Origin of the sequence: Micromonospora fiedleri (assembly GCF_016774385.1) — a bacterium.
GTDB lineage: Bacteria > Actinomycetota > Actinomycetes > Mycobacteriales > Micromonosporaceae > Micromonospora > Micromonospora gifhornensis.
The window spans coordinates 282757-340427 of sequence record NZ_JAETXL010000006.1; the positions used below are offsets into that span (position 1 = coordinate 282757).

Annotated in this window: 49 protein-coding genes and 3 pseudogenes (2 of these 52 only partly in view); 29 read left to right on the plus strand and 23 right to left on the minus strand. The window is 71.9% G+C overall.

Annotated elements, in window-relative coordinates:
- The 3 genes in view from JMF97_RS18390 to JMF97_RS18400 are tightly spaced (each overlapping or abutting the next) and all read right to left on the minus strand, a layout consistent with a single transcriptional unit that may run on beyond the window.
- On the minus strand, positions 1-79 hold the 5' portion of the coding sequence (locus JMF97_RS18390) for a cupin domain-containing protein (RefSeq protein ID WP_203222668.1). The gene continues 320 nt to the left of window position 1, outside the view; 79 of the gene's 399 nt are visible here — the first part of the coding sequence; its start codon is at positions 77-79; its stop codon lies beyond the left edge, outside the window.
- On the minus strand, positions 72-806 hold the full coding sequence (locus JMF97_RS18395; RefSeq protein ID WP_203222669.1) for an SRPBCC family protein: 735 nt from the start codon (positions 804-806) through the stop codon (positions 72-74). The genes JMF97_RS18390 and JMF97_RS18395 overlap by 8 nt, the downstream gene beginning before the upstream one ends.
- Positions 803-1138 (minus strand): TcmI family type II polyketide cyclase, encoded by a 336-nt coding sequence (locus tag JMF97_RS18400; RefSeq protein ID WP_013734504.1) that lies wholly within the window; start codon positions 1136-1138, stop codon positions 803-805. The genes JMF97_RS18395 and JMF97_RS18400 overlap by 4 nt, the downstream gene beginning before the upstream one ends.
- A gap of 394 nt (positions 1139-1532) precedes the next feature.
- Here JMF97_RS18400 and JMF97_RS18405 point away from each other — a divergent pair, with 394 nt between their 5' ends.
- The 5 genes from JMF97_RS18405 (at position 1533) to JMF97_RS32380 (ending at position 6451) form a co-directional block, all read left to right on the plus strand.
- Positions 1533-2339 (plus strand): AfsR/SARP family transcriptional regulator, encoded by an 807-nt coding sequence (locus JMF97_RS18405; RefSeq protein ID WP_013734505.1) that lies wholly within the window; start codon positions 1533-1535, stop codon positions 2337-2339.
- A gap of 120 nt (positions 2340-2459) precedes the next feature.
- Positions 2460-2810, plus strand: coding sequence for a TcmI family type II polyketide cyclase (locus JMF97_RS18410; RefSeq protein ID WP_043721276.1), 351 nt, complete (start codon positions 2460-2462; stop codon positions 2808-2810).
- A 12-nt stretch (positions 2811-2822) separates the two neighbouring features.
- A complete protein-coding gene (locus JMF97_RS18415; protein ID WP_203222671.1) occupies positions 2823-4172 on the plus strand; it encodes an FAD-dependent oxidoreductase in 1350 nt (449 codons plus the stop codon).
- A gap of 230 nt (positions 4173-4402) precedes the next feature.
- The gene (locus tag JMF97_RS18420) at positions 4403-5290 is read left to right on the plus strand and encodes a helix-hairpin-helix domain-containing protein (RefSeq protein WP_307816972.1); all 888 of its coding nucleotides are present in this window, start codon (positions 4403-4405) and stop codon (positions 5288-5290) included.
- A gap of 579 nt (positions 5291-5869) precedes the next feature.
- On the plus strand, positions 5870-6451 hold the full coding sequence (locus tag JMF97_RS32380; RefSeq protein WP_412101358.1) for a low temperature requirement protein A: 582 nt from the start codon (positions 5870-5872) through the stop codon (positions 6449-6451).
- 98 nt (positions 6452-6549) lie between these two features.
- Here JMF97_RS32380 and JMF97_RS18435 read toward each other — a convergent pair whose 3' ends face one another.
- From JMF97_RS18435 to JMF97_RS18455, 5 genes are all read right to left on the minus strand, one after another.
- Positions 6550-8148 carry a hypothetical protein gene (locus tag JMF97_RS18435; RefSeq protein WP_203222672.1) on the minus strand — a complete coding sequence of 533 codons (1599 nt, stop codon included), beginning with the start codon at positions 8146-8148 and terminating at the stop codon, positions 6550-6552.
- A 182-nt stretch (positions 8149-8330) separates the two neighbouring features.
- Entirely contained in the window at positions 8331-10424 is a 2094-nt protein-coding gene (locus tag JMF97_RS18440; protein ID WP_203222673.1) for an APC family permease, read from the minus strand.
- A gap of 70 nt (positions 10425-10494) precedes the next feature.
- A complete protein-coding gene (locus tag JMF97_RS18445) occupies positions 10495-10905 on the minus strand; it encodes a hypothetical protein (protein WP_203222674.1) in 411 nt (136 codons plus the stop codon).
- A 258-nt stretch (positions 10906-11163) separates the two neighbouring features.
- Entirely contained in the window at positions 11164-11934 is a 771-nt protein-coding gene (locus JMF97_RS18450) for a DUF5995 family protein (protein ID WP_013734513.1), read from the minus strand.
- Positions 11935-12039: 105 nt separating this feature from the next.
- On the minus strand, positions 12040-14910 hold the full coding sequence (locus tag JMF97_RS18455) for a helix-turn-helix transcriptional regulator (RefSeq protein WP_203222675.1): 2871 nt from the start codon (positions 14908-14910) through the stop codon (positions 12040-12042).
- Positions 14911-15107: 197 nt separating this feature from the next.
- On the opposite strand from JMF97_RS18455, the pseudogene JMF97_RS31355 reads away from it, so the two are divergent.
- Positions 15108-16271 (plus strand): annotated as a pseudogene (locus JMF97_RS31355) (adenylate/guanylate cyclase domain-containing protein); the annotation flags it as partial.
- 762 nt (positions 16272-17033) lie between these two features.
- Here the strand turns inward: JMF97_RS31355 and paaI are convergent.
- Positions 17034-17396, minus strand: a pseudogene (paaI, locus tag JMF97_RS31360) (hydroxyphenylacetyl-CoA thioesterase PaaI); the annotation flags it as partial.
- A 214-nt stretch (positions 17397-17610) separates the two neighbouring features.
- Here paaI and JMF97_RS18465 point away from each other — a divergent pair.
- Positions 17611-18369, plus strand: coding sequence for a class I SAM-dependent methyltransferase (locus JMF97_RS18465; protein WP_203222677.1), 759 nt, complete (start codon positions 17611-17613; stop codon positions 18367-18369).
- A 57-nt stretch (positions 18370-18426) separates the two neighbouring features.
- Here JMF97_RS18465 and JMF97_RS18470 read toward each other — a convergent pair whose 3' ends face one another.
- Complete coding sequence (locus tag JMF97_RS18470) at positions 18427-19644, minus strand: MFS transporter (RefSeq protein WP_307816974.1); 1218 nt, start codon at positions 19642-19644, stop codon at positions 18427-18429.
- Between the two features lie 161 nt (positions 19645-19805).
- Between JMF97_RS18470 and JMF97_RS18475 the strand changes: the two genes are divergently transcribed.
- The 19 genes and pseudogenes from JMF97_RS18475 to yidC form a co-directional block, all read left to right on the plus strand.
- Positions 19806-20786 carry a LacI family DNA-binding transcriptional regulator gene (locus JMF97_RS18475; protein ID WP_203222678.1) on the plus strand — a complete coding sequence of 327 codons (981 nt, stop codon included), beginning with the start codon at positions 19806-19808 and terminating at the stop codon, positions 20784-20786.
- Positions 20787-20965: 179 nt separating this feature from the next.
- Positions 20966-21817: an LppM family (lipo)protein gene (locus tag JMF97_RS18480; RefSeq protein ID WP_203222679.1), complete on the plus strand. Its 852-nt coding sequence runs from the start codon at positions 20966-20968 to the stop codon at positions 21815-21817.
- 84 nt (positions 21818-21901) lie between these two features.
- Entirely contained in the window at positions 21902-22237 is a 336-nt protein-coding gene (locus tag JMF97_RS18485; RefSeq protein WP_203222680.1) for a hypothetical protein, read from the plus strand.
- A 13-nt stretch (positions 22238-22250) separates the two neighbouring features.
- Positions 22251-22859, plus strand: a complete 609-nt coding sequence (locus JMF97_RS18490) for a glycine zipper family protein (protein WP_203222681.1) — start codon at positions 22251-22253, stop codon at positions 22857-22859.
- Positions 22856-23545: a carboxypeptidase-like regulatory domain-containing protein gene (locus tag JMF97_RS18495; protein ID WP_203222682.1), complete on the plus strand. Its 690-nt coding sequence runs from the start codon at positions 22856-22858 to the stop codon at positions 23543-23545. The genes JMF97_RS18490 and JMF97_RS18495 overlap by 4 nt, the downstream gene beginning before the upstream one ends.
- Positions 23546-23572: 27 nt before the next feature.
- Complete coding sequence (locus JMF97_RS18500) at positions 23573-24823, plus strand: phage tail sheath subtilisin-like domain-containing protein (RefSeq protein ID WP_203222683.1); 1251 nt, start codon at positions 23573-23575, stop codon at positions 24821-24823.
- Position 24824: 1 nt separating this feature from the next.
- A complete protein-coding gene (locus JMF97_RS18505) occupies positions 24825-25304 on the plus strand; it encodes a phage tail protein (protein ID WP_013734524.1) in 480 nt (159 codons plus the stop codon).
- A gap of 1662 nt (positions 25305-26966) precedes the next feature.
- The gene (locus JMF97_RS18510) at positions 26967-27707 is read left to right on the plus strand and encodes a CIS tube protein (protein ID WP_203222684.1); all 741 of its coding nucleotides are present in this window, start codon (positions 26967-26969) and stop codon (positions 27705-27707) included.
- A complete protein-coding gene (locus tag JMF97_RS18515; RefSeq protein WP_203222685.1) occupies positions 27704-29299 on the plus strand; it encodes a phage baseplate assembly protein V in 1596 nt (531 codons plus the stop codon). The genes JMF97_RS18510 and JMF97_RS18515 overlap by 4 nt, the downstream gene beginning before the upstream one ends.
- Complete coding sequence (locus JMF97_RS18520) at positions 29299-29637, plus strand: hypothetical protein (RefSeq protein ID WP_203222686.1); 339 nt, start codon at positions 29299-29301, stop codon at positions 29635-29637. The genes JMF97_RS18515 and JMF97_RS18520 overlap by 1 nt, the downstream gene beginning before the upstream one ends.
- Positions 29634-30101, plus strand: coding sequence for a GPW/gp25 family protein (locus JMF97_RS18525; protein ID WP_203222687.1), 468 nt, complete (start codon positions 29634-29636; stop codon positions 30099-30101). Before JMF97_RS18520 ends, JMF97_RS18525 begins: the two co-directional genes overlap by 4 nt.
- Positions 30098-32695, plus strand: coding sequence for a putative baseplate assembly protein (locus JMF97_RS18530; RefSeq protein ID WP_203222688.1), 2598 nt, complete (start codon positions 30098-30100; stop codon positions 32693-32695). The genes JMF97_RS18525 and JMF97_RS18530 overlap by 4 nt, the downstream gene beginning before the upstream one ends.
- Positions 32676-33209: a phage tail protein gene (locus tag JMF97_RS18535; protein WP_203222689.1), complete on the plus strand. Its 534-nt coding sequence runs from the start codon at positions 32676-32678 to the stop codon at positions 33207-33209. The genes JMF97_RS18530 and JMF97_RS18535 overlap by 20 nt, the downstream gene beginning before the upstream one ends.
- Positions 33206-34129, plus strand: a complete 924-nt coding sequence (locus tag JMF97_RS18540) for a hypothetical protein (protein WP_203222690.1) — start codon at positions 33206-33208, stop codon at positions 34127-34129. The genes JMF97_RS18535 and JMF97_RS18540 overlap by 4 nt, the downstream gene beginning before the upstream one ends.
- A gap of 280 nt (positions 34130-34409) precedes the next feature.
- Positions 34410-34865: a hypothetical protein gene (locus JMF97_RS18545; RefSeq protein ID WP_203222691.1), complete on the plus strand. Its 456-nt coding sequence runs from the start codon at positions 34410-34412 to the stop codon at positions 34863-34865.
- Between the two features lie 15 nt (positions 34866-34880).
- On the plus strand, positions 34881-35651 hold the full coding sequence (locus tag JMF97_RS18550) for a hypothetical protein (protein WP_203222692.1): 771 nt from the start codon (positions 34881-34883) through the stop codon (positions 35649-35651).
- A gap of 67 nt (positions 35652-35718) precedes the next feature.
- Positions 35719-37107, plus strand: coding sequence for an IS701 family transposase (locus tag JMF97_RS18555; protein WP_203220259.1), 1389 nt, complete (start codon positions 35719-35721; stop codon positions 37105-37107).
- A gap of 211 nt (positions 37108-37318) precedes the next feature.
- Positions 37319-37600 carry a DUF6412 domain-containing protein gene (locus JMF97_RS18560; protein WP_203222693.1) on the plus strand — a complete coding sequence of 94 codons (282 nt, stop codon included), beginning with the start codon at positions 37319-37321 and terminating at the stop codon, positions 37598-37600.
- A gap of 158 nt (positions 37601-37758) precedes the next feature.
- Positions 37759-38634: pseudogene (gene yidC / locus JMF97_RS18565) on the plus strand (membrane protein insertase YidC); the annotation flags it as partial.
- 59 nt (positions 38635-38693) lie between these two features.
- On the opposite strand, the gene JMF97_RS18570 reads toward yidC, so the two are convergent.
- From JMF97_RS18570 to JMF97_RS18585, 4 genes are read right to left on the minus strand one after another with little or no spacing between them, the layout of a single operon-like run.
- Entirely contained in the window at positions 38694-41027 is a 2334-nt protein-coding gene (locus tag JMF97_RS18570) for a beta-xylosidase/alpha-l-arabinosidase (protein ID WP_203222694.1), read from the minus strand.
- Positions 41028-41065: 38 nt separating this feature from the next.
- Complete coding sequence (locus JMF97_RS18575) at positions 41066-41926, minus strand: carbohydrate ABC transporter permease (protein WP_203222695.1); 861 nt, start codon at positions 41924-41926, stop codon at positions 41066-41068.
- A gap of 1 nt (position 41927) precedes the next feature.
- Entirely contained in the window at positions 41928-42926 is a 999-nt protein-coding gene (locus tag JMF97_RS18580; protein ID WP_203222696.1) for a carbohydrate ABC transporter permease, read from the minus strand.
- Positions 42923-44230, minus strand: coding sequence for an ABC transporter substrate-binding protein (locus JMF97_RS18585; protein WP_203222697.1), 1308 nt, complete (start codon positions 44228-44230; stop codon positions 42923-42925). The genes JMF97_RS18580 and JMF97_RS18585 overlap by 4 nt, the downstream gene beginning before the upstream one ends.
- Before the next feature lie 139 nt (positions 44231-44369).
- Here JMF97_RS18585 and JMF97_RS18590 point away from each other — a divergent pair, with 139 nt between their 5' ends.
- Together JMF97_RS18590 and JMF97_RS18595 are read left to right on the plus strand one after the other, a co-directional pair.
- Positions 44370-45377 (plus strand): LacI family DNA-binding transcriptional regulator, encoded by a 1008-nt coding sequence (locus tag JMF97_RS18590; protein WP_203222698.1) that lies wholly within the window; start codon positions 44370-44372, stop codon positions 45375-45377.
- 168 nt (positions 45378-45545) lie between these two features.
- Positions 45546-46574 carry a hypothetical protein gene (locus tag JMF97_RS18595; protein WP_203222699.1) on the plus strand — a complete coding sequence of 343 codons (1029 nt, stop codon included), beginning with the start codon at positions 45546-45548 and terminating at the stop codon, positions 46572-46574.
- A 73-nt stretch (positions 46575-46647) separates the two neighbouring features.
- Here the strand turns inward: JMF97_RS18595 and JMF97_RS18600 are convergent, their stop codons facing one another.
- The 3 genes from JMF97_RS18600 to JMF97_RS18610 are packed head-to-tail and all read right to left on the minus strand — an operon-like array spanning position 46648 to position 49014.
- Positions 46648-47106 (minus strand): hypothetical protein, encoded by a 459-nt coding sequence (locus tag JMF97_RS18600; RefSeq protein WP_013734544.1) that lies wholly within the window; start codon positions 47104-47106, stop codon positions 46648-46650.
- Entirely contained in the window at positions 47081-47704 is a 624-nt protein-coding gene (locus JMF97_RS18605; protein WP_013734545.1) for an RNA polymerase sigma factor, read from the minus strand. Before JMF97_RS18605 ends, JMF97_RS18600 begins: the two co-directional genes overlap by 26 nt.
- Positions 47701-49014, minus strand: coding sequence for a S8/S53 family peptidase (locus JMF97_RS18610; protein WP_203222700.1), 1314 nt, complete (start codon positions 49012-49014; stop codon positions 47701-47703). Before JMF97_RS18610 ends, JMF97_RS18605 begins: the two co-directional genes overlap by 4 nt.
- A 189-nt stretch (positions 49015-49203) precedes the next feature.
- Here JMF97_RS18610 and JMF97_RS18615 point away from each other — a divergent pair, with 189 nt between their 5' ends.
- Positions 49204-51813 (plus strand): CHAT domain-containing protein, encoded by a 2610-nt coding sequence (locus JMF97_RS18615; protein WP_203222701.1) that lies wholly within the window; start codon positions 49204-49206, stop codon positions 51811-51813.
- A 91-nt stretch (positions 51814-51904) separates the two neighbouring features.
- Here JMF97_RS18615 and JMF97_RS18620 read toward each other — a convergent pair whose 3' ends face one another.
- The 6 genes in view from JMF97_RS18620 to JMF97_RS18645 are tightly spaced (at most 31 nt apart) and all read right to left on the minus strand, a layout consistent with a single transcriptional unit that may run on beyond the window.
- The gene (locus JMF97_RS18620; protein WP_203222702.1) at positions 51905-52807 is read right to left on the minus strand and encodes a DUF6807 domain-containing protein; all 903 of its coding nucleotides are present in this window, start codon (positions 52805-52807) and stop codon (positions 51905-51907) included.
- A complete protein-coding gene (locus JMF97_RS18625; protein WP_126710723.1) occupies positions 52804-53421 on the minus strand; it encodes a hypothetical protein in 618 nt (205 codons plus the stop codon). Before JMF97_RS18625 ends, JMF97_RS18620 begins: the two co-directional genes overlap by 4 nt.
- Complete coding sequence (locus tag JMF97_RS18630; protein WP_203222703.1) at positions 53405-54289, minus strand: carbohydrate ABC transporter permease; 885 nt, start codon at positions 54287-54289, stop codon at positions 53405-53407. The genes JMF97_RS18625 and JMF97_RS18630 overlap by 17 nt, the downstream gene beginning before the upstream one ends.
- Positions 54289-55272 (minus strand): carbohydrate ABC transporter permease, encoded by a 984-nt coding sequence (locus JMF97_RS18635; protein ID WP_126710721.1) that lies wholly within the window; start codon positions 55270-55272, stop codon positions 54289-54291. The genes JMF97_RS18630 and JMF97_RS18635 overlap by 1 nt, the downstream gene beginning before the upstream one ends.
- Positions 55273-55303: 31 nt before the next feature.
- A complete protein-coding gene (locus tag JMF97_RS18640; protein ID WP_203222704.1) occupies positions 55304-56641 on the minus strand; it encodes an ABC transporter substrate-binding protein in 1338 nt (445 codons plus the stop codon).
- Between the two features lie 19 nt (positions 56642-56660).
- Positions 56661-57671, minus strand: partial view of a LacI family DNA-binding transcriptional regulator gene (locus tag JMF97_RS18645; RefSeq protein ID WP_203222705.1) — the 3' portion only. The gene runs 120 nt beyond the window's last position; the window shows 1011 of its 1131 coding nt (coding positions 121-1131); the start codon falls outside the window, past its right edge; its stop codon occupies positions 56661-56663.

Below are 57671 nucleotides of genomic sequence, written 5' to 3' on the forward strand. Positions count from 1 at the left end.
CGAGCAGGACCCGCAGTTCGCCACCGCGACGGCGGTCGGCGGGCACGTCCCGCGCGGCGACCAGAGCCAGGTCACGCATCGTCGCCTCCGGTGGCCACGGCGGCGGGCTGGACGCCGGCCAGCCGTTCGATCCGTTCCTTGATGACGGCGAGCTGCACCTGGCTGTTGGTGTTGATCCGCTCGGTCATCCCGGCGTTGTCCACCGGCGCGGTGGGTTTCATCGCGAAGTCCTGCACCCAGGTCATCCGGACCCCGTCCGGTTCCTCGGTGTAGGTCCAGTGGATCCGCATGTACTCGAACGGGCCGGTCTCCACCCGGCGGGCCCGTACCTGCCGGCTGGCCAGGTCGGGGGTGCGTTCGCTGACCCAGCTCCAGGCCACCCCGTTCTCGTCGGGATGCATGGTGAGCCGGAACCGCACGGTGTCGCCGTCGGTGTCGAGGATCTCGGCCCGGGCGTACTCGGTGAACAGGTCGGGCCAGCCGGCCACGTCGTTGGTGACGGACCAGACCAGTTCCAGCGGCGCGGCGATGACGATGCTGTTCTCGGTGTGCCCGGGCGGGTCGGCGCGGCGGGAGATCAGGTCGGCCACGGCGGGGATGCTCAGCCGGGCGGCCTGCTCGGGGATGCGCACCCGCCACCGGTCGGCGACGACGGCCGTCAGTTCGAGCAGCGCGAGGGAGTCCACCCCCAGTTCCTCCAGGGAGGCGGCCGGTTCGCGGGCGGCGGCGTCCGGATCGAGCCCGCAGTTGGTCACCAGGATGTCGGTGATCTCCTCGGTCAGCGAGCGGCCGTCGGTGACGGTCATAGTTCCCTCCTCGGTTCGGCGTCGAAGCGGTAGAAGCAGCGGGCCATCGCGTCCCGAGGCGAGCGCCAGTCAGGCAGGTACGGCGTGATGTACGGACGCAGCCGGGCGCTGATCCGCCGGAACTCCGGGTGGTCGCGCGCCGCCTCGACCGCGCCGTCGCCGGGCGTGTCGGTCTCCAGCAGGTGTACGTACAGGTCGTGCAGCCGGTACAGCGACCGGTGCGCGACGCCGACGAGGTGTGGCAGTTCGGTCGTGTCGGACTCGGCGAAGATCTCGGCGACCGCGTTCTCGGCGGTCGGGACCACCTTCGCCACGATCAGCGTTCGGTCCATGTTGTTTCCTCTCCACGGGCCGTTGCCGACCCCACCCGGTGTCCGGGTCGACTCTCGACACAATCCGCCCCGGGCCGTCACCCGCGCGTCACCGACACCCTCCGCCAACCCCATCCTCGGTGACGCTGCGTTGACGCAAGCTGTGGCCCAGCTGTACGACCCCGAACCTGAGCATCGCTACGATTAGCCAGTTCAGAGGCGTTTTCAAAGATGACGTACGAGTTACGTATCCGACAGGCGTGTTGACCCAGAGTAACTGGGATTGATAACCTTCACGACGGTCCGACCCGGCTTCGCGCGCGGTTGCGCGATGTTCGCAGTCGACAGTGGCGTCGTGGCGGCCACGCCCGGGCCCGGCCATACCCGCAGACAACGCCTTGCGCAGGGGGTGCCCGTGGCCGATTCGCCCACGCCGACCACCGGGAAGCTCCGGGACGCCGAGGTCCGACTTCATCTGCTCGGCGGTTTCCGACTGACCCACGACGACACCCCGGTGGTGGTGCCGCGTGGCCTGCAACGAGTCATCGCGCTGATCGGGCTGCGGCCCGCGACGACCCGCACCCACCTGGCCGGCCTGTTGTGGCCGGAGACCACCGAGGAACGGGCCCTGTCGTCGTTGCGGACCGCGCTGTGGCGGCTGCGTCAGGACCCGTACTGTCCGTTGGCGACAAACGCCGACACGGTCCGCCTCGATCCGGCGGTGCAGGTCGACGTCGACAAGCTGGTCGACACCGCCGGCCGGGTACGCGACGGTCAGACGCCGGCCGACGCCGCGCAGGCCCTCGCCGCCGGGCGACACGACCTGCTGCCCGGCTGGTACGACGAGTGGGTGTTGACCGAGCGGGAACGGTTGCGCCAGCTCAGATTGCACATGCTGGAGCAGGTGGCCGGTCACCACCTGGTCGCCGGACGGCACGGCGAGGCGCTCGACGCCGCGCTGGAGGCGATGGCCGCGGAGCCACTGCGCGAGACGCCGCACCGGCTCGTGGTGCGGATCCACCTCGCCGAGGGCAACGCCTTCGAGGCGGTGCACGCCTTCTACGTCTACCGCGACCTCCTGCTGCGCGAGCTGCGACTGGAGCCCTCCCCCGCGATGAGCGCCCTGCTCGACGACACCCTGGAACCGATCCGCCGCGCCAGCCAGGCGGCCTCGACGTCACGTCGGTACCCGGCGCTGCGGTCGACCCAGCAGGGCGGTTGAGCACGCTGACGACGTCACCGGATCGACGGTCGACGTTGACGGTCAGGTGACAGGTCCGCAGGCAGGGTGACAGGTGCGTCCGGCGAGGCAGCCGGCGCGACCACCGGTGAGAGGGGACCGATGAGCAGCCGTCTCGTTATCGTCAGCAGGATCATCCCGGGCGCGGAGGGTCGGGTGGCGCAGATCTTCGCCGAATCCGACGCGACCGAACTGCCCGGCCTGACCGGGGTACGCCACCGCTCCCTGTACTGCCTGCACGATCTGTGTGTACACCTGATGGAGACCGAGGACGTCGGTGCCGACGCCCTGGCGACGGCCCGCAACCACCCGCTCTACCGCCAGGTCAACGAGCGGCTCTCCGCGCACACCTCGCCCTACCTGCCGACCTGGCGCTCGCCCCGCGACGCCATCGCCAACTGCTTCTACCGCTGGGACGGCGCGGACGTTCCGGCACCGCGTGCGGCCAGCTGACCGGACGGCACAGTGGTCACCCGGACACCGCACGTCCTGATCATCGGCGCCGGCACGGGCGGACTCTGCCTGGCACACGGGCTTCGTCGAGCCGGCATCGGCGTCGAGGTGTACGAGCGCCATCGCACCCGGGCGGACGGGCTCCTCGGCTACCGCGTCGGGATCGGCCCGACCGGCAGTCGCGCCCTGCGCGACTGCCTGCCACCCGAACTGTTCGACATCTACCTGGCTACCTGCGCCCGATCGCCGCGCTACTTCAACGTGCTGGACCAGAAGCTGCGGCCCACGGCGTCGTTCCCGCTGCGTCCGGACACCCATCCGGTCGACACCGAGCGGTCGGTGGCGCGGATGACGCTGCGCCAGGTGCTGCTGACCGGCCTGGAGGACGTGGTGCACTTCGACCGCACCTTCACCCGGTACGAGCAGCACCACGACGGCACCGTCACCGCCCACTTCGCCGACGGCAGCACCGCCACCGGCGACCTGCTGGTAGCGGCGGACGGCACCCAGTCCGCGGTACGCCGCCAGTACCTGCCGCACGCGGTGATCCGGGACGCCGGCACCATCAACATCGCCACCCGGATTCCGCTGACCGACGACACCCGGGCCCTGCTGCCACCGGCGGTGCAGCGGGGCATCTCGCTGATCTTCGGGACCGGCGGGATGATGGGCGTGCTGCACGTGATGGAGTTCAAGTGGGACGCCGACGGTCGACTCAAGCCGGACGTCGACCCCGCCGATGCGGCGCTGCTCGCGGACTGGCCGGGACTGCGGCACGACAGCACCCGCGACAACATCAACCTGGTGGTCTGGAGCACCGCCCGACGCTTTCCCGAGGACGTGATGCGTCGCCGGGGGTCGGAGTTGATCCAGGTGGCGCTGGACCTGACCGCGAACTGGCACCCGCGCCTGCGCGAACTGCTCCGGCAGGCCGACCCGGAGAGCGCGCTGCCGATCCGGGTGTCCACATCGGAGCCGGTGCCGCCCTGGCACAGCAGTACGGTGACCCTGCTCGGCGACGCGATCCACACCATGACACCGGGCCGGGGCGTGGGCGCCAACACCGCGCTGCGGGACGCGAACCTGCTGCGCCGTCAACTGATCCTCGCCGCCGCCGGTGAGAAGTCGCTGGTGCAGGCGGTGGCCGACTACGAGGCGGTGATGGTGCCGTACGGCTTCGCCCGGGTGGCCGACTCGTTGGCGCGCAGCGGCACCAGCGGCGACGACCGGATGTACAAGCCGGTGTTCGGTCGGCTGGCCCTGCTCGGCGCGCGGGGCTACTTCCGGGTCACCAGCCGGGTGCCCCGGCTGCGGCGCAAGTTCGTCGACGACTTCTACACCTATCGCGGCGAGGAGGACTGAGCCGGCAGACGACCTCCACGCGTACCGACGATCCCGGCGCCCGCGACGGCGCCGGGATCGTCGGCGTTGCCGGGCGGGCACCCTCCGTTCCGCCGTGGGCACCGCTGGTAGCCCCGGTCGCAACGACACGGACTGTTACCTGACCTGCCTGTCGCCCACGTCCTTGGTATGCGAAGCTTCGGCGAGTTTTTCTCGCCACGATCCGGACGTGAACTTCAGGGAGGTTTGCCGTGATCGACTCCGTCGGCAATTGGCTGATACTGCTCGTGGTGCTGTTGGTGGGCCTGGCCGGGGGCTGGGTGCTGCTGCGCAACCGCCGTGGCGAACCGCCCGCGTCGACGCACCCCACCACCAGCCCGGCGCCGGTGCCGGCGACCCGCCAGCCCGCCGAGACCGAGCAATCGAGCCCGGGCGGCCAGCCCGCGTCGTCGGAGCCGACACCCAGCGTGTCCGCCGAACCGGTCGCCACGACCGACGCCGCCACCCCTGTCGCCACGATCGATGCGGCCGAGCCGGTCGCCACGACCGACGCCGCCGCCCCCGTCGCCACGATCGATACGGCCGCGCCCGTCGCCACGACGAGCGTCGCGGAGCCCGACGGCGCGACGGAGATCCCCGAGGCCACCACGACTGACGTCTCCGAGCCGGTCACCACGACGGACGCTGCGGTGTCCGCCGGCACGACGGCCGCGCCCGAGTCGGCACCGGCGGTGTCCGTTCCGGACGGTCCGGCGGAGCAGGCGGTCGAGGAGACCGCGTCGGCTCGTCCCGCCGTGGCCACCCCGCCGGTGCGGCGCAAGGCCACCACGCCCCGCCCGCGCACCCGGGCCACCCCGGCGGCCACCACCGACGAGGCCCCGGAGGCCCCGGCCGCCCACGCCCCGGCTCTCGACGGCACCGACGCCGTCGACGACTTCCGGCGGATCCAGGGCGTCGGGCCGAAGATGGCCGCCGCCCTGCACGGCGCGGGCATCCGCACCTACCAACAGCTGGCGGAGCTGGACGAGGCGACGCTGCGGGACACCATCCGGGGTGCCGGGCTGCGGGCCACCGCCAGCCTGGTGACCTGGCCACAACAGGCGAAGATCCTGGCCGGCCAGTCCGACGACACCGCCTGAGTGACACCTGCCGCACCCGGTGCGGCCGACACCGCCTCACGTAGACGCTGCGCCACCGGTGCGGCGGCGCCCCGACCGGAGCGCCGCCGCACCGGCGGTTTCGGCCACGGCACGTCGTTCAGGGCATCGATGGGTGATTGGGGCATGTGGGGATGAAGTGGCGGTTAGGGTCGGAGTGTCGACACCGCAGGCCCGACCAACACAGTCGGTAGTCCAGGATCCCCCCGTGCCGTTGCCGCAGGATCCCGCGCGCTCGTCACGTGTCCTCCGCAGCGCGACAACGCCCGCGCGGGTGACCCTGCTGGAACTCTTCTTCGACCTCGTCTACGTCGTCGCGCTCGCCCTCATCTCGCACGACCTGGCTGAGAATCGTCATTCCGGCGTTGCGCCACCAGCAGCAGCTCCGGCAACGGCCGATCCGCACGACTGTGTGGTTCGCGGTGTCGGCCGTGCCATGGATCGTCGGGGCCACCGTGGACGGCGACGCCCGGTTGGCGCTCTGGTCACTCGCCCTGGTCATCGACTTCCTGGGTCTCTGGCTGGCCTATCCGGTGCCCGGCCTGGGCGTCCGCCAGTCTGGTGATCGCCTTCATCACCACCCTGTTGCTGTGGCAGATCTACGTGTACAAGGCCGGGGAGCTGTTGCCCGGCTCCATCAAGGCCGCACGCTTTCCGGGCCGCTTCCTGAAGTCCGCGCCCTTCACACATCTGCTCATGGTCGCCGGGGTGGTCGTCACCGCCGCCGGATTCAACCTGGTGACGCACACCCTGCCGCCCCGTACCCCGCCGTCCTGGTGCTGGCCGGGGTGGCCCTGGCCGACGTCCGGCGCAGCCGCGGTCGCCCGCCCGAGGTGCCCTCGCCACCGTGGTAGCCCCCGGCCGTCGTTAGTGGGAGAGCGCGACGGGGTACATGGCCGGGACACCCTGCTAGCACCCCCGACCGTGGAGGAAGCCATGCGTGGCACGTCGATATTCGGAGTCCTCGTGGTGATCTGGCTCGTCATCGGCGCGATCGCCGCGGGTCAGCGCGGCTACTACAGCGACGAGGAAGCCAACTGCGCCGAGGTCGGCACGATCCTGGTGACCATCGCCGCCGGTCCGCTCAACTACGTCGGCGCCAACCCGAAGGTCGACTGCGAACTGCCCGAGCCCTCGCAGTGACCCGGTACGACGACGCTGCGTCCAGCCCCTCGCACGGCCCGGTCGTCGAGACCGGGGCGGCCGGAGGCCGAACGCAGCGTCGTCGGGTTGCTCCTCGCTCAGCGGAAGCAGTGCGCGACGGGAACCTTGCTGCCCAGGCAGTTGGTGGGGCTGTTGTCGACGACGATGCTGTCATCGTCGATCTTGATCTGGGCCCGCTCGGCCTGGATGCCGCCGGCCTTGACCGTGGACCGGTTGCCGACGATCAGGCTGCGGTACACCGAACTGGTGCCGGCGGTGACGAAGAGCCCGGCGCCCTGCGACTTCTTGCCGACCGCCTCGTTGCCCTTCACGTCGGTGCCGCGCACGAGCAGGTTGGACTTCGCGGCGTAGACGCCACCGCCGTTGCCGCGCGTGGTGTTGCCACTGATCACGCTGTCGTCGATCGGTAGCAGGCCCTGCACGGTGGAGATGCCGCCACCGGCGACGGTGGCGAGGTTGTCCCGGACGGTCAGCTGACCGAGCACCAGCACCGCGTCGGAGTTGGCCAGGCCACCGCCGGTCTGGGCGCTGTTGCCGGCGACCAGACTGTCGAAGACCTTGGTACGGGCCGAGAAGCTGGCCAGTCCGCCACCCTGCGCGGCGTTGTTGCGGACGAACGTAGAGGAGTACACGTCCCCGGCGGCGCGGAAGTTGGCCAGCCCGCCGCCGTAGCTGACGGCGCTGTTGTGCCGGAACTCGGTGCGGTACATGCTCATGACACCACCGTTGAGCAGGCCCCCGCCCTTGCCCTCGGTGCCGGCGGCCCGGTTGCCGACCAGCGTGCTGTCGCTGATGCGCAGGTTGCCGTCGTTGAAGATGCCGCCACCGCCACCGTCGGCGGACAGCGACGTGCTGTTGGCGACGGTGACCCGTTCGACCACGGCGGTCGCGCCGTGCACGATGTGGATGCCGCCACCCTCGGCCTTCGACCGGCCGTTGAGCAGGGTCACGTCGCGCAGGGTGAGTTCGCCGCCGTCGCGGACGGTGAAGAAGCGGAAGTCCGGCGCGTGCACGCCACGGGAGATGGTCGCGCCGGAGCCCTCGATGGTGATCGCGTGGTAGATCACCGGCAGGCCGGCGGTGTCGTGCGCCGGGTTGCGCGGCGGCGCCTCGGCGTCACCCGGGTTCTCGGCGGCGTCGGCGGCCTCCCGGGCGTCGCGGATCCCACCGTCGTACTCGTCGGCCTGCTGGAAGGCGTGGGTCAGGGTGTACGTGCACTTGTCGGCCAACCGCAGCAGGCCGCCGCCCTCGGCGTTGACCCGGACCAGCGCGGCGATCAGCCGCGTGGAGTCACAGGGCACCTGCACGGCCTTGTGCTGGGGCGCACGCCCGTTGCCCCCGCTACGCCGGCCCTCGGGTTCGTCGGGTCGACCGTTTCCGGGCCCGCCGCGCTGCGCGTCGTCGGGACGCTGCCACTTCTTGTCCCGGTCCTGCTTGTCCCGGTCCTGCTTGTCCCGGTCCGCCGATTCGGCGTCCCAGGGTCCGTTGTCGGCGGCGAGCGCGGCGGGCCGGCCCGGGGCCGGCGCGGGCGTGTCCCGGTCGATGGCCGACGCGGCAGCGCCGCCGAGACCCGCCACCGCGGCCACCAGGCTGCCGGCCGCCAGCCCGCCGGCCAGGTACCAGGGCGTTCGGCGCCCGCGTCGGGCCGGTTGTCGGCCCCCGAGGTACGTGGACATGAGGGTTCCTGCCTCTCGTGTGTGCGAAACAGAGCCGCGCCGAATCGGGCGCGGAGCGGCTGACCTCGCGGTAGCCACCAGAGGCAACGTACGACCAACAAAGGGCCGAAATCCGGCATAAGTGAATAAGTACGCCTTTCGCCTTCATGTTGCTGTCCTGGCCGCGAACCGGACCGGAGGGCTCAACCGCCGACGTGGATACCGGGACGGCGGGAGGGATCGGGCTCGGACTTGCGCAGGATCTCCCGGACCACCGGCGGCGTGTCGCCCCGGCCCAGGATCAGGTACCGCAGCAGATGCGCGATCGGGTTACCCTCCGACCACTCGAAGTGCGCGTGCGGACGTACGCCGGTGGCGTCGCGCAGCGCCAGCAGGACCGCGGCGATGGCGTTGGGCGCGGCCGGGCTGCTGGCCCGCAGCACCCGGTAGCCGCCCACCTCGACCCCACGGACCCGCAGCACGTGCCGGAACCCGGACGGGTCGACCACGTCGATCTCCAGGAACAGCACGTCGGTCGCGCCGGGCACCGGGTTCTGCCCCCGCTGCGCCCGTTCCTTGATGGTGTACTCCTTGACCGCGCCGCTGCGCCGCTTGTGCGCGATCACGTGCAGCCGACCGTCGTGGGCCACCGAGTCGGCGATGAACCGCCGCGCCGCCTCGTCGAACTCCACCCGTTCCGCCCGCAGCTCGGTGGTCCGGCTGACCCGGGACACCAGGGAGACGGCGATGATGCCGAGGATGAACAGGCCCGAGATGGCGATGCCGTCCGGCTTGGTCAGCACGTTCTCGGCCAACGCGTACAGCAGGACCAGGGTGAGCACGGTGAAGCCGGCGGCGGTCGCGCGCTGGCGACGGCCGAGCGCGGCGATCGCCACCGCGACCGCGGCGGAGACCATCATCGCCAGGATCCCGGTGGCGTACGCCCCGGCCTGCGCGTCGACGTCGGCGCGGAAGAGAACGGTCAGGCCGATGCAGATCACCGTGTAGACGATGACCACCGGCCGGATCGCCCGCGCCCAATCCGGCGCCATGCCGTACGACGGCAGGTAGCGCGGCACGATGTTGATCAGACCGGCCATCGCCGAGGCGCCGGCGAACCACAGGATCAGCACGCTGCTGAGGTCATAGACCGTGCCGAACGCCTCGCCGACGTGCTCGTGGGCGAGGTAGGCCAGCGCCCGCCCGTTGGCCGCCCCGCCCGGGGCGAACTCCTCGGGCGGGATGAGCAGCGTGGTGACGAAGGTGGTCGACAGCAGGTACACCGACATGATCAACGCGGCGGCGGTGAGCAGCCGTCGGGTGTTGCGGATCCGGGCGGCCAACCGGGTCTGCGCGTCCGGCCCCTCCCCCGCGACCAGCGGCATCATGCTCACCCCGGTCTCGAAGCCGGAGAGTCCCAGCACCAGCAGCGGGAACGCCAGCGCCGCGGTCAACGCCAACTGCCCCGGTCCGCCGCCGGCGGTCAACGCCGTGGTCCAGTCGGTCAGCACCCGGGGGTCACCGGCGATCTCGACCAGGGAGACCACCACGATCACCGCGTTCAGGGCGAGGAAGACGGCGACCAGGGGTACGGCCACCGCCACCGCCTCCCGGAACCCGAGCAGGAACACCCCGCCCAGGATCAGCAGCAGCACCACGGTCACCACGACCGCGACGGTGGTCCCGCCGAACGCCGCCGGCAGGTACGGGTTCTGCAACATGTGCACGGTGGCGTCGGCCGAGGAGAGGGTGATCGTGATGATCCACGAGGTGGCCACGAAGCCGAGCAGGATCAGCACGAAGATCTTGCCCCGCCAGAACGGCAGCAGCCGTTCCAGCATGGCCACGGAGCCCTGGCCATGCGGGCTGTCCCGGGCCACCCGGCGGTACATCGGCAGCATGCCGAACAGGGTCAGCACCACGATCAGCAGGGTCGCCAGCGGGGAGAGCGCCCCGGCGGCCAGCACCGCGATGCCCGGCAGGTACGACAGGGTGGAGAAGTAGTCGACGCCGGTCAGACACATCACCCGCCACCAGGCATGCGACCGGGAATGCCCCTCGGCGGTCTCCGGACCGACCGGCTGCACCTGGTGCATGAGCAGCCACCGACGCAGCCGGCTCGGCGGCACCGCCGGACCGGGCGGACGCACCGCCACGTGCTCGGGCACGGCGACCCGTCGACCGGCCCGCTCGCCCGGCCGGGTCGGGTCGCGGGCGGCACGCAGCGCGGGCTCGGGTGTGCCGGACAGCTTCCCCCGGCGGCCCCGGCCACGTCGCGCTCTGGTCCCGTCCCCCATGTTTGGCCCGCCCTCCCCCACTCACTGCCCCGACCGTAGGCGGTCGCCGAACACCACCTCGACAAAACGGTCAAAGCCGGCCGACACCGCCGTCGGGTGCCGCCGCGAGGGCGTGGGCCAGGGCGTCCGGATCAGTGACGGTCACCGTCATCGCAGGGTGGCGCAGCCATCGGCCGGGCAGCAGGGCCGGCACCGGTCGCCCGAAACGGATACAGAGTCCCCGCGCGGTGCTGCTGCCGAAGGTGACACCGACGTCGGCGGCCGACAGGTGCGGGCCGATCGCCCGCCACCAGCGGTACGGGCCGCTCTCCTGGACCCCGGTGACGTTGTCCCGGGTGGTCCGCAGCCGCCAGGGCCCGAAGCGCACCGTGACCTCGTCGGCGTCGACGTCGACCCAGGCCGTCGACGGCCGGACACCGAGCAGGGCCAGCACGGGTCGCCACGGTGGATCGAAGCGGAACTCGAAGCGTCGCCGGCTCATCCGCGGGCTCCCCGGCCGGCACGGTCTCCCGGTCGGGCGGGACGTGCCGGGGCGGAGGGGCGAGGTCGGGGCCGTGCTGCGGGACGGCGCCGGGACACAGCGGTCATGGGTGCGGCGTACCCGCAGGAGGCCGGCCGACACCCCCCGGGCCGGCCGACCCCCTGCTCCCCCCTGGTCCGATCCTGGCGATGCCCCCCGGCTGCCGGACCGCCCCCGCGCCCCGCCCACGGGCCGGGCGCGGGGACCCCCCGTCCCCGGCTACTGCAGAAACGCCCCCAGGGGCGAGAGCAGCAACCGACCGAGCGCCGCGGCCGTTTCGTCGAGCCGCTTACGCTCGCGTTCGTGTAGGTGCGGGTCGTGCCGGCACCGCCAGACCCGCTGTGCGTTGCGCCAGGCGACGTCGCGCGTGTATCCGATCAGTTCGCCCTGGTACCAGTCGTCGATCTCCCCGTTGAGCATGTCGATGAGCAGCTGCCACCGCTCCAGGTAGCCCCGGCGCAGACCGGGGATCTTGTCCGCGAAGATCTTGTTGATCTCCAGGTAGTCGCGGTGCTGGTCACTTCCGTCGACCGGCTCGGACTCCAGGTGGGCGAAGGTGGTGACCAGCGCGAACGGCAGGTCGAAGTTGATGTGCGCGTTGACTCCGGCCGCCGCCGAGGGCAGCGGCCGGGCGTCCGGGCCGCGCATCCGCTCGAACAGACAGGACCAGGCCTTGGGCGTGCCCGGGCTGGAGTCGGTCCACAGCCGCAGCGCGTCGAAGTAGCGGGCGGCGAACTCGACATCCAGTCGGGACAGGAAGGCCGGGTCGACGAACCGGTCGGCGTACAGGCCGTCCAGCACGCTTGTGGTGATGGTCAGGTACAGCTTGTTGAAGTCGGCCAGCGGGCAACTCTCCAGCAGCGGAGGCAGCCGGACCAGCATGTCCTGCAGCTTGGTCAGGTGGTCGACCACCGCCGGCACGTCCGTCGGGTGGTCGGCGAGCAGGTCGACGATGTCCCCGTGTATCGGCCCCCAGACCCGCTCGCTCATGTCGTCCTCCACGCTGATCGTCGCCGCCGCCGTGCCCTTGCGGCGCCGGGCTCAGCCTTTCAGGAGGGCCCCCGCACGACATCAGTAGAACTACCTATCCGACACCTACGCCTGACTACGTAGGAAGATGGCACTGGCCTGGACCCGGGTACGTACCTGAAGCTTGTCGAAGATGTGCGACACGTGGACGCCGATGGTCCGTTCGCTGATGTACAACCGCTGGCCGATCTCCCGGTTGGTCAACCCCTCGGCCACCGCGGCCAGGACCTCACGCTCGCGGGCGGTCAGCGCGGCGAGTTCCGCGCCACCGTCACCGTCCGGCTCGCGTGCCCCCAGCGGGCCGGCGTCCTCCAGCGTCACCCGGGCACGACCGGCGAGGGTACGGATCTCCTCGGTCAACGGCACCGCGCCGAGCCCCTGGGTCGTCTGGTACGCCTGCCGCAGCAGCTTGCCCGCCGTGGCGGTACGCCGCCGACGCGCCAGCAACGCCTCCGCCTGACGCAGTCGCGAGTACGCCGCCGGATACGGATGGTTGCGGTGGTCCCACTCCGCGGCGGCCCGCGCCCACAGGTCCGGATCGGTCACGTCGAGCCGGCTCACCTCGGCGGCGCAGAGCGCCAGATAGCCGTCGACCACGTCGCGTACCGGCTGGGCCGCGCGCACACTCTTCTCGGCCACCCGGTCGACGATCTGCCGCAACCGGCGCACCGCGTTGTCGTCGACGGGGGTGCGGCTGGCCTTCGCCTCCGCCTCGGCACGCAGACCGTGCCAGACCAGCACCGCGACGATGACCAGGTCGTCGGAGCGGGTCTCGGTCAACCCCCGCTGCACCGCGTGCCGGGCCACGTCGTGGCGGCCCTGCCACATGGCCAGCCCGGCCCGCAGGGTGAGCAGCGGAATCACGTGCCGGGCACCACCACCGGCCAGCATGGTGGCCACCGCGTCGAGGTCCCGGTCGGCCGCCTCGATGTCGCCGTAGCCCACCGAGAGGCGGCACCGGGCCAGCAGCAGCTCGACCGCGTCGGTGCCGGAGGGGCGATGTCGCAGCGCCGCCGCCACCACCTTCTCCGCCTCGGCCCACTGCCCGACCCGGAACAGACCGTTCGTGGCGATCGCCAGCAACCGGGTCTCGTAGCTGCGACCGAGCCCCAGCTCGGCCACCCGCTCGGCGCCCCGGCGGGCCACCACCACCCCCTCCTCCATGCGGTTCAGCGGCCCGGTGAGCAGCTCGGCCAGGTGCAGATAGGCCAGCGCGACGTCTTCGGGCCGGCCGGCGCGTTCGGCGGTCGCCAGCGCGCGACGCAGCACGGCCAGCCCGGCGTCCGGATCCTGGCGGTACGCCTCGGAGAAGCCCAATGCCATGCTGGCCAGCACCACCTCCGTGGTGGCGTCTTCGGCCTGTTCGGCCAGGCTCAGCGCCTCCTTGGCCCACTGGCCGGCGTCGGCGTACCGGCCCAGCTGCAGCAGCAGCTCGGCCAGGTGCGCGGCGGCTGTGGCCCGCTGTCGGGAGCTGCAGTCCGCCGCGTCGAGGGCGCGTTGGTACTCCGCCTCGGCCAACGCCGAGCGGCCGGCCGCCGCCAGGTAGCGGGCCCGGCGGATGTGCAGCTCACAGGCCGTCTGATCGACGTCGATGGCGGCCAGCTTCTCCAGCAGGGCCAGCGCACGGGCGTACTCGCCGCAGTGGTGGGCGGCCTCGGCCGCATGCCTGAGCAGCGTCGCCCGTTCCGCGTCGGGCAGCCCTTCGGCCAGCTCCACCGCGACCGACCAGTGCCGGTGCGCCTCCGCGTAGCCGTACAGCCGCTCCGCCTCCTGCGCGGCGGCCACCGCCGCCGGCAGCGCCCGCTGCGGTTCGCCGGCCAGCCGCCAGTGGTGGGCCAGCCGGGCCTGGTGCAACTCCCCCGGCGCGGCGGTCAACGCCTCGGCGTAACGGCGGTGCAGCAGAGCCCGCTCGGCGGGCAGCAGCTCGTCCTCCAGCACCTCGGCGACGAGTCGGTGCCGCAGCCGGTAGCCGTCGTGGGAGCTGACCACCAGCCGGTGGGCCACGGTCGCCCGGATCGCGTCCAGCAGGTCCTGTTCGGGTAGTCCGACCACCTGGGCGAGCAGCCAGTGGTCGACCGGTTCCACCCCGGCGGCCACCGCGTGCACGACCCGGTGCGCCGGCTGCGGCAACGCGTCCACCCGGGCCAGGAAGACCTCGCGCAGGGTGTCGGAGAGCCCGTCACGGCCGTCCCGCAGATCCCGGGCGAGCTCCTCGACGACGAACGGGTTGCCGCCGCTGCGCTGACACAACCGCTCGACCGCCTCGGGAGGCAGCGGCCGACCCACCACCGCGGCGGCGAGCTGCTCGGCGGCGGCCCGGTCCAGCGGGGCGAGGTCGAGCACCTGCACCGAGCGCAGTCGACGCAGCTCGGTGAGCACCCGGCGCAGCGGATGCGCCCCCTGCAGGGACTCCGAACGCACCGCCGCGAGCACCGACAGCTGAAGGTCGCCGAGGCCGGCCAGCAGATACAGCAGTAGTTGCCGGGTCGTCCGGTCGACCCATTGCAGGTCGTCGAGGACCAGCACCACGGGCCGGCCGCCGGCGATCACGCTCAACCCCCGGGCGACGCGCTCCAACAGCGCGCCCGCGCCGTCCGGGCTCGCCGCGTCCTCGGCGAACATCGCCAGCAGCGCGCGGACCGAGGCGGCGGCGGCCGGAGGCAGGTCGACGTCGAGACGACGCAACGCCTGCCGCAGCGGATGCAGGGGTGAGGCGTCGCCGATGTCCAGACAGGAGCCGGTGAGCACCAGCGCACCCGCGTCGCCCAGCCGTTGGCCGAGCTCGCGGAGCAGTCGGGTCTTGCCCACCCCGCTCTCACCGGTGAGGAAGACGGCAGCCGTGCTTCCCGGCGCCACATCGTCGAGCAGCGCGGCGCGCGCCGTCGCCACCAGGTCGGCCCGACCGACGAGCGGTGTGCTGTCCACGTCGCTGGCCATGGCTCGCAGCCTAGTCACAGCCGCCCTTCCCGTTCTACCGCCGCCGCACCCCTGTCCCCCACCTCGCGTCGACATTGCGACCAACCGGTTGCGCCCGGCCGACATACGTCGTTCTGCCGATCCGCCGGTCAGACCTGCGGTGACAGTCTCCCCGCAACGTCGACCCACGCGGGGAGAGGCGGGTGCGTCCGATGCCAATGTCCACCATCGTCCGTGCTTACGGACCGACCAGCCGATTGCGCTGGTCGGTGACCGAACAGCGGCGGACCGTCACCGTGCTCTTCGTCGACATCGTCGGGTCGACCCGGCTGGTCGACCGACTCGACCCGGAGGATGTCCGGGCCCTGCAACGTGTCTACTTCGGCACCGTCGCCCGGGTACTGCGCCGCTGGGACGGGGCGGTGGAGAAGTACGTCGGCGACGCCGTGATGGCTCTGTTCGGCGCGCGCACCGGTGACGGGTGGCAGGCGTACCGGGCGGTGCGGGCCGGCCTGGAGATCCAGCGGGCGCTCGACCGTCGTACCCCCACCCTGGCCCCCGGGCTGCGGGTGCGGGTCGGGGTCGCCACCGGCGAGGCGGTGGTGGACCTCGGGATGGGGCACGACGGCGGGCACGGCGTGGCCAGCGGCGCGGTCATCACGCTGGCCGCCCGGTTGCAGGGGTACGCGCCGCACGGCGGGGTGGCGCTCTGCGCGGCCACGCACCGCGCCGTCGCCGGCCTGATCGCCCAGCAGCCGATGCCGGCGGTGACGGTGGCCGGCAAGGACGTGCCGATCGACATCTGGCTGGCCACCGGCACGCTGCGTCCGGAACTGCCCCCGGCCGACAGCCCGCTGCTCGGTCGACGTCGCGAGCTGGCCGTCGCCCGCGAACGCCTGACCGAGGCGGTACGCGGAACCGGTCCACGGCGGCTACTGCTGACCGGGCCGCGCGGGGCGGGCCGCAGCCGGTTGCTCCGCGAACTGATCCGCAGCACTCCCACAGTGAAGGGTGCCGCGGTGCGCTGGTGCGTGACGGCCTGCCCGCCGTACCCGGACGGTCCGCTGACTCCGCTGGTGGACCTGCTGCGCGGGCTTGCCGGGGTCCGCGACACCGACGACGCCGCGACGGTACGCCGCCGCCTGTCCGCCGCCCTGCACGGACAGGTGTCGGCGCAGTGCCTGGCGGCGACGACAGCTGCGGTGACCGGTGCGCCCGGCATCACCGGCGTCCGAGCCGCGGCCTGCTGGCGGGAGGTGCTGCTGAGCCTGGCCCGGCGGCAACCGGTGGTGGTGGCCGTCGACGATCTCGACCGGGCCGCGCCGGCGCTGCGTCACCAACTGAACCTGCTGCTCGACCAGGCCACGGCCGACGGCCTGCCGCTGGCGCTGGTCGCGACCGGGACCGACGAGGTCGCCGGATGGGCCTCGGTGCCGTTGCGTCCACTCGACGCGGTGACCACCGGCCGGTTGCTGCACCGGCTGCTGCGCCGAGCCGGACGGCCGATCTCGCTGGTACGGCACCTGATCCCGCTCGTCGGCGGCAACCCCGGATACGCCAGGGCGTACGTGGACGCGCTCGACGGCGACGCGCCAGCCCCTCCCCCGGTGCCGGAGAGCGTGCGCCGGATCGTCGACGCCCGGCTGGACCGTCTCGACGATCCGCTGCGGGTCGCCCTGATGGCCGCGACCGCCTCGCCCCGCTGCTCGGCGACGCAACTGGCCCGCATGGTGGGCTGGTCGACGGAGCAGGCGGAACGGGCGCTGGCCGACCTGACCGGGGCGGGTCTGCTCGTGGCGCTGCCGACCGGCGGGCACCGGTTCGCCGATCCGGTGCTGGGCCAGGTCGCCGCCGCCCGGCTGACCCGCGCCCTGCAGGCCGCATTCGCCCGCCGGGCCAACCTCGCCACGGTGGCCAACCGGACCGGCATCCCCGCGGAAGCCGGTCGGGCGGGCATCGCCGGGGAAGCCGGTCGGGCCGGTATCGCCACCGGGACCGGCCAGGCGGGCGGTGCGGCGGAAGCCGGCCGGCCGGAGGAAGGGCGTGCGGCGGGGCGGGTTCGGGCCGGTGGGTCAGCCTCGGCGGCCGGCGGCCGCTCCGGCGCTGGACTGCTCCGACGGGTCGGGTCGGGCCGGGCCCGGGCGCAGGGATCGGCTGTGGCCCCGGAACTCGGCCACCACCTGCCCGTCCTCGCGGGTCACCGTGACGTCGTAGATCCCGCTGCGCCCGTACCGGGTGCGTTCGGTGGCGCGGGCGAGCAGCAGGTCACCCTCGTGCGCCGGACGGACGAAGGTGATCTCGCCACCGGCGGCGACGGTCACCGGCCCGTGGCTGTTGCAGGCGAGCGCGAAAGCGGTGTCGGCGAGCAGGAACACGAAACCGCCGTGGGCGATGCGATGTCCGTTGACCATCTCGGCGGTGATCCGCATGCGGGCCACCGCGGCACCGTCCGCAGCCGTGATCAACTCGATGCCGAGCCGGTTCGAGGCCACGTCGGCGTCGAACATCTCGTGCGCGGCGGTGCGCTGCGGTTCCACCTGACTCCTGAGGCCGTGCGGTCGGGCGGGCCCCGCCCTCGGGCGACCATGTTATCGCCGGTGGCAGGGGCCGTCGGCATCCGCCGACGGCCCCAGGATCATCGCCCCGCCATTCTCTCTCTATTGCAAATCCTTGGCAACAACTCTGGACAGAGTCCGTGAGATGTAAGTAGCGTGTCCGGCCATGAGCACTTACATCTCCGATATCGACGCCTGGCAGGAGAGCTGGGACCGACAGCAGGAGGCGTACCTGCCGGATCGGGAGCAGCGCTTCGCCGCCATGCTCGACGCGGTCGACGCCATCCGCGACACCGCGCCGCCCCGGTTGCTCGACCTGGCCGGGGGCACCGGCACCATCTCACTGCGCGCGCTGCGCCGCTTTCCCGACGCCGAACTGACCCTTGTCGATCTCGACCCCGCCCTGCTCGCCCTCGCCACCGCCACGCTCGGTGACCGGGCCCGCATCGTCACCGCCGATCTCGGCCGCCCCGACTGGCACACCGCGCTGCCCCACCGGCACTACGACGCGGTGCTCACCGCCACCGCGCTGCACTGGCTGCCGGCCGAGCGGTTGGCCGATCTCTACGCCGAGGTGCGTGACCTGCTGCGCCCCGGCGGCCTGCTGGTCAACGCCGACCACATGCCCGACGACGGCCTGCCGGAGCTGACCGGGCGGCTGCTGGCCCGGGCGCGACAACGCCGCACGGCCCGGCACGCCGCCGGCGCCGCCCTGTCCTGGTCGCAGTGGTGGCAGCAGGCCGAGCAGGACGAGACGTTGGGCCCGCTCGTACGCCAGCGCCAGGCGATCTACCCGACCGGTCACAGCCCGGAGTGGAATCCGCCCGTCTCCTGGCACCTTGCCGCCCTCTCCGCCACCGGCTTCACCGAGGTCGGCACCCTCTGGCGCGCCGGCCCCGACGCCGCCGTGGTCGCCGTCCGGTGACCGACCGATCCTGGTACGAAAGCGCTTGGAGCGGCGGTTTCGTACCAGGATCTCGACTCAGCGGGCTGGGGGGCGGGCGGCGGGGATGAGGGCGAGGGTGGGAATCAGGAGAATCGGTACGACCAGCAGGGCGTGCAGGGTGCCGATCTGGTCGCCGAGCATGCCGAGCAGGGGTGGCCCGGCCAGGAAGGCGGTGTAGCCGATCACCGCCACGACGCTGACCCGGACGTGGGCGTGTTCCTCCTCGTCGGCGGCGGCGCTCATGCCGACCGGGAAACCCAGCGAGGCCCCCAGGCCCCACAGCAGCACACCGAACACCGCGATCGGGCCGGAGCCGGCCAGCACCGCCGTGGCGGCCCCGACGATGGCGAGCACGATGGTGACGGTCAGCACCGGCGTCCGTCCCCACCGGTCCAGGGCCACCGTGCCGAGGGTGCGACCCACCGTCATGCCGGCGACGAAGAGGCCGAAGACCGCCGCGCCGGCCGCCTCGCTGAAGCCGTACCCGTCGATGAAGGCCACCGCGAGCCAGTCATTGGCGCTGCCCTCGGCGAAGGCCACCGCCAGCACCAGCAGACCGATGAGCAGGGTGCGGGGCTCCCGCCAGGCGGCGAACAGCCGACGGCGACGGTCCGCCGCGGTGGTGGGCTCCGCCTCCGGCTCGACCGCCAGGAAGGCCCGCACGGCGAGCAGGGTACCGACCAGCACCAGCGCGGCCAGCACGGTGAGGTGCAGGGCGATCGACACACCCAGCCGGGCGGCGCCCGCACCGATGCCGGCACCGGCCACCCCGCCGAGACTCCACGCGGCGTGGAAGCGGGGCAGCACCGTACGCCCGAGTCGCCGTTCCACGGCCGCGCCCTCGATGTTCATCGCGACGTCGCAACTGCCGGTGCCGTAACCGATGGCGAACAGGCCCAGTGCCACCCCGGGCAACGATTCGACGACACTGGCCGACACCCCGGCGACGGTCAGCCCGATCGTCAGGATCAGCGTGGACAAGGCCACCGCGCGGGCCGTGCCGAGGCGCTGGGTGACCAGGCCGGCGGTGGGCATCGCCACGATCGAGCCGGCGGACATGGCCAGCAGGAGCAACCCGAGGCGCCCCGGGGTCAGGTCGAGGCCGTCACGGACCGCCGGTACCCGGGCGAACCAGGTGGCCACGGCCAGCCCGTTGAGCGCGAACACCACCGCCACGCCGTTGCGGGCGGCCAACACGGTACGGGACGGGCCGGAGCTGATCGGCGGGGCCGTGGGGATGGCGCTGGGATCCACCTGTTCGCGTTCCTCTCCTGGTGCTGACCTTCGCCACGATCCCACACCTGGGAGCGCTACCAGCACAATCCTCCCCGGTCCTTACCGACAGCCCCTCCCGCGAGGCATGATGCGCTCGGACGCCCGCACGACGGGGCAGGACAGGCAACGGGGAGCACATCATGACGACGGCACGACGGCACGCCACCCTGGAGGATGTCGCCCGGGCGGCCGGGGTGTCCCGGTCGACGGCATCGCGGGTCCTCGCCGAGAGCGGCTTCGCCTCACCGGTCGCCCGGGAGCGGGTACGCGACGCCGCCGACCGGCTCGGCTACGTGCCCAATGCGGCGGCTCGGGCGCTGGTCCGGGGTGCCGGCGTACGTCTGCTGGTGGCGGTGGCGGGCGCCTCGCCGGCGGTCCTCGACGACAGCTACCTCGACCAGGTGGTCAGCACCACCGCGCAGGTCTGCGCCCCGTACGGGCTCGGGGTGACGGTGGCGTGGGTGCCGCTGGATGAACCGGGACAGCTCGCCCGGCTGGCCGACGATCGCGCGGTGGCCGGTCTGGTGCTGGTCAACACCACCGAAGCGCTGCTCGACGTGGTGCCGCGCCGGCTCTACGGGCGGACCGCCTCGATCGGGATCGGTTCGACAGCCGTACCGTCGGTGGACATCGACAACGGCGCCGGCACCAGCGCGATCGTCCGTCACCTGTACGCCGCCGGCCGCCGACGGATCGCGATGGTGACCGGCCCGGCCTGGCTGGCCTGTTCCCGCCGCTCCGTGGAGGCGTACCGGGCGCTGCTGCGTGAGGCCGGCCTGCCGGCCCGGGAGGTGGTCGGGGACTTCAGCGCGGCGCGCGGCCGACAGGCCGCCCGGGAGGTGCTGCACCGCTGGCCGGACACCGACGCGATCGTCGGGATCAGCGACGCGACCGCGCTGGGCGTGATCGACCAGCTGCGCGCCGACGGTGTCCGGGTGCCCGCCGACGTCGCGGTGACCGGGTTCGACGACATCCCGCTGGCCTCGGTGACCGCGCTGACCACGGCGAGCCACCCGGTACGGCGGATCGCCAAGGCGGCCGCGAGCATGGTGCTGGAGCAGCGTGCGGCACCGCCGGTGACCCTGTTCCCGTCGTCGCTGGTGCTACGCGAGACCGCCTGACGCACCCGCAACCCTTCAGAATATCGATTCCCGCGCTTTGCACCCTCGGGTAAATGTGACCGACCACCGGTAAGATCGGCGACTTGCTTATGACTGATCGCTGACTGATGGGTCGGACGGAAAGCGCACACACTGTGCCCATGAGAAGTGGGTCCGGGCGCATCAGGACACTCCACGGTATGGTGTGCCTCGTCCTGCTGGCGGCCCTTTCCGGCTGCATGCAACTCAACATCGGGCTCACCGTGAAGGCCGACGACACGGTCAGCGGGCAGCTCCTGCTGACCGCCGAGCGCAAGGTCCTGACCTTGAACAACAAGACCGTCGAGCAGGGCTTCGCCGACCTTCGGCAGAACATTCCCGCGCTGCCGCCCGGCCCCGAGACCCCGTACGCGACGGACACCCACTTCGGTTTTCAGATCAACTACCAGAATGTGCCTCTCGATCAATTCGACAGCGAAAGTCTGCGCATCGTCCGGGCGAACGACCGCTACGTCTTCACCCTGCCGCTCGATCCGAAGAAGTACGGCGGAAAAGTGGCCGAGCAGGACCCGGAAAATCAAGTCAGATTCATGTTGTTGATGTCCTTCGAGATCGCCGTGACCTTCCCCGGCCGCGTCCTCGACGTCAACGCCGGCGGCCAGGTCAACGACCGGACGGTGACCTGGCGGGTCAACCCCAACGAACCCAAGCCGGCCGAACTACGTGCCGTGGCCGAGGCGCCGCCCCGACCGTCCGCCGCCGCCGCGGGCACCGACGCCGCCGGCGGGCCGCCGTGGCTGCTCATCGCCGCCGGCGCGGTGGTCCTGCTGCTGGTCGCCCTGCTGGTCGTCCTGCTGCTGCGCCGACCCCGCACGGCCGGCGACTCGACCACGGCCACCGAAGCCACCGACGCCAGCGCGGCCGGCGAGGTGACCACGACCACCGACGGCGGTGGGGCCGGTGACGCCACCACGACCGTCGAACCCACTGACGGCACCGCCATTGCGGCCGCGCCGCGCACCACGATTCCCGGTTCGCCGGGTGCCGGCTGACCTGGCCGGCCACGCCCGCCCGGACACGGCGGACGACACTCTCCTCCCCACCCCGCACCATCGCGCATCGAAGGGAGATCGGCCATGAACGATCTCTTCACCTGGGCCGCGCTGGGCAGCCTCACCGGCGCGAGCGCCGCGACCCTGCTCACCACCAACGTCATCGGCGGCCTGATCGGCCCCAGCGCCGACAAGGCGCGCAAGTGGATCGCGCTGGGCATCGCGCTCGCGCTGTCGTACCTCACCGCGGCCTTCGCCACCGACGCAGGCTCGGAGAAGTGGATCATCGCGTTCTTCAACGGTCTGGTCATCTTCTCCGCCGCGCTCGGCATCAACCAGTTGCCGCCCGGCAACCGGCAGGCGACGCCGATCCAACTGGCGCAGGGCAACGAGCCCCGCTTCGTCCGCTCCTGGGCCTGAACGGAGCAGTGTCATGGTCTTCGGCATCATCAGCGCCGCCGTCCACGTCGCCGCCGGCGCGGTGCTCGGTCAACTCGTCGGCGGCCCGGTCGGGCTGCTCGTCGGCGCGGTCCTCGGCCTGCTGGTCGGTGGCGTCTTCGGCTGGGCGATCACCTCGGCCCAGGTCTACGGACCCGACGCGCGAGGGGTGTTCCTGTTCGTGGTCGACCACACCTGGAGCCTGCTGAACACCCTGGTCGGCGCGCTCTACCTCGCCGTACACCTGCTGTTCGGTCATTCCCTGGACCGCGCCACCTCCCAGCACAGCTGCCGGGTCAACGTGCTGGAGGGGGTCTCCCCCCGGTACGCCACCACGCTCGGCACCGTCTGCGCCGGCTCCGGTCCCGGCATCCAACGGCACGAGGACGTGCACGTCTTCCAGGCCCGACTGCTCGGGCCGCTCTACATCCCGCTGGTCGTGGCCAACTACGTGCTGTTCACCATCGCGCCGGTGTGGCTGCTCTACCACGACCACGCGGGCGCGCCGATCAACCGGTTCACCCGGTACTTCGAGATCGGCGTCTACCCGCACGTGTGGAACGAGGCCATCGCGTACCGCATCCAGGGGACACCACCGCGATGAGCGACCCCGGGCCGATCGAGGGCGCCACCGCCGAGCTGGCGGCGTGGCTGGCCGGGGCGGCGGGCGCCGCCGTTCCGGTCGGCCCGCCCGGGCCGGACACCGATCCGGGACGGTTGACCCTCTGGCCGCTGGAACTGCGGCCGGTCCGGCAGACCCGGGGCAGCGGCGGCGCCGAACCCTACCGGTTCACCGTCCGCTACCTGCTCGCCGTGGGCGGACCGGACGCCCTCGCGGCGCTGGACCGGGTGCTCGTGGCGGCCACCACCACGGGTGCCCGCACGCTGACCCTGGAGGCCGGTGACCCGGCACTGTGGACGGCGTTCGGTACGCCGCCCCGACCGGCACTGCTGATCGACGTGCCGGTCCAGATCACCCCCGCGCAGCAGCCGGCCGCGCCGGTCCTGCACCCGCTGCGGCTACGACAACTGGACATGCTGACCTTCGACGGTCGGGTCGTCGGCCCGGCCGAGCAGCCGCTCGCGGCCATGCGGGTCGAGGTCGTCGGTCAGGCGTACGCGACCCGCACCGATCCGGCCGGCCGGTTCCGCATCGTCGGCGTACCCCACGACCCCGAGCAGCCCGGCCCGGTACGACTCCGGCTCACCGGCCGGGGTCAGGTGCTCACCGCCGAGGTCGATCCGACCGAGCCCGACATCGTCATCGTCTGCGCCCCACCGGCCCACTGACCCACCGACCCGATTCCGGGAGGACCGATGCCCACCTACTTCTCACCCGGCATCTACGTCGAGGAGGTGCCCGGTGCCGCCCGACCGATCGGACCGGCCGGTACCAGCACCGCCGCCTTCGTCGGTGTCGCGCCCGACCGCACCGCGCACCTCGGCGAGGCCCTCGCCGTGAACAACTGGACCGACTTCCTGCGCCTGTACGCCGACGGCGACGACTTCGAGAGCACCCCGTTGGCCCGGGCCGTCTTCGGTTTCCTGGACAACGGTGGCACTCGCTGCTGGGTGGTCAACGTCGGGGAGGGCGGCTCGGTCACCGGCACCGGCCGCAAACGCGCCGGCCTCGACCTACTGGAGGCGGTCGACGAGATCTCCATCGTGGCCACGCCCGGCTTCCACGATCCGGTCTCCCACGAGGCGCTGCTGAGCCTGGCCGAACGCACCCGTTCCATGGTCGCCATCTGCGACCCGCCACCGGACATCGACGACATCTCCACCCTGACCCGGGTCGCCACGCCCGGCTCGACCCGCCCGGCCAAGCCCGCCGACACCGCCGACCCGGACACCCCCGGCTCCGGTGGGTCAGGGGGCGGATCGGGTGGTGGCGGCCCGGTGTCGTACCGGCCGCGACAGTCGGACTACGCCGCCCTCTACTACCCCTGGCTGCGGGTCCGCGATCCGCTCTCCGGTGAACTGGTGCTCACCCCGCCGAGCGGGCACGTGGCCGGCATCTGGGCCCGCACCGACGCCCTGCGCGGGGTGCACAAGGCACCGGCGAACGAGCCGGTACGCGGCGCGGTCGACCTGGGCCACCTGGTCACCCGGGCCGAGCACGACGTGCTCAACCCCAAGGGTGTCAACGTCATCCGCTACTTCCCCGGCGAGGGCATCCGGGTCTGGGGCGCGCGGACCCTCGCGGCCGAGGCCAGCGAGTGGCGCTACCTGAACGTACGCCGGCTCTCCATCTCCATCGAACAGGCCATCGCCAACGGCACCCGCTGGATGGTGTTCGAGCCGAACGACTTCAGCCTGTGGCGCTCGATCCGCCGCGACATCGGCGCCTTCCTGACCCGGGTGTGGCGCGACGGAGCACTGCTGGGCCGTACGCCCGAGGAGGCGTTCTTCGTCAAGTGCGACGAGGAGACCAACCCGGCCGACGTCCGCGACGCCGGCATGGTGGTCGCCCACATCGGCATCGCCGTGGTGAAGCCGGCCGAATTCGTGGTGTTCAAGCTGAGCCAGTGGGCCGGCGGCACCGAGACCGAGACGATTGGAGGCTGACATGCCGACCACGGCCACACCACAGCCAGGCGCCCCGGTCGACCCGTACCGTGCGTACAACTTCAAGTTGCTGGTCAACGGCGTCACCAACGGTCACTTCACCGAGGTCAGCGGCCTGGAGGTGAACATCCCGGCGGTGGCGTACCGGGAGCAGGGCAACGACCGGATCCGGATGATCCCCGGCCAGGTCGAGTACGGCCCGGTCACCCTGCACTTCGGCCTCACCTCGTCGCGGGAACTGTGGGACTGGGTGCACGCGGTCGCCCGCGGCACGGTGAACCGCCGCAACGTCTCGGTGGTGCTGCTCGACGCCGCCGGCACCGCGGAGGTGCTGCGCTGGAACCTGATCAACGCATGGCCGACGAACTGGCGCGGCGCACACCTCAACACCCTCAGCCAGGAGATCGCCATCGCGGCGCTGACCCTGCGCTACGAAAGCCTGGAACTGGAGGCCGGCGGTGCCGCGCCGACGACCGCTTAACCGGCTGGCCGACCTGCTCCGGTCCGCGGCCCAGGCCGTGGACCGCGCCGCCGGCCCGCCGGCCCCCTCCCCGCTCACCGGCCCTCACCCCTCCCCTGCCACCGGACCTGTCCCCTCCCTGGTCACCGGATCTGTCCCCGTTCCGGCCAGGCCGGTGCCCGGCCCTCGCGGCATGGCCGGCTCGGCAGCCAACGCCACCGCTCTCCCCCGACGTCCGGGCCAGCCACCGGAGCACTGGCTGCGAGTGGTCGAGGCACACGCCCCCGGCCTGCTGCGCGACCTCCTGCCCGACGGCCCGCCGACGACCACCGCAGCGCATGCCCACGGCAGGCGGGACGACGCGCTCGTCTCACCCCACCCCCCGACCACTCCGGACGATGGCCCGCACGCGGCACCCGGCCATACCCCCACCGACCCCTTTGCTCTGCTTCAACCGACGCAACGGCCACTGTCCGGATACCGGACGCCGGGCGTTGCGTGGAGTGAAGCAGAGCAAAGGGGGGCGGGTGAGGTTGCTCGGGGCGCTGCGTGGCCGCACGAGTTGACGCAGAGTTCCGTGAGACCGGGCGAGTCGCCGCAGGCCGTCGTGGGGCCGGGCGAGTCGGCGCGGGCTGTCGTGGGGCCAGGCGAGTCGCCCCGGGCTGTCGCGGGGCCGGGCGAGTCGGCGCGGGCTGGCGGGAGACCGGGTGGGTCGGCGAGGGTTGTGAGGCCGGGCGGGGCCGGGCAGGTGGTACCGGACGGCATCGATGCGACGGCGCCACGAGACGGTGAGGCGGTTTCGGCGTACGGCGCTGCCAGCAGTGCAGGGGCCGGCGGGCTGTGCCCTGCCGACGAGGACGATGAGGACATGGCCGCTCCTCGGCGGCTCGGCGGGCCGGTTGCCGGCGGGTCGCGCTCGACATCACGGCTGCCCGCCTCGGGTCGACGGGTGAGGGCGGCGGGGCGGCTGTCGTCGAACCGGGCTCGGTTGCGTGACGCCGGGCAGCCGGGCGCTGTTTCGGTGCCGGGGCAAGGTGGATCTGGTGGGTGGGGCGGCGGCGTCGGCCCAGCCCGGGGCGGTCGCTGGCTCCGGGCGGTCGATGCCGGTCACACCGCCGACGACACGCACCCGGCAGCCAGTGCACCCCCGACCGGGTACGAATCCGCCCGGCCCACAGCGGACGACGGGGCCGACCGCACTCCCATGTCCGGACACCCACGGCGACCTACTGACGGGCACGGATACCCGGGATGGCTTACCGACGGTCCCGCGCCAAGCAGCCGAGTCGTCGGCGGGCGTGAGCTGACCAGCCGGACGACCACGGGATACGAGCCCACCGGCAGTCCTTCGGTCCGGTACGGATCAGGCGGTCGAGCCGTGGCCAGGGACGGGTTGTGGCCCGGCGGTGGAATACCGGCCGGTGTCGATCAGACGAGCGACGGCAAGCGGTTCACGGGTGACGAACGGGGCCCGGTTGGCGAGCGGTTGACCGGTGGCGAGGGGACCGGTGGTGGGGGGTGGTGGCCGGACCTCGATCCGTCGGGGCGGTCGGACCGGCGGTGGCGGGTCGGCGGGGCGTGGCCGAGGTTGCCTGACGATGCTCCCTTGTGGTCGGTGCCGGATGCCTTCGGCGACGACGGCGCGCACCGGCGTCGGCTCGACCGGGAACAGGCGGGTGACTGATGGAACGGGTGGCCTTCCTCATCGACGCCACGGGTGAGCGGATCGACTGTCTGCTCAACCCGGAGAGTGTCGAGGTGACCCGGCTCGCCGGGGTGCGTCATCGGGGCAGCGCGGGCACCCAGCTCACCGGGGCCGGGCGGGCCGATGATCCGTTGGTCTTCACCGGTGGTGGGCGTACCGAGCTCGTCCTTGATCTGTTGTTCGACACCGATTTTGCCGAGGGTCAGGTGCGTCCCGCGGACGTCCGGGAACTGACCCGGCCGTTGTGGTTGCTCGCGGAGAACTCGGCGGTGGAGCACGGCTGGGTGCGGCCGCCGCTGGTCCGGCTGGTGTGGGGCAAGACCTGGAACGTGCCGGGGGTGATCGTCGCTGTCGCGGAACGGTTCGACGCGTTCACCGCCACCGGGTCGCCGCGTCGGTCCTGGTTGCGGCTCAAGCTGGTCCGGGTCACCGAGGACGCCGACCGGGCCCGGGAGGGCTTCGCCGAGGAACTCGCCGCCGCGCAGACCCCGGCCGTCGCGCCGGGCACGGCCGTGGTCGCCGCCGGCGACGGCAGCGGTGCCGTCGACTCCTCCGGCGTACGCTTCGACCTGCTCGCCCACGACGCGCTGGGTTCGCCGCTGCGCTGGCGGTTGCTGGCCGAGCACAACCGGATCACCGATCCGCTCGCGGTACCCGCCGGTACCGCCCTGGCGGTGCCACCGCTACCCGAGACCAGCTCGGCCGGAGGCGGGCGGTGAGCGGCGTCGCGCCTCGGGCGCTGATCGTGCTGCTCGACGGCGTCGCGCTGGCCGAGGCGCTGACCGGTCAGCTGCGTACCGTCCGGGTGGCGGCCCGGCTGAACCGTCCCACCCAGTGTGAGGCGGTGCTGGCCGCCGGTCCCGGCACGGCGGCCCTGAGCACCCCGGTGCGGCTCGGCGCGAGGCTGGAGGTGCGGCTCGACGGTCAACCGGAGACGCTGTTCCGGGGTGAGGTCACCGCCGTCGAGGTCGAGTACGCCGCCGACGGCGCGGCCACGCTCCGGGTCCGCGCGTACGACGCGCTGCACCGGCTGCGCAAGCGGCAACGGCTGCGGGTCTTCGAGTCGGTCACCGTCGCCGAACTGGCCGGTGACCTCTGCGCCGACCTGGGGCTGCACGTCGACGCGCAGTGCGACGGGCCACGGTTGGAGCGGCTGGCGCACCACCGTGCCAGCGATCTCGACCTGCTGCTGGCGGTGGCCGGCCGGGCCGGGCTGCACCTGATTGTGCAGGACGACGTGCTGCATCTGGTGACCTTGCAGGGTGACGGTGAGCCGATCCCCCTCGAACTCGGCCAGCAGGTGCACGGTCTGCGGCTGTCCGTCAACGCCGACACCGCCGCGGGTGAGAGCACGGCGTTGGGCTGGCATCCGCAGCGCGCCGAACCGATCGCGCAGAGCGCCGGCACACCCCGCTGCGGACGTCGTACGCCTGTCGAACCGGATCCGGCCGATGTCGGCGCGGACGGTGCCCGCACCGCGCTGGACCAGCCGGGCCGCAGCGACGACGAGATCGCCGCGCTCGCCCAGGCCCGCCTGGACGTCCGGGCCGCCGCCCTGGTCACCGCCGAGGGTACGGCCGAAGGCGATGCGGCGCTGCGGCCCGGCCGCCGGGTACGCCTGACCGGGGTCGCCGAGGCGGTGGCGGGCACCTACGTCCTCACCGAGGTGGTGCACACCCTCGACGCCGACGGGCACCTGACCCGCTTCTCCACCGTTCCACCGCCGGCGCCGCCGGCCGGGCCACCTGCGCCGGCGGTGGTCACCCTGGGCACGGTCACCGACGTGGCGGACCCCGACGGGCTGGGACGGGTCCGGGTGGAGTTGCCCGCCTACGGCGGTGCGGACGCCGGCTGGCTCGGGGTGCTCTGCCCGGGGGCGGGCCGGGGCAAGGGACTGGTGGCGCTGCCCGATCCACAGGACAGCGTGCTGGTGGCGCTGCCCGGTGGTGAACCCGCCTCCGGCATCGTCCTCGGGTCGCTGTTCGGCGCGGTCGAGCCGTACGACGCCGGGATCGACGACGGTCGGGCCCGGCGCTGGTCGCTGCGGACCGCCGGCGGGCAGCAGGTCGTCATCGACGACGTGGCCCGCAGTCTGCGGTTGAGCACCGACGCCGGCAGTTGGCTGGAGTTGACCCCCGACCTGGCCACCCTGCACGCCGCCACCAACCTGGTGCTCTCCGCCCCGGGCCGGGCCATGGTGGTGCGGGCCCGCAGCGTCGACTTCCTGCACGCCGAGACGGTCGAGGACCCGGACACCGCCGCCGAGCGGGCCCGCACGCTCGCCCGCGCCCACCACGAAGGAGGCGGCTGATGCGCTGGATCCACCGCGACTCGGTGGTCAGGTGCGACCACGACGGCCGGGTCCGCAACCAGGCCTCGCAGCAGTGGGTGACGATCGCCGGTGTCCCGACGCTGGTGGCCGACGACCCGAAGGGTCGCGACATCGTCGCCTGCCCCAACTACGGCACCACTGTGAAACCCTGCACGAAGACCGAACCGGTACGGGTCGGCTACAGCAGTTGGGTCCGCGTCGACGGTCGACAGGTTGTGCTGTCGCACCTCAAGGGATTCACCAACGGCAGCCCACCCGGCCAGTTCACCTACCGGGTGCGCGATCCCCGGCAGCGGTTCGTGGCGGCCGACCGATGAGGGCGATCAGGTTCGTCGGTGCCGGCTTCGACCCGGGTCGCAGCGGCGGTCTCGGCCTGACCGCAGCCGGCGGGCTGGCCATGACCGACGGCGACGAGACCGTACGCCAGGCGCTGTTCCTGCTGCTGTCCACCACCCCGGGTGAGCGGCTGATGCGGCCCGGCTACGGATCCCGGCTGCACCGGCTGGTCTTCGCGCCGAACGACGACACCACCGCCGGCCTGGCCATCCACTACGTACGAGCGGCCATCGCCCGCTGGGAGCCGCGCATCGACGTGCTCGACGTCGACGCCGGTCCGGACCCGGACGACGCGTGGCGGCTGGTGATCCGGCTGGACTACCGGATCCGGGCCAGCCTCACGCCGGGCCAGCTGGTCTTCTCCGTCGACCTGCTGCCCGCCGACGACGAACCGGCCGCGGGGCCGCCGGCCGAGCCCGGCACCGACGCTGAGGAGGCGCGATGACCCTACCCGTGCCGCACCTGGACGACCGCAGCTTCCTCGACCTGGTCACCGAGGCCCGCGAGCGGATCCAGCAGTCCTGTCCGGGCTGGACCGACCTGTCCGCGCACGACCCCGGCATCGCCCTGCTGGAGGCGTTCGCACACCTCACCGAGGTGATGATCTACCGGCTGAACCAGTTGCCGGAGAAGGCGTACGTCGCCTTCCTGAACCTGCTCGGGGTGACCCGGCACGCGCCGAGCGCCGCCTGGGCGGACGTGGTGTTCACCCGGACCGGGTCGGACGACGCGCCGCTGCGGATCCCGGCCGGTACCCGGGTGGCCGCCGCCCGGGGCGCGGACCCGAGGCCGGTCGTCTTCGTCACCTGTGAACCGGCGTCGCTGGCCGCCGGGGAGCGCGAGGTGACCGTCCGGATGCACCACTGCGAGCTGGTCGAGGCGGAACTGCTGGGGGTCGGCACCGGCGCGCCGGGGCAGGTGCTGCACGCGGCCCGGGCGCCGTTGGCGCGTACCGCCGAGGTGTTGGATCTGCTGCTCGGGGTCGAGGTGCCGGCGGGGTCGGTGGAGCTGGGTGCGGCGGCCCGGGAACACGAGGGCCGCACCTTCGAGATCTGGCGGCCGATGGACAGCTTCGCCGGCCTCGGGCCGCAGGACAAGGCGTACCTGATCGACCGGTGCTCGGGCAGCGTCACCTTCGCCCCGGCGCTGGACCTGCGGACCACCGAGGCGGGGTCGCTGCGCTTCGGCGACGGCCCGGTCGCGGCGGTGCCACCGGCCGGACGGCAGGTGCGGTTGTGGTATCGCGCCGGTGGCGGGCCGACCGGCAACGTGGCGGCGGGCACGCTGACCAGCCTGCGCGACCCGCTGCCCGGGGTGAAGGTGGTCAACCCGCTGCCGGCGGTCGGTGGCCGGGAGATGGAGACCATGGAGTCGGTGCTGCTGCGCGGCCCGTACGCCTTCTTCGCCCAGCAGCGCGCGGTGACCGCCCGCGATTTCGAGGTGCTGGCCACCGCCGCCAGCGGGGTGGCCCGGGCCCGGGCGTTCACCCGCGCCGCCGTCTACAGCTTCGCCCGCCCGGGTGAGGTGGAGACGGTGCTGGTGCCGTACGTGCCGACGCAGGCGCGGCCGGGTGGCGGGCTGCCGGTGCAGGTGTTGCGCGAGCACGAGGTGGAGGAGACACGCCTGCGGGTCGAGGCGGATCTCGGTCGACGTCGCTCGTTGGGCACCACCTGCCGGGCCAGTTGGGCCCGGTACAAGGCGGTGTCGATCCGGGCCCGGGTGGTGGTCCGTCGGGAGGAGGACGTCGACGCGGTGCGCCGACGCATCCACGACCGGCTGCACCAGACGCTGAGCCCGCTGCCGACCGCGCTCAACCCGACCGGTTGGGCGTTCGGCGAGCCGCTGCGGGCATCGAACGTGTACCGGCTGCTGGAGCATGCCGAGCCGGGGGTGCGCTACGTCGAGTCGGTGCGGTTCGTGGTGGACGAGGCCCCGGACAACCAGGTGCGTACGCTGGCCGCCGACGAGTACCAGCCGAACACCTGGTACGCGGGCAGCGCCGAGGTGCTGTTCCGTTCCACCAACGCCGGTGCGGGCTGGGAACCGGTCGGCCGCTTCGACACCGAGACCGTGCAGCGGGTGGCGCCCGCTCCCGCCCCGGTCCGACCCGGCATCGTGTCCCGCCCCGGCTCGGTCGCGGTGGCCACCGTACGCGCCGGTGGTGGTTCGCGGGTGCACCTGAGCACCGACCTGGGCGAAACCTGGTCGCTGCTGGCCGACCTGGAGGCGCGGATCAGCGACCTGGCCTGGATCGACCGGGACGGCGCGGGTGCGCTGCTGGTCGCCACCGACTCCGGCCTGTACGAGGTGTCCCTGCTGCCCGGCGCGGTGCCGTTGCAGATCCTGGTCGACCCGGCCGACGCCGACCGGGGCTTCTACGCGGTACGCGCATTCGTCTCCGAACGGGGCGCCCAAGGGGTGGCGGTGGCGGCACAGGCCGGTTTCGGGGTGTACCTGTCGACGAACGCCGGACGCCCCGGCAGCTTCACCCACGTGGGTCTGGCCAACGTGGACAACCGGGTGCTCGCCGTGCAGTACGACGGCCCGGCCACCCTGTTGTGGAGCGGCGCCGGCGAGCCGGACCCGAAGAAGTCGGGGCAGGGCTGCTTCCGCGCCCGGCTGTTCGAGTCGGACGTGAAGTGGCAGGCCATGCAGGCGGGCTGGATCGGCGGGACCTGCCGGGACCTGACCTTCAACGCCACCGTCGCGCTGGCGGCCACCCAGAGCGGCGGGGTGCTGCGGCTGGACACCCTGGCCGGGCAACCGCAGTGGGCGTCGGTGTCGGTCAACTGCGGGCTGCCGCTGCGTGACCGTACCCGGTTCATGCCTGTCGACGCGGTCGCCGCGGCCTCCGGTGGACAGCGGCTGGTGCTGGCCGGGGGCGAACGGGGCGTGTTCCGCAGCACCGACGCGGTCGACTGGTCGGCCAGCGCGAACCAGGCCACGGCCGACGTGGTGACCGTTCCGGACACCTGGCTGCTCTGCTCGGGTGAGCACGACATTGAGGTGGTGCGCCACGATGCGGCGAGCGGGCATTGAGCGGCTGCTGCCCGCGGCGTACCAGCGGGCCTGCGTGCCGGGCAGCGTGCTGTGGGCGCTGCTGGAGGTGATGGAAGGGCTGCACGCCCCCGACGAGGCGGTGCTGGCCGAGGTCGACGCCCTGTTCGCGCCGTACCGGGCGCCCGGGGGGATGGTGGCGTACCTGGCCCGGTGGGTGGCGATGGACCATCTGGTCGCCGCGCCCCGGCGGGACGCGCCGCTGCCGCTGCCGTTGAGCCGGCTGCGGGACCTGGTGGCGCACGGCGCCCACCTGGCGGCCTGGCGGGGCACCCCGGACGGGCTGCGTACCGTGCTGGAGTTGGCCACCGGCGTCACCGGTTTCGTCCTCGACGAACCGCCCGACCGGCCGTTTCACCTGGTGGTCCGGGTGCCGGCGGCCGTCGCCGACCAGGTGGCGCTGATCGGCCGCATCGTCGAGGCGGAGAAGCCGGCCGCGGTCACCGCCGAGATCGTTGTCGACCCTGCCGACATCGTTGTGGAGGAACCGTCATGACCACCGAATGGACCGTCGTCGCCGCCGCCGAACAGTTCACCCTGGACGCGCGCAACGCCGGGGAGTTGACCTTCACCGTCTCCAACCCGGGACTGGCACCGGACACGGTGGTGTTCGATGTGGCGCCCGGTGAGGGCTCGCAGCGTGCCTGGTTCACCGTCACCGAACCGCAGCGGGTGGTGCCCCCGCAGGGCTCGGTGTCGTTCCTGGTCCGCCTGGCCGTGCCACCCGGAACCCCGCCCCGACGGTACGACATGACCGGGTTCGCCTACTCGGCGAACACCGCGCCGGAGGAGAGCTCCCGTTCCAGCGGCCGGGTCACCTACGAGGTGCGGGCGGTGGCGCCGCCGAAGCGTACGCCCTGGCCCTGGATCGCCGCTGCGGCGGCGCTGGTGCTTCTCGTCTCGGCCACGGTGGTGTTCCTGGTGACCCGTGGCGAGGATCCACCACCGGCGCCGCCACAGGTGGTGACCATCGAGGCGGAGACCCTGGTGCCCACCGCCCAGGTCGTCTCGCCGTCGAACTCTGCCGCGAGCGTGCTGGCGCAGGGAAACTGCTGCCAGGTGGCCTGGTCGCAGGACGCCCAGTTGTTCTTCCTCGGCCGGGCGATCAACGACCGGGTGACCGTACGCGTGGCACTGCCCGCCGAGGCGACCTGGCAGTTCTCCGCCGTGCTCACCACCGCCCCCGACTACGCCAACACCGTCTTCCTGATCGACGGTCGGCAGGTCGGTGACCCGTTCATCGGCTTCACCCCGAAGGTGCAGATCACCGACTGGCTCGACGTGGCCCGCGTCCACCTGACCGCCGGCCCCCACGACATCACCCTGGTCGCGATCGGCAAGACCCAGAGCACCACCAGCTACTTCGCCGGCATCGACACCCTCCGCTTCACCGAACTCCCCCCACCCAACCTCTAACCCCCACCCCCACCCCCACCCCGCCCCTCCCCGGCCCCGGCCTCGGCCTCGCCCCCCTGGCCTTGGCCCTCTGGCCTTGGTTGATCAAGAGGTTTGCGTCTGGTTTGACGCCGATTTCTGACGCAAACCTCTTGATCAACGAGGGCAAGGGTGGCCGGTGGTCGGGTGGGAGGGCAAGCCGGGCCGGGGTGGGGGTGGCAGGGGTGGGCGGGGGTCGGGGGCGGGTTGGGTTGAGGGCTGGCCGGGGTGGGTGAGTGCGTGAGTGAGAGGAGGGGTGGGGATGGGTGGGAGGCAGAAGGTGCTGGTGGTGGGGCTGGGGGTGCTGCTTGTGGTGTTGTTCGTGGTGGCGGTGGGTGGGGGTCGGGGTGAGCGGGGGGATCCGGCGGGGCGGAATTCGCTGGTGGAGTGGCTCGGGCGGGGCGGTGGTGGGCAGGGCGCGGTCGATCCGGCGACGGTCGAGGCGGAATGCGTCGAAGCGCCGGGGCGGCTGGCGGTGGTCGGTGACTGCGAGCTGCGGGTCGCCGACCCGGGCCGACTGCGGACGCTGATCCTGCGCAGTCCGGGAGGGTTCACCGTCGAGGCGCCAGCACCCGGTGACGCCGACTTCACCGTGACCGACACGGTCACCCCGGAGCAGGACGGTACGGAGGCGGTGGCCCGGATCGCCGTGGATCGTCCGGCCACGGTCACGTTGCGCTGCCCCACCGGCTGCCTGGTCACGATCAGCGCGCAGTGAGAGCGAGGGGACCCGATGGGCGCGTTACGCAGGCCGTTCCTGCTGCTGGCCATGCTGGCCCTGGTGCTGGCGGTCGGCGTCGAGGTCGGTGCCGGGCTGCTGCTGGGCGGCTCGGACGCCGGGCCGGCGCTGGCCGGTAGCGCCGCCGACCTGGGTGTCGAGGTGTCCGACGTGAGCGGGGTCAGCGAGCCGTCCGGGCGGGGCACCGGGTACCTGGCGCTCGTCGACGCGGCGGCGCTGTGGACCACCGGGCTGTTCTGCCTGGGACTGGTACTCCCCGAACGGATCCACGGGCGGGTTCAGGGGGTCGCCACCCTGATCTTCTCGATCGTCCTGATCATCGTGGCGATGCTGGCCCTGGTGATCGCCTTCGTCGAACTGTCGATCATGGTTTCGCTCTTCCTGGCGCCGCCGTTCGGCACGCTGGCCTATCTGGCGCTGTGGGGCTTCTTCCCGGTCGGGGACTCGGCCGTCCTGCTCGGCCTGGTGCTGCTGCTCAAGCTGGCCTGGGCCGGCCTGCTGCTGCTCGCCCAGCCGAAGTTCCTCCAGAACAAGGGCCTGGTGCTGCTGATCGGGACCAGCCTGCTCTGCACGGTGGTGCTGGAGTTCCTGCACCGCCTGGTACCGGTGATCCTGGTGAGCATCCTCGACGATCTCGGTGCGATCGTCTTCGCCGTGATCGCGATCATCTGGGCCCTGGTGCTGCTGATCGGCGCGATCCCGGCGATCGTCAAGGCGATCCGCGCCACCGCCGCTCTGCGCGCCGAACCCGATCCGCACCGCTAGTAGTGCTTTGTTAGGTCGTTGTGGCGTGTCGCTTGTATGAGCGTCGTGCTGGTGTTTGGGTGCGTGCGTGGATGAGCGGGAAATCGCTCGGGTGCGGGCGCAGTTGGAGGACTTCGCGGCAGGGGTGTTCGCGGGGTTGCGGCGGTCGGACCAGCGAGCAACCGGTCTGCGGTATCTGCGTGGGCTGATGCTGGACGGCCGGCGTAAGTCGATGCAGCCGATGGCCGGACGACTCGGGGTCGATCACCAGCAGTTGCAGCAGTTCCTGACTTCCTCGACCTGGGATGTCGCCGGTGTACGACGGCGGCTGGCGGCGGCCGCGGTCGACCTGGTGGCGCCGCAGGTGTGGGTGGTGGACGACACCGGGTTTCCCAAGGACGGCAAGGCATCGGCGTGTGTGGCCCGGCAGTATTCCGGCACGCTCGGCAAGGTCGCCAACTGCCAGATCGCCGTCAGCGTCCACGCGGCGACCGACGCCGCCTCGGCGGTGCTGAACTGGCGGCTGTTCGTGCCGGAGTCATGGGACGACACCTGCGTCCCCGGCCCGGACGGCAAGCCCGCGAACGCGCACGCCCGCAGGCTGCGCCAGCAGCCGGTCACGCGCGACCAGGCCGGGGCGAAGAAACCACATGTGCGTGTGCAGGTGCCGCCTGCCGAGCAGATCGACCAGATCCGCCGGCGGCGCACGGCATCGAAGGTCCCCGACGCCGAGCGGTACCGGCCGAAGTGGCTGATGGCCCTGGAAATGCTCGACGAGTTGGCCGTATGGGGGCTGCGTCCGCCGCTGTTGACCGCGGACGCCGGCTACGGCCAGGTCGCGGAGTTCCGTCAGGGCCTGACCGAACGCGGCATCAGCTACATCGTGGCGACCACGTCGAGCACCACGGCTCAACCCGGTGACGCCCAGCCCGTCGAGGTCCCTTACGCCGGAGTCGGCCCCCATCCCACACCGAAGTACCCCCACCCTGCTCGCAGCCTGAAGGACCTGGCCCTCGCCCACGGCGCCGACGCGGCGCGTCTGGTGCGCTGGCGTGCCCGGCTACCCGCACCCGACCGCGACCCCGACCGGCCCGTCGGTGACCTGTCCGGACACTTCTTCGCCCTGCGGGTGCGCCCCGCCGGCCGGGCCGTCCGACGCGGACCGCACCGCGGTGACGACGGTGTCCTGCCCGAATGCTGGCTGCTCGTGCAGTGGCCTCCCGGCCAGGACGAACCCAGCGACTACTGGCTGTCCGACCTGCCCGCCGACACACCACTTGCCGAACTGGTCCGCCTGGCCAAGAGCCGCTGGCGCGTCGAGCACGACTACCGCGAACTCAAGACCGCCCTCGGCCTCGACCACTTCGAAGGACGCTCCTGGATCGGCTGGCACCGCCACGTCACCCTCGCCGCGGCCGCCCAACTGTTCCTCACCCAACTGCGGCTGGCGCGCCCAAAAGCAGTGGGGCAGACCTGAGCCTGTACGCCGTCCTGCGGCAACTGCAGTACCTACTCGCGACCTGGCTCGGGTTCTGCCCCCTCTGCCGCCAACTCGTCCCAACCTAACAAAGCACTACTAGCGCGTGTCCCGACAATCTCGCCCTCGGGGACACCCGGCCGGCACTCGGGAACACCCGGCCGGGACTCGGGGACACATGCTGGTCGCGCCTGGCGGCTATGGTTGTCCTGTGATCGGGCTCGGCATGCTCTGGTACCTCGTCGGCATTCTCGCCGACGTAGGTGCCACCGGCCTGGTCACCGGCACCGCCGCGGCAACCGGCGTACTGCTGACGGTGGTGCTCTCCGCGGCGAACCTGCTCCGCCGGGTAGTCACCCCGGCCGAACTGCGGGTCACCCGCCGGTTGATGCGCGAACGCTCCGGCCGCACCGGCGTACCCCGGCACCGTGATCCGGACGCGGCGGGCCGCGCCCGTCCCAGGGCTCCGACGGCGACCCTCGCGGTCGCCTGAGTCTTCTCTTTCCGCCGCTCGACGGCGACCGCACCTGACTGGTTCCTGCCCGTTGTCAGTCATCGGTCGTTCTTCGAGAGGTGCACCATGTCCAATTCGCCCACCCGCCACGCACAGCACACCGGGGGCCGCCGGTGAGTACGGTGTTCAGCCCGCTGATGGCGGTGATCTACGCGGGCATCTCCGCGATCCTGCTGTTCTGGCACGGCGCCTGGCAGTTGGTCTTCGACGACGCGCCGCTGCTCGGCACCAACTGGTCGTGGGTGCTCGGCATCGTCTTCCTGGTGCTCACCGTCCGGGCCGTGCTCTTTCCGGTCTACGTCAAGCAGATCAAGGCGCAGCGGGCGATGCAGGCGTTGCAGCCGCAGATCAAGGCGCTGCAGGAGAAGCACAAGGACGACCGGGAAACGCTCCAGAAGGAGCTTGTCGAGCTGTACCGGGCGGGGCAGGCCAATCCGCTGATGGGCTGCCTGCCCATGCTGGTGCAGATTCCCGTCTTCCTCGGTCTGTTCCACGTGCTGCGGCATCTCAAGCCGTCCATGCCGGAGCACATGAAGACGCTGTACGGCTGGACGGTCACCCAGTTCGACAGCGCGTCGACGGCGACCCTGTTCGGCGCTCCCGTCGCCGCCAGCTTCCGCTCCGGCACGCAGGAGTTGGCGCTGCTCGGCGCGGACGGAGTCACGGTCCGGGTGGTCGCCGCCGTCCTGATCGTGATCATGATCGCGACCACCTACCTGAGCAGCCGGCAGATGATCCTGCGGACCGGTTGGGCCGAGGATCCGCAGCAGAAGATGATGCAGCGGTTGATGCTCTACGGCATTCCGCTGTCGCTGCTGGTCTCCGGTCTGATCTTCCCGATCGGCGTGATCATCTACTGGGTCACCACGAACCTGTTCTCCCTCGGGCAGCAGACCTGGGTGCTCCGCAAGTACCCGCCGCCGCCCGTCAACGGTGTCGCCGCCCCGACGGCAGCCACCGACGCCGTCGCGTCACCACCACCGAAGGTGGGGGCCAAGCCGAAGAAGCGGCGCTGACCAGCCGGACCCTGGTGCGTGGCCTGGGAGGGAACGCACCAGGGTCCGGGCGGTGGTCAACGCAGGTGCGAGGTGGTCCAGCGGGGCGAGGAGGTGGTCACCGGGGCCAGGTCACCGACCAGGACGGTACGGGCCTGGACGGCGCGGTGGGCGCTGGTGCCGACCCAGATGTCGACGTCGCCGGGCTCCACCACCCGGGTGAGCGTGCGGTCGGAGAAGGCCAGTCGGGTGGTGGGCACGGACAGCTCGACCGTGACCGACTCCCCCGGCTCCAGGTGGATGCGGCGGTACCCGAGCAGCTGCGCCACCGGCCGGGTCACCGAGGCCACCAGGTCGTGGCCGTAGAGCTGGACCACGTCCTCACCGGCGACCGCGCCGGTGTTGGTGACCCGGACGCTGGCGTGCAGCGTGCCGGTGGTGGGCACGGTGTCGGACACGGTCAGGTCGGCGTACGCGAACGTGGTGTACGACAGGCCGTGGCCGAACGGCGCCACGGGTGCCGCCGACAGGCTCGTCACCTCGTTGCCCTCCCCCAGCGTGGGGTGCAGGTACGAGTACGGCTGCGCCCCCGCCGAGCTGGGCAGGGTGATCGGCAGCCGGCCCGACGGGTTGACCCGCCCGGAGAGCACGCCCGCGATCGCCCCGGCACCCTCCTCGCCCGGGAAGAACGCCTGCACCACTGCCGCGCAGCGGTCCAGCGCCCAACCCACCCCGTACGGTCGCCCGCTGAGCAGCACCAGGACGACCGGGGTGCCGGTGTCCAGCACGGCCTCGACGAGTTGGCGCTGCACGCCGGGCAACTCCAGGTCGTCACGGTCGCAGCCCTCGCCGACGGTGCCGCGCCCGAACAGGCCGGCGTGGTCACCGACGACCAGCACGGCGACGTCCGCGTCGGACGCCACGGCGACGGCCTCGGCGAAGCCGGACCGGTCCTCGCTGTCCACGGCGCAGCCCGCCGCCGAGGTGATCTGCTCGGCACCGAACTCGACCCGCAGCGCGTCGAGCACGGTGGGCACCTCGATGCCGGTCTCCACACCGGGATGCTGGACGAGCACGTGGTTGAGGAAGGAGTAGCACCCGAACAGCGCCGCCTCGCGGTCGGCGTTCGGGCCGATGACCGCCACCCGACGCCCCGCCGGCAGCGGCAGCACCCCCTGGTTGGCGACCAGGACGATCGACTTCTCGGCCAGCCGACGGGCGATCGCCCGGTGCTCGGGCGAGTCGAGGTCGATCTGTTGCGCCGGCTCGTCGTCGAAGGTGGCGTCGAGCAGACCCAGTTCGAGCTTCTGGCGCAGCACCCGCAGCACCGACCGGTCGATCAGGGCCTCGTCGATGCGGCCGGTACGCACCGACTCGATCAGGGTCAGGTAGGCGTCGCCGGTCGGCAGTTCGACGTCGACACCGGCGGTGAGCGCCTGCACGGCCGCCTCGGCGTGGTCCTCCGCGACGTGGTGCAGCAGGTTCAGGAACGCCACGCCGTAGTAGTCGGCCACCACGGTGCCGTCGAAGCCCCACCGGTCGCGCAGCAACTCGGTCAGCAGGGTCGGATCGGCGGCGACCGGCACGCCGTCGATCTCGGCGTACGAGTGCATGACCGAGCGGACGTTGCCGTCGAGGACCGCCATCTCGAACGGCGGGAGCAGCACGTCGGCGATCTCCCGGGGACCGGCGTGCACCGGGGCGAAGTTGCGCCCGGCCCGCGAGGCGGAGTAGCCGACGAAGTGCTTCAGCGTCGCGTGCACGCCCTCGGACTGCAGGCCGCGCACGTACGACGTGCCGAGGGTGCCGACCAGGTACGGGTCCTCGGCGATGCACTCGTCGACCCGACCCCAGCGCGGGTCCCGAATGACGTCGAGCACCGGGGCGAGCCCCTGGTGGATGCCGAGCGTACGCATCACCGTCCCGATCGCCGCGCCCATCTCGGTGACGAGATCCGGGTCGAACGCGGCGCCCCAGGCCAGCGGAGTGGGGAAGGTGGCCGCCTTCCAGGCCGACAACCCGGTCAGGCACTCCTCGTGCACGATCGCCGGAATGCCGAGCCGGGTGCCGGTGACCAGTTCCGACTGGAACTTCCACAGCCAGGAGACGCGGGCGGCGGCGTCGACCGGACGGGTGCCGTACGCCCGGGTGAGGTGGCCCAGCCCGTGCCGGGAGAAGGTCTCCAGCCGGCCGACGTCGCCGAACTCGCCCTGCAGCGGAGCGACCGCCTCGCCGTCCTCCTTCTCCCAGAACCCGACGAGCTGCGCGACCTTCTCCTCGATCGTCATCCGGCCGAGCAGCTCACGTACGCGCGACTCGCCGTCTGGCCCGTCCCGCCCGTCCGGCCGGTCGTGGCGCGGACCTGGTTGAGCCGGCGCCGACGCGCCCACCACTTGACGGACCTCAGTCATGCTGTGCCTTCCATTTCTGGTGCTCGTGCGGCTGCCGCTCAGCCCTTGACCGCACCTTGCAGGCCTCCGACGATCTGCTTTTCGGCGAAGGTGAAGAAAAGTAGGGCTGGCAGCATCGCCAGCGACGTGAAGGCGAGGATGCCGGCCGTGTCGGAGCTGTACTGACTGGAGAACTGCTGCACGCCCAGCGGCAGGGTGTGCAGGCTGGCGTCACCGAGCACGAGCAACGGCAGGAGGAAGGCGTTCCAGCTGGTGACGAAGGCGAGGATGCCGACGGTGACCAGCGCCGGCCGCGACAGCGGCAGCATGATGCGCCAGAGGAAACCGAGCCGGCCGGTGCCGTCGATCGCCGCCGCGTCCTCCAGCTCACGGGGGATGGCCGTCAGGAACGGCCGCAGGATGACGATCGTCAGCGGCAGCGAGAACGCGACCTGCGGCAGGATCACCGCGTAGTACGAGTTGATCAGGCCGAGGTCGCGCAGCATGAGGTAGAGCGGCAGGATCGCCGCCCCGGCCGGGAACAGCAGTCCGAGGGTGAAGAAGGTGTAGAGCGCCTCACGCCCGCGGAAGGTGTAGCGGGCCAGCACGAACGCGGCGGAGACCCCGAGGGCCACCACCCCGAGCGTGGTGCCCAGGGACACCACGGCGCTGTTGAGCGCCTGCCGCCAGAAGTTGGCCTGGGTCAGCACCCGGATGTAGTTGTCGAAGACCCACGGGTCGGGCATGCCGGCCGGGTTGGCGACGATCTGCGGGGTGGTGCGGAAACCACCGATCACCACGTAGATCACCGGCGTGATCGACACCGCCGCGACCGCGAGCGCCAGGGCGTAGGTCAACGGGTTGCCCCAGGCCACCGGGCGGCGCTTGGCGGGCGACAGTACGGGGTTCGCGGTCGTCACGTCACTTTGCCTTTCTGGTGATGGCGCCCTCGATGTCGCGGCGGAGCAGGAAGCGTTGGAACAACACCGCCGCCACGAACGAGATGACGAACAGGATCACCGCGATCGCGTTGCCGTAGCCCCAGAGCCGGGCGAAGAAGCCGTTGTCCACCATGTAGGTCGCCATGGTGGCGGAGGCGCCGAGCGACCGTACCGCCGGCACCGAGGTCACCCAGATGACGTCGAAGACCTGCAACGAGCCGATCATGGACAGGAACATCCAGATCCGGATGGTCGGGCCCAGCAGCGGCAGGGTGACGTGGCGTTGGATCTGCCACCAGCTCGCCCCGTCGATCTGGGCGGCCTCGCTCAACTCCTGCGGCACGTTGGAGAGCCCGGCCAGCAGCAGGATGATGGCGAACCCGACGTACTTCCAGGTGAGGACGAACAGCAGCGTCCAGATGACGAAGTCGAGGTCGGCGAGCCACGCCTGCACCAGACCACCCAGCCCGATCGAGCGCAGCAACGCGTCGAACGAGCCGTTCTCGGTCAGGATCAGCTTCCACATGATGCCGACGGTGACCTCGGCCAGCACGTACGGCACGAACGCCAGCAGGCGGAACAGCGTACGGCCGCGGAAGTGGCGGTTGAGCAGCAGGGCGACGCCCAGTGCGATGGGGCCCTGGATGAGCAGCGATCCGAACACGATGAACGCGTTGTTGCGCAACGCGTCCAGGAAGATCGGGTCCTGGAAGGCCATGACGTAGTTGTCGAAGCCGATGTACTCGGTGGGCGGTCCGACTCCACGCCAGCGGAACAGGCTGTAGTAGAAGGCGAAGCCGATCGGCACCAGGACGAACATCACGTACACGACGATCGCCGGGGTGGTGAGCCCGATGATCTCGTACCACTTGCGTCGCGTCTCGGCGGCCCGGCCGGATTTCCGATCGGCGGGCCGGAGCCCCGCCGGCGGCGCGGACACGCCGCCGGCGGGGTTCAGGGTCTGGTTCGCGGAGCTCACTTGCGAGCGGCCGACTTCATCGCGTCGACGACCTGCTGCGGCGTCCCGTTGCCCGCGAAGATGGCGACGATTCCGTCGTTCATCGCGTTGCCGACGGTGCTGCCGAAGGCGGTGTCCAGCCAGAGCTGAACGTAGGTCGCGCTCGTGGTGGCCTCCAGGATGGAGCGCAGCGCCGGGTCCTTGACGCCGTCCTCGGCACCCTTGGCGGCGGGCAGGCCCTGGCCGGTCTCGGCGTAGCCCTTCTGCACCTCGGGGCTGACGATGTACTTGAGGAACTCAACGCACTCCGCCGGGGCGTTCTTGGCGCAGGCGAACCCGTCGCCGCCGCCGAGGGCCGCCTTCGGGTCACCGGGCGAGCCGCTGATCGCCGGCACCGGGAACCAGCCGATGAAACTGTTCAGCTTCTCCTGGTCCTCGGCGACGTTGTCCAGGGTGCCCTTGTTCCAGTCGCCCATCAGCTCCATGGCGGCCTTGCCGTTGGCGAGCAGGCCGTTGGCGCTGGTCGGGTCGTTCTGACCCGGGGTGGCGATGAAGTTGTTCTGGAACGGCTTGGTGTCGATGAAGGCCTTCAGGTCCTCGCCGGCCTTGAGGAAGCACGGGTCCTCGAAGTCGAGGTCCTTGGCGGCCTTCTTCAGGGTGTCGACGGAGCAGGCCCGCAGCGCGAAGTTGTACCACCAGTGGGCGGCCGGCCACTTGTCACCGGCGCCGACCGCGATCGGCACGACGTTGATCGCCTTGAGCTTGGTGACGGCATCGTTGAGCTCGTCGAACGTGGTCGGCGGGGCCGTGATGCCAGCCTGCGCGAACATGTCCTTGTTGTACCAGATGCCCTCGATACCCATCCGGAACGGCAGCCCGTACTGCTTGCCGTCGACGGCCCAGATCTCGGCGGCGCCGCCGATGTTGGCGACCTCGTCCTTCACCTGCTCGGTGATGTCCTTGAGGTAGCCGGCCTCGACCTGCTCGCGGATCTCACCGCCACCCCAGGCCTGGAAGATGTCCGGCGGGTCGTTGCTCAGCAGCGCGGCGGGCAGCCGGGTGCGCTGGAGCTGGTTGGTCTCGATTCCCTCGATCTCGATGGTGACCGTGGGGTGGAGCGCGTTGAAGTCCTTGGCAACCTTCTGCCAGTACTCCTTGCCGGGACCGTCCTCACTGGCGTTGTGCCACCAGGTCAGGGTCACCGGGTTCTTGTACAGCTCGCTCTCGGCGGGCTCTTCGGACTCGCCGCCGCTGCATCCGGTGGCAAGTAGTGCGGTGGTGATGGACAGCGCTAGGACGGTTCGTACGCGGCGCTTTATAGCCATCGGTATCTCCTCGACTAGTCAGTCGCGGTGCTCGGCCTGCGGGGGAGTTTTACAGCCGTGTAACCGAGTGTCAATCGGTGTCGATAACGTTTTCGATACGCCGCTCATCGAGCCCCGGACGCCCTCTATCATCGTCGGCGTGGCGTTCCCGCAGCGTGTCAACATGTCGGACGTGGCCCGCGCGGCCGGCGTCTCCGTGGCAACCGTATCCAAGGTGGTTAATGGCAGGTACGGCGTGGCGCAGGCGACCGTGGAGCGGGTTCAGCAGGTCATCCACCAGCTCGGGTACGAGGCCAGCCTGGGCGCGCAGAGCTTACGCAGTCACCGCACCAACGTCCTGGGCATCCTCGTGGCCGAGTTCGAGCCCTTCTCCACCGAGTTGCTCAAGGGCGCCTCGGCGGGGGTCACCGGCACCGGCTACCAGTTGCTCGCCTACTCCAGCGGCGACGTGGCCGGTACGGCCGTCGGCTGGGAACGGCGCTCGCTGGCCCGGCTGTCCGGAACGCTCATCGACGGTGCCGTCATCGTCACGCCGACGGTGGTGGAGACCAAACAGGGCTTCCACGTCGTCGCCGTCGACCCGCACACCGGTCCCTCGGGGCTGCCCACCGTCGACTCCGACAACTTCGCCGGCGCCGTGCTGGCGACCAACTACCTGCTCTCGCTCGGTCACCGCCGGATCGGGCACATCAGCGGACGCGCCGACCTGGAGTCGTCGCGGCTGCGTGAGGCGGGCTTCCGGCAGGCCATGGCCGACGCGGGTGTGACGGTCGACGAGCGGCTGGTACGCGTCGGCGGGTTCCGCATCGAGAGCGCCGCCGGCACGGCCGCGGAACTGCTCGCCCTCCCTGACCGGCCGACCGCGGTCTTCGCCGGTAACGACCTGTCCGCGATCTCCACGATCGACGTCGCCCGGAACATGGGCCTGTCGGTGCCCGACGACCTGTCCGTGATCGGCTTCGACAACGTGCCGGAGTCGGCGCTGGTCAACCCGCCGCTGACCACGATCATGCAACCGATACAACGGATGGGCGCCGAGGCGTTGCGCCTGCTCGTCGACCTGATCGCGGGGGTGGAACGCGACATCCACATCCGGCTTCCCACCGAGCTGGTCGTCCGCGCCTCCTGCCGCGCCGTACCGGACTGACCCCGGTCACCCTCCGAAGGAGTTTGCCGCTCTTCGCGCCATCTGACAGCACGACGACACCACGACGGTATTTTCCGGGTCGCCACCGGCTCCGGAAAGGCGTAACCGCGCCGACACGGTACGGAAACGCCGGGTCGGCCAGTCCCCGTCGATGGGAGAAACGCTGTCATGAGCAGTGCAGGAAGACGTGTCCGCAGAGTGGTCCTGGGCGTCGTCGCGGGTGCCGCGCTGGCCGGTCTGCTGTCGGTCACCGCAGCCGTCGCCGCGCCCCTCGCGGCAGCCGACCGGGCCGCCCCGACCGCCCGCACCGACGTCTACATCAAGGATGTCGACGGCGACGTAGGGCTCCAGCCGCACTTGCTGGGCCCGCTGTGGGCCAGCCCCGACATCAAGGTCTGCCCGACTCCCGTGGAGTGTGCCACCAGCCAGAACCCGATCGTCGGAGTGACCAACTACATCTTCGTCAAGCTGCGCAATCCCGGGCCGTACGGCGCGGGCACCAGCTTCGGAACGCTGCACGTCTACCGGACGACGCCCGGTGGCGGCGCGACCTGGCCGGCCCACTGGACGCACATCGGCGCGGCCACCGTCGCCGCCCCCGCGGGCGTCACGACGGTCACCATCCCGTGGACGGGAGTGCCCGGGCCGGGTCACTTCTGCCTGCTCGCGCGCTGGGTGTCCGACACCGACCCGATGGTCCCCGAGGGCCCGGACATCAGCACCAACACCCGGCAGAACAACAACATCGCGTGGCGCAACGTCGACTCGGTACGGCTCAACGCCGGTCAGACGAATCCGGCCGTCCGGCCCTTCGCCATCGGCAACTCGCTGCGGGTGCCGTCCGCCAACGACCTGGTCTTCGAGGCGACCCAACCGTTGCAGGGCATCGGCGGCCGGGTCGTCGTCGACCTCGGTCCGGACCTGTTCGAGCGCTGGCGGGCCGGCGGCGCGGTCGGCACGGGCGTACGCGCCGTCGGCCGCACCCAGGTGGAGATCGTGGAGCCCACCCGGGCCAGTCTCGGTAACCTGCGGCTCAACCCCGGCGAGCGGGTGGAGTTCTCGCTGCTGTTCACCGCGACGGCCGCGTCGGACCGGGAGATCGCGTTCAACGTGACCCAGTTCGGCCCGGATGCCTCGGGGGCCAAGCGGACCGACCTCGGCGGCGTGCAGTACCTGATCAGCGCGGTGAAGCGGTAGTGCGAGGGGGTTGCGGCCCGGCCGGGCCGCAACCCCCGTCAGCGCGGCCTACCCGGCCGGCGACCCCGCGGTGTCAGCGCAGGCAGACCCAGTCGGTGGCCACGGTGAACCCGCCGGCCTCGGCGAGCAACTGCACCGGACCGGGCGGCGGGACGCCGAGGGAGAACAGGCCCACGGCGTCGACCGAGGTCTCGTCGTAGGTGCCGTCGGCGGTCCGGGCGCTGACCCGACCGCCCTCGGCCGGGCAGAGTTGACCGACGACTCCCGCGGCGCTGACCTCGATCTCCAACACGATCGGGCCGCCCCGGAAGGACAGGGTCCGTACGGATGCACCCGACCGGGTCTGCCCCACCGGCTCGTACGCCGAGTCGAAGGTCAGCTCGGCGAGGGTCAGCTCGGCGTCCACCGTCCGCCAGGCGAATGCCGCCCGCGCCGCGGTCAGATATTCCTCGGGCACTCCCCCGGCGTTCCACAGCGCCGCGCCCAACTCCACAGTCAACCGGTCGTCATCGACCGGCGGCCACGGCTCCATCGCGTTCACCCGCCTTCGACGATGCGGACCGATCAGGAACAAGGTACGGCGCGAGGGCCGGACAGTCGCGCAACCTGCGCAGACAACGGGCCTGGGTCGGCCCGATGCTGCCGACCGGTACGCCCAGCCGGTCGGCGATCTGCCGGTAGCTCAGCGGCGGATCGGCCGTCAGCAACGCGAGCAGTTCCTGACAGCGCGGCGGAAGCTGGGCGAAGCTCTCCCGCAACGCCTGCCGACGCTCCGCGCGCAACAGGTCCTCGTCCGGCGCCGCGACGTTCGCCCAGGTCCCGTGGTGCGCCTCCAGCGCATCGTCGGACGGGTCCACGGGTCGGGTACGCCGACCGAGCCGCGACATCCGGTAACACTCGCGCCGGGTGGTGACGGCCAGCCAGGCGGCCAACGCCTCCGGGTCGCGCAGCCGGCCGAGTTGCTCCACCAGCCGCAGCCAGACGGTCTGGTTGACGTCGGCCGCGTCGGCACCGGTCAGGTCGTGCGAACGGATCACCGAATACACCAGCGGGGTGTACCGGCGTACCAGCTCGACCCAGGCCGACTCGTCCCCGTCCGCGGCGGCGACGACCAGCTCCCTCGTGCTCACGGCACCAGCACTCCGTAGTCGGGGTGCCAGCGGGGTTGCGCGAGCAGCGTCAGCCGGGCCGCGTCGGCGCTCAGCCCGCCGGCGGTCATCAGGGCGGCCAGGCGACCGCTGACGTGTGCGGTGGCGAACGACGTGCCGGCCCAGCTGGCGTAGCGGTGGAACACGCGGGTCGGTCGTCCGGGCAACGGCATGATGCCCGCGACGTAGGTGCTGTCGTGCCGACCGAGGGCGCAGGCGTTGACCCACGGCCCGTACCCGCTGTAGTCGGCCGGTACCAGTCCCGCCGGGCCCAGGCTGAGCGCCGCCACCGCCACCACCCGCTCCAGCGCGGCCGGCCACAGTGGCCGGCGGAGGCCGGCGTTGCCCGCCGCCGCCACCACCGCGGTCGTCGACGGCAGCGCGGCCAGGGCGTTGGCCAGTGGCAGCGAGGGCTGGTCGTCGAGGGTGTAGCCGCCCAGGGACAGGTTGACCACGCTGACCTCGGGCGACAGCCGGCTCAGGGCGGCCACCACCATCGACTCGTCGCCGATGCCGGTCGGGTCCAGGGCCGCTTCGGGATCGACCCGTACACCGGGCGCGGCCTGACGCACCACCCCGGCGACGAAGGTGCCGTGACCGCCCTGCGGGGCGAGCACGTCGGCGTACGTGTAGAGCGGGTCCTCGTCGTCGGGCTCGGGCAGGTAGGCGCCGTCGAGCCAGTGCGGATGCTGCTGGCCGGCGTACCGCCAGATGCCGGTGTCGCAGACCCCGACCGTCACCCCCGCGCCCTCGGCGAGCCGGGTCGGGTCCGGTGGCGGCAGCGCGGCGACCGCCCGGGGCGGCCCGGACGGGTTGCCCATGATGTTGCCCAGGCCGAGCAGCACGTGGTGCGGTTGGACCCGCGGGACCGGTTGGCCGGACCACTGCCGGGGGTCGCGCAGCATCCCCACGATCGCCGGAATGTCGGTCTCCGTGGCGAACAGCAGTAGGGTGACTCCGGCGAATCCATCGCCAATGGTGACCGAATGCCCGCGGCTTCTCAGCCAGGCGGCGACCCGACCGGCATCTGCGGCGGCGGCGAGCAGTTGCCGAGGACGGTAAAGGAATTCGCGTCCGGCGACGATGTGTCGCCGCACATTGCGGTCCGCATCCAGCACCCGGGCGAAGGCGAGTTGGTATGCGGTGTCGTCGGGGTCCTGGTCGGCGCGCGATGCGGCCGCCCTCGACCCGATGCCCAGTGGGATGGCGGCCGCGGCCAGCGCGGAGGCGGTCAGCAGTCGCCGTCGGGACAGCCGATGGGAATTGCCCGTTCGGGGATAGTCAGGAAGCAAGAGTCCTCCCAGATAGCCCAGGAAACGGCAAGTCACTGGTGGCGGGCAAGTCGAATTCCGCAGGCCTCGCCAATTCTTCCAAGCAATCGGCATATGTCAATGGCCTGTCCGGGTGACCGCAATGCGGCCACACCCGTGAGACGATTCCCGGGCATTGACAGTACGCGATAGCTGGTGAAACCTTCTCTCATGCCCGACAGCACCGCTGCCGGTGCCGGCATCGCTGCGCTGGCGCTCGACACCGTCCAGCGCCGCCCACGTGAGGCGATCACGATCGCCCAGCGGGTACTCACCACCAGGCACGTCGACGACGACGCACGCTCCACTGCGGAGCGGGCCATCGGCCTGGCGCTGCGGGAACTCAACGACCTGACCGGCGCGCTGCACCACCTGCGCCGGGCGGTCCGCGCCGCCGAGTCGGCCCGGACCCGCGCGCTGGCCCGGATGAGCCTCGGTTACGTCCTGGCCACCGCCGGCCGCACCTCGGCGGCCCTGCGCGCGGTGACCGCCGCGCTGCCGGAACTCACCGGCGCCGACGCCGGGCGGGCCCGCATGCAGCGCGGGGTGGTGCTGCACTACCGGGGCCGGTACGACGAGGCGGTCCGCGACTACGGGCTGGCCATCGACATCGCCCAGCGTGCAGGCGATCTGCTGCTGGAGGCGCGGGCCCGCAACAACCGGGGGCTGCTCAACGCCCACCGGGGCGGCAACGGCGACGTCGACGACCTCACCCGGGCGGCGAGCATCTTCGGTGAACTCGGGCTGGACCTCGCCGCAGCCGACGCCCGCTGGAACGGCGGCATCGCGGCCGGCCGACGCGGTGACATCGCGGGCGCCCTGCGCCGGTTCGCCGCCGTCGGCGAGGAGTACCACCGCCTCGCCGTACCTCGACCGGCGCTGCTGCTGGACCGCTTCGAGTTGCTGCTGTCGGTGCCCCTGGTCGACGAGGCGACCGAGGTCGCCGCCGCAGCGGTCGACGAACTGCGGCGGCGGGGCATGGCCTCCGACCTCGCCGAGGCGCTGCTGGCCCAGGCACGCGCCGCGCTGCTCGCCGGTGACCTGGACACCGCGACCGAGGCCGCCGCCGCGGCACGAACCCGATTTCGCCGGCAGGGTCGCCGCATCTGGGCTGCCTTCGCCCGACACGTCGAGCTGCGTGCCGAGTTCCGTCGCGGGACCCGCACCGCCGCCCTGTTCGCCGCGATGGTGCGGACGGCCGATCAACTCGACGCGACCGGCTGGCCGGATCCCGCGCAGCTCACCCGGATCGACGCCGGTCTGCTGGCGTCGGCGCTGGGTCGCGTCGACCGCGCCGCACAGTTGTTCGGCACGGTCGCCCGCACGCGGGGTCGGGGGACGGCGCCCCGGCGCGCCCAGGGCTGGTACGCCCAGGCGCTGTGGCATCGGCTGCGCGGCGACGAAGCCGCCGCCGCACGGGCCCTGCGTCGCGGGTTGGCCGTCCTCGACCGGCACCGGACCTCGCTCGGCGCCACCGAACTGCGGGCCAACAGCGGGGCGTACGGGCAGGAGTTGGCGGCCGAGGGACTGGACATCGCCGTCCGGGCCGGCGCACCGGCGCGGGTGCTGGCCTGGGCGGAGCGGTGGCGCGCGACCGCGCTGCGGAACCGGCCGGCGTTGCCGCCCGACGACGCCGAACTCGTCACGGCGCTTGCCGAACTCAGGCTGGTCAGTGGCCTGCTGGAGGACGCGGTGCTGACCGGCCGGCCGGTACGCGTGCTGCGCGGCCGGCAGGCCCGGCTGGAGCATCGGATCCGCGACCTGACCCGGCTGGTGACCGGCGCGACGACCACGCCGGCCCCGCCCCGGGTGGGTGAGCTGGCCGACCGGCTCGGCCCCCGGGTGCTCGTCGAACTGTTCGTGCACGGCGACCGGCTCGGGGCGGTGGTGGTCGCCGACGGACGGGCCAGCCTGCACGATCTCGGTCCGTCGGCCGAGGCGACCCGGCTGGCCCGCTGGCACCGCTTCGGGCTACGTCGGCTGATCGTCACCGGGGACTCGACGGCCGCCCGGACCGGCGCGGCGCACGCCGCGGCGGCGTTGGACCGGCAACTGTTCGACCCGCTGCGGCGGCGGCTGGCCGATCGGCCGCTGGTGATCGTGCCGGTCGGCGCGCTGCACGCGGTCGGCTGGGCGGGGTTGCCCACCTGCGCCGGCCGGGCGGTGACGGTCGCACCGTCGGCGACCGCCTGGCTCGCCGCCGCGCAGCAGCAGACCTGGGCGGGTACGCCGACACTGGCCAGCGGCCCACGACTGCCCGCCGGTGCGGTGGAGGTCAAGCGGCTCGCCGAGGTGCTGCCCACCGCCCGCCTGCTCACCGGGTCGAACGCCACCGCCGAGGCGCTGACCGCCGCCCTGGACGGCGCCCCGATGGTGCACATCGCCGCGCACGGCACGTTCCGCGCCGACAACCCCCAGTTCTCCACCCTGGAGTTGGCCGATGGGCCGCTGTTCGCCTACGAGTGGGAGCGCATCGCCCGACCGCCCGGCTGCGTGGTGCTCTCCGCCTGCGAATCAGGCCTGTCCGGGGTACGCCCCGGCGACGAGATCATGGGTTTCGCGGCGGTCCTGCTGGCGCTGGGCACCCGATGCCTGATCGCCACCGTGCTGCCGGTGCCGGCGGAACCCACCACCGAACTCATGGTGGACCTGCACCTGCGGATGCACGCCGGTGCCGAACCGGCGCAGGCCCTCGCCGCCGCCCAGCGGGCCTTCGTGGCCACCGGCGATCACACCGCCTCGGCCACCGCGGCCGCGTTCGTCTGCCTCGGCGCCGGCTGACCACGATGCGCAGTCGAGCTGGTGGGCACTGTCGGGCTGTGGCAGCGCACAAGCGGGTGGACGGCGTGTCGACCAGCTCGACTGCCACAGCTCACCGCAGGTCGGCGAGGGCGGCGGCGGTGTGGGAGGTGAGGGTGCCGTCGGCCACCACCACCCGGTAGTGGTTGCGGCGGCTGGTGCCGGCCGGGATGGTCGCGGTCCGCGCGAAGGCGAAGGCGACGCACACCCCGGGATACATGGTGGTCCGGACGAACCACCGGTCGCCCGGACCGAGACCGCTGAAGACCAGGGTGTACGCGCCACCCTCCGGTGACCGGCCGGTCATCGCCAGCCACGGATCGGCACATCCGTTGACCGTCTCCTCGCCGGCACGGGTGGCGGTGAACACCTCGGGTGGCTCGCCGGCCACCGCCCGCCAGAAGAACCCGCCGTAGCCGGCCCCACCGGGCCGGCCGTTGGTGGCCGGGCTGCCCAGCACGACGTCCCGGTCGGCGGGGGCGGTGAGCACGCTGTCCACATCGAGTCGCCAGGCCCCGCCTCGCGCGGGTGCCGAACTCGGCGCGCCGTCCCGATCCCGGCCCGCTGCGTCGGCCTGCTCCGGTACCGCTGCCGCGGCCAGGGTGCGTCGCTCGGTGAGCAGGACCGCGCCGGTCGGGTCGCACCAGTGCAGCAGGTGGTCGAGCCGGTCGGTCGAGCGGTGGTTCCATCCGGCGTGGACGATCCGACCGTGGTCGGCACGCCAGGTGTAGCCGAGGTCGCGGACGTAGGTGCGCCCACCCCAGAGGTTGGTGCCGTTGACGTCCTGCACCGCCAGGGAGGCCCCGAGATGCCAGACGTGGTCGGCGGGGAGCGCGTCGGTGACCCGGGTGCCGGCCAGGGTACGCACCGGATGCAGGTAGGGCCGCGGGCCGTGGGTGGCGTCCAGGTCGGGGGCGAGCACGTACCGGGCCACCGGCGTACCGTCGACAAGCAATTCCTGATCGTCGATGGTCATGACAGCTCCGCCCGGGTGAGCGGGCGACGGCGGGCGACCGCGTGCACGGCGGCCAGCGCGTACCCGGCGAGGATCGGCACCGCGACCGGGGTGACCAGCACCCCGAGCAGCACGGCGACGAGGCTGGTGCCGGCCAGCGCGGCGCAGGTCGCCGGGTGGTCGAGGCAGGCGCGGGCGGCCCGGGAGACCGCCGCGGGCCACCCGGTGCCCCCGGTGCGGCCGACCTCGACCACGATCGCGGCGGCGTACCCGAGCAGGGCCGCCGCCACCACGACGGTGACGGCCAACCCCACGCCGCCGCCCGGCACCCGGCCGGTGGCCAGGGCCGTCAGGTTTGTGGCGAGCAGCCCGACGGCGGCCAGCCCGAGCAGGGTGGCCGGCACGCCGGGCAGCAGTCCCCGACCGAACCGGGAGATGATCTGCCGGGCGGTGGGCCAACTGCCGGTGGCCAGCCAGTCGTGCACGGCGGCGCTGGCGGTGCCGATCGCCGCGCCGGCGGTCAGCACCGGCGCCGAGGCGAGCACGGTCAGGATGCCCACCAGCGCCAGATCGGCCCCATCGCGTACGGTGTCCCGCCAGTCGCGGCCCGGCGGCTGCTCAGCCCTTGATTCCACTTGTGTTGATCCCCTCGACGAGCATCCGTTGGAAGGCGACGAAGAACACGAAGACCGGCAGCAGGGAGAGCACCGCCATGGCGAACATCGGGCCGATGGCGCTCTGGCTTGTCGAGTCGATGAACAGGGTCAACGCCACCGGCACGGTGTAGTCGCTCAACTCGGACAGGAAGACCAGTTGCCGGAAGAACTCGTTCCAGGTCCAGATGAACGAGAAGATCGCCGTGGTGACCAGGGCGGGCCGGCTCAACGGCAGGATGACGTGCCGGAAGATGCCGAACGCGCCCGCGCCGTCGATCCGGGCGGCCTCGTCCAGTTCGCGCGGGATGCCCCGCATGAACTGCACCATCAGGAAGACGAAGAACGCCTCGGTGGCGAGGAACTGCGGGATCAGCAGCGGCAGGTACGGCCAGTCGCCGCCGACCAGGCCGAGGGTGCGGAACAGGATGTACTGCGGCACGATCAGCACGTGCGCCGGCAGCAGCAGGGTGCCGATCATGATGGCGAACCACAGCCGGCGCAGCCGGAACTTCAACCGGGCGAAGGCGTACGCGGCCAGCAGGCAGCTCACCGCGTTGCCGAGGACGGTCAGCAGGCTGACCATCGCGCTGTTGCCGAAGAACCGGCCGAAGCTGACGTCGAAGTTGCTCCACCCGTCGGGGTAGTTGCCCGGGGTGAAGTGCTCAGGCAGCAGACCGATGTTGCTGACGATCTCCTGCTGCGACTTGACCGAGGTGCCGATCATCCAGATCAGCGGGTAGAGCACGACCGCCACGATGGCCAGCAGGATGATCAGCCGCAGCCAGGATCGGCTGCGCGAGCGCTCCGGGCGGGCCGCCACGGGCGGGGCCACGGTGTTCGCCACCATCAGCGGTCCTCCCCGTCGGAGTAGTGCACCCAGAACCGGCCGGTGCTGAAGAAGACGGCCGTGATGAGCGCGATGGCGATCAGGAAGACCCAGGCCATCGCCGAGGCGTAGCCCATCTCCAGATCGGTGAACCCGGCGATGTACAGGTTCAGCGTGTACATCAGGGTCGAGTCGATCGGCCCGCCGGTGCCGTTGGAGAGCACGAAGGCGGCGGTGAAGCCCTGGAAGCCGTTGATGGTCTCCAGCACCAGATTGAAGAAGATCACCGGGGAGAGCATCGGCAGGGTGACGCTGACGAACTGCCGGAACTTGCCGGCCCCGTCCACCGCGGCGGCCTCGTACAGCTCGGTCGGCACCTGCTTGAGCCCGGCCAGGAAGATCACCATCGGCGCGCCGAACTGCCAGATGGCCAGCACCATCAGGGTCTCCAGAGCCCAGTCGGGGTCGTTGACCCAGGGCTTGCCCTCGATGCCGAACAGGGCGAGGAACGAGTTGAACGCGCCATCGCGGTTGAACATGTTCACCCAGACGATGGCCAGCGCCACGCTGCCGCCGAGCAGCGACGGCAGGTAGAACAGACCACGGAACAACCCGACCCCACGCCAGGCGCGGTTGAGCAGCAGGGCAACCCCGAGCGCCGCAGCCAGCTTCAGCGGTACGGCGATCAGCGCGAAGCGCAGCGTGACCCGGACCGAGTGCCACCACGATGGGTCGGCGGTGAACATCCGTTCGTAGTTGGCCAGCCCGACCCATTCCACCTCGGACCACGGGGTGAGGATGTCGTAGTTGGTGAAGCTGAGGTACAGCGACAACAGCATGGGTATCGCCGTGATGCCCATCAGGCCGATGAGCCAGGGCGACAGGAAGACGTAGCCGGCCAGACCTTCCCCGTGCCGGATCCGTCCGGTCCCGCGCCGGGTGGCGGGGGGTCGGACGGATCCGGTGCCGCGGCGGGTCGGGTCGGGCGCCGTGGTCAGGGCCACGAACTGCTCCTCTCCGGGTGACGCGGTGCGGTCAGGAGGCGATTGCCGCTTTGCAGGCCGCGATGAACTGGGCGGCGGCCTCGGCGGGGGTGGCCCGGCCGTACTGCGCGTTCTCGGCGGCCTTGGTCAGCTCGGCGCGTACCTTGCTGTGGCCCTTGATCGGCACCTGCGGCGCCTCGCCGAAGGTCTCGGCCAGCTTGGTCTCCACCTCGATGGACTGCTTCATCGCCGGGTCGGTGGTGTCGTCGCTGACCACCCGGCGCAGGTCCAGGTTGGACGGCAGACCCCGGTCGGTGCCGAGCAGCTTGACCGCCTCCTGGTCGTTGACCAGGAAGTTGATCACGTCGACCGCGATGTCGGCGTTCTTGCTGCCCCGGAAGACCGACCAGTACATCGAGGCACGGGCCCACTGGGCGCTCGGGTCACCGGGGTACGCGATGACGCCCAGTTCGTCGGCGGTGTTCTTCTTCAGCTCCGGCATCTGGTTGACCCAGACCCAGGAGGTGGCCGACTTGCCGGTGACCACGAGCTGCTTGGTGATGTCGGTGGCGTTGCCCTCGTGGATGACGTCGGCGGTCGGGGTGGCGCCGGCGTCCCGGGCCCCCTTCCACAGCTCGAACCACTTGGTCACGTCCTCGGCGGTGAAGCCCAGGTCACTGCCGGAGTAGAGGTCCTTGCCCTGCTGGCGCAGCCACACCCAGAACGCCTTGTAGTCGGCGCTCGGGTCCTGGGTGCCGGGCACGCCGGTCTTCTTGCTGACCTGCTCGGCCCAGGCGATGTGCTCCTCCCAGCTCATCCCGGTGGTCGGCTCGGGCAACCCGTTCTTGGTCAGCAGGGTCTTGTTGTAGACCAGGCCCTGGGTGTTCTCCCCGGCGGCCAGGCCGGCGAGCTTGCCGTCGACCACGCCGTACTGGAGCAGGCTGGGCGGGAACTTGGTGGTGTCCAGGTCACCGGAGTCCTGGTACTTCTTCAGGTCCAGGGTGGCGTTTCGGGCCGCGTACTCGGTGAGGTAGTTGTCGTCGATCTGGAAGATGTCCGGCGGGTTGCCGCCGGCGGTGAGGGTGGCCAGCTTGTCGAAGTAGCCCTGGTTTGCCTGCCAGGTGGTCTCGAAGACGACGTCCGGGTTCTTCTTGGTGTAGAGCTCCAGCGCCTGCGCGGTCAGCTGGTTGCGGGCGTCACCGCCCCACCAGAAGATGGAGATCTTGGTCTTGCCGTCGGACGCGTCGTCGCCGCCGCAGGCCGCGGCAGCCCCGACCAGGGGCAGGGCCACGACCGCGGCGAGCAGGCCGCGCAGCAGTCGGCGACGCAGCAGGGGGGTACGGTAAGTGCGCCCGTCGGGCGCGCTGGTGGGGTGCGTTGCGGGGTGCATGTGCGCTCACTCCTTGGCGTTAGGAGGCGACGACGTCACCGGCGGCCACTTTCGGGCCGCCCGGGTCCGCACGGCGATGCGGGCCCGGGCCTGCGGCAGCGGCACCGGGACGCTCCCGGCCGGCATACGGGCCCGGTCCGGTGGAGTCGCGGATGACCAACTCGGTCTGGAGCATTACCTGTGCGGTGGTGCGACGGACGCCGACTGTGGTCCCGGCACCGCCGGCCCGCCCGGTGCGCGGAAGGTCGGTGTCGTGTTGCAGCAACATGTCGACGGCCGTCCGGCCGGCGGCCGCGGTCGGGGTGGCCACCGTCGTCAGTTTGGGGCGGGTGAGGCGGCTCAGTGAGATGTCGTCGACCCCGACGACACTCACCTCCTGCGGCACCGCGACCCCGAGTGCGTCGAGCCCCTCCAGGAGGCCGATCGCCATCAGGTCGTTGTAGGCGAGCACGGCGCTGACCCCGGCCCGGCGGACCTGCTCCGCCTGGGCCAGTCCACCGTGCTCGGTGGGTGGGTTGGGGCCGAGCACGGTCAGCTCCGCGCCGGCCGTCCGGGCCGCCACACCGGCCGCGCGGCGGATCTCCCGGCTGGTCCAGGAACCACGCGGCCCTCCGAGCAGGGCGATCTGCCGGTGGCCGAGGCCGGCCAGGTGTTCGATGGCCGAGCGGGCGCCCTGACCGACGTCCATCAGCACGCACGGCAGACCGGCCAGCTGGCGGTTGACCACCACCAGCGGGACCTCCCGGCTGAGCTGCTCGATCAGGCTGTTGCTCATCCGTGGGCTGCACAGCAGCACCCCGTCGACCTGCTTCGCCAGGGCGTGGACCAGTTCTTCCTCGGCGGCGGCGTCCTCATTGGTGTCGGCCACGAAGACGTGGTAGTCGCGGTGCCGGGCCTGGCTCTCCGCCGCCTTGATCAGGGGCGGGAAGAACGGGTTCGCGATGTCCGCGATGATCAGCCCGATGTTGTGCGTACGGCCGGTGATGAGGGCGCGGGCGGCCCGGTTGGGGCGGTAGCCCAGGTCCTCGGC

What these genes read in the sequence shown, in the direction of transcription:
- JMF97_RS18495 (WP_203222682.1), top strand. Translation starts at nt 22,856, where the DNA reads ATGAGCGACCCCGGGCCGATCGAGGGCGCCACCGCCGAGCTGGCGGCG.
- JMF97_RS18540 (WP_203222690.1), top strand. Translation starts at nt 33,206, where the DNA reads ATGACCACCGAATGGACCGTCGTCGCCGCCGCCGAACAGTTCACCCTG.
- JMF97_RS18535 (WP_203222689.1), top strand. Translation starts at nt 32,676, where the DNA reads ATGCGGCGAGCGGGCATTGAGCGGCTGCTGCCCGCGGCGTACCAGCGG.
- JMF97_RS18490 (WP_203222681.1), top strand. Translation starts at nt 22,251, where the DNA reads ATGGTCTTCGGCATCATCAGCGCCGCCGTCCACGTCGCCGCCGGCGCG.
- JMF97_RS18525 (WP_203222687.1), top strand. Translation starts at nt 29,634, where the DNA reads ATGAGGGCGATCAGGTTCGTCGGTGCCGGCTTCGACCCGGGTCGCAGC.
- JMF97_RS18620 (WP_203222702.1), bottom strand. Translation starts at nt 52,807, where the DNA reads ATGACCATCGACGATCAGGAATTGCTTGTCGACGGTACGCCGGTGGCC.
- JMF97_RS18630 (WP_203222703.1), bottom strand. Translation starts at nt 54,289, where the DNA reads ATGGTGGCGAACACCGTGGCCCCGCCCGTGGCGGCCCGCCCGGAGCGC.
- JMF97_RS18400 (WP_013734504.1), bottom strand. Translation starts at nt 1,138, where the DNA reads ATGGACCGAACGCTGATCGTGGCGAAGGTGGTCCCGACCGCCGAGAAC.
- JMF97_RS18465 (WP_203222677.1), top strand. Translation starts at nt 17,611, where the DNA reads ATGAGCACTTACATCTCCGATATCGACGCCTGGCAGGAGAGCTGGGAC.
- JMF97_RS18550 (WP_203222692.1), top strand. Translation starts at nt 34,881, where the DNA reads ATGGGCGCGTTACGCAGGCCGTTCCTGCTGCTGGCCATGCTGGCCCTG.
- JMF97_RS18435 (WP_203222672.1), bottom strand. Translation starts at nt 8,148, where the DNA reads ATGTCCACGTACCTCGGGGGCCGACAACCGGCCCGACGCGGGCGCCGA.
- JMF97_RS18445 (WP_203222674.1), bottom strand. Translation starts at nt 10,905, where the DNA reads ATGAGCCGGCGACGCTTCGAGTTCCGCTTCGATCCACCGTGGCGACCC.
- JMF97_RS18600 (WP_013734544.1), bottom strand. Translation starts at nt 47,106, where the DNA reads ATGGAGCCGTGGCCGCCGGTCGATGACGACCGGTTGACTGTGGAGTTG.
- JMF97_RS18615 (WP_203222701.1), top strand. Translation starts at nt 49,204, where the DNA reads ATGCCCGACAGCACCGCTGCCGGTGCCGGCATCGCTGCGCTGGCGCTC.
- JMF97_RS18505 (WP_013734524.1), top strand. Translation starts at nt 24,825, where the DNA reads ATGCCGACCACGGCCACACCACAGCCAGGCGCCCCGGTCGACCCGTAC.
- JMF97_RS18455 (WP_203222675.1), bottom strand. Translation starts at nt 14,910, where the DNA reads ATGGCCAGCGACGTGGACAGCACACCGCTCGTCGGTCGGGCCGACCTG.
- JMF97_RS18500 (WP_203222683.1), top strand. Translation starts at nt 23,573, where the DNA reads ATGCCCACCTACTTCTCACCCGGCATCTACGTCGAGGAGGTGCCCGGT.
- JMF97_RS18440 (WP_203222673.1), bottom strand. Translation starts at nt 10,424, where the DNA reads ATGGGGGACGGGACCAGAGCGCGACGTGGCCGGGGCCGCCGGGGGAAG.
- JMF97_RS18510 (WP_203222684.1), top strand. Translation starts at nt 26,967, where the DNA reads ATGGAACGGGTGGCCTTCCTCATCGACGCCACGGGTGAGCGGATCGAC.
- JMF97_RS18520 (WP_203222686.1), top strand. Translation starts at nt 29,299, where the DNA reads ATGCGCTGGATCCACCGCGACTCGGTGGTCAGGTGCGACCACGACGGC.
- JMF97_RS18545 (WP_203222691.1), top strand. Translation starts at nt 34,410, where the DNA reads ATGGGTGGGAGGCAGAAGGTGCTGGTGGTGGGGCTGGGGGTGCTGCTT.
- JMF97_RS18485 (WP_203222680.1), top strand. Translation starts at nt 21,902, where the DNA reads ATGAACGATCTCTTCACCTGGGCCGCGCTGGGCAGCCTCACCGGCGCG.
- JMF97_RS18570 (WP_203222694.1), bottom strand. Translation starts at nt 41,027, where the DNA reads ATGACTGAGGTCCGTCAAGTGGTGGGCGCGTCGGCGCCGGCTCAACCA.
- JMF97_RS18640 (WP_203222704.1), bottom strand. Translation starts at nt 56,641, where the DNA reads ATGCACCCCGCAACGCACCCCACCAGCGCGCCCGACGGGCGCACTTAC.
- JMF97_RS18410 (WP_043721276.1), top strand. Translation starts at nt 2,460, where the DNA reads ATGAGCAGCCGTCTCGTTATCGTCAGCAGGATCATCCCGGGCGCGGAG.
- JMF97_RS18480 (WP_203222679.1), top strand. Translation starts at nt 20,966, where the DNA reads ATGGTGTGCCTCGTCCTGCTGGCGGCCCTTTCCGGCTGCATGCAACTC.
- JMF97_RS18395 (WP_203222669.1), bottom strand. Translation starts at nt 806, where the DNA reads ATGACCGTCACCGACGGCCGCTCGCTGACCGAGGAGATCACCGACATC.
- JMF97_RS18585 (WP_203222697.1), bottom strand. Translation starts at nt 44,230, where the DNA reads ATGGCTATAAAGCGCCGCGTACGAACCGTCCTAGCGCTGTCCATCACC.
- JMF97_RS18475 (WP_203222678.1), top strand. Translation starts at nt 19,806, where the DNA reads ATGACGACGGCACGACGGCACGCCACCCTGGAGGATGTCGCCCGGGCG.
- JMF97_RS18450 (WP_013734513.1), bottom strand. Translation starts at nt 11,934, where the DNA reads ATGAGCGAGCGGGTCTGGGGGCCGATACACGGGGACATCGTCGACCTG.
- JMF97_RS18530 (WP_203222688.1), top strand. Translation starts at nt 30,098, where the DNA reads ATGACCCTACCCGTGCCGCACCTGGACGACCGCAGCTTCCTCGACCTG.
- JMF97_RS18595 (WP_203222699.1), top strand. Translation starts at nt 45,546, where the DNA reads ATGAGCAGTGCAGGAAGACGTGTCCGCAGAGTGGTCCTGGGCGTCGTC.